The sequence below is a fragment of the Solidesulfovibrio magneticus RS-1 genome (genome assembly GCF_000010665.1).
In the GTDB taxonomy this organism is placed as follows: domain Bacteria; phylum Desulfobacterota; class Desulfovibrionia; order Desulfovibrionales; family Desulfovibrionaceae; genus Solidesulfovibrio; species Solidesulfovibrio magneticus.
Genome location: NC_012796.1, coordinates 4,928,499 through 4,986,169, shown reverse-complemented (window position 1 = coordinate 4,986,169; position 57,671 = coordinate 4,928,499). Strand labels below are relative to the sequence as shown.

At 65.8% G+C, this 57,671-nt stretch carries 45 protein-coding genes (2 of these 45 cut by a window edge); 14 read left to right on the top strand and 31 right to left on the bottom strand.

The genetic code is table 11. The features are described 5' to 3' along the window. From DMR_RS20745 to DMR_RS20735, 3 genes are all read right to left on the bottom strand, one after another. Window positions 1–153 carry the start of a Fic family protein gene (locus DMR_RS20745; RefSeq protein ID WP_015863009.1) on the bottom strand. 1,002 nt of this gene lie to the left of the window's left edge, so 153 of the gene's 1,155 nt are visible here — the first part of the coding sequence; the start codon lies at window positions 151–153; its stop codon lies off the left edge, out of view. Between the two features lie 89 nt (window positions 154–242). After that, window positions 243–1,466 carry an ABC transporter permease gene (locus DMR_RS20740; RefSeq protein WP_015863008.1) on the bottom strand — a complete coding sequence of 408 codons (1,224 nt, stop codon included), beginning with the start codon at window positions 1,464–1,466 and terminating at the stop codon, window positions 243–245. Window positions 1,467–1,475: 9 nt separating this feature from the next. After that, complete coding sequence (locus DMR_RS20735; protein WP_015863007.1) at window positions 1,476–1,862, bottom strand: winged helix-turn-helix domain-containing protein; 387 nt, start codon at window positions 1,860–1,862, stop codon at window positions 1,476–1,478. Between the two features lie 138 nt (window positions 1,863–2,000). Here DMR_RS20735 and DMR_RS20730 point away from each other — a divergent pair, with 138 nt between their 5' ends. The 4 genes from DMR_RS20730 (at window position 2,001) to DMR_RS25655 (ending at window position 5,991) form a co-directional block, all read left to right on the top strand. Continuing rightward, entirely contained in the window at window positions 2,001–3,383 is a 1,383-nt protein-coding gene (locus tag DMR_RS20730; RefSeq protein WP_015863006.1) for an MATE family efflux transporter, read from the top strand. A gap of 2 nt (window positions 3,384–3,385) precedes the next feature. Beyond that, window positions 3,386–4,270 carry a DUF2156 domain-containing protein gene (locus tag DMR_RS20725; RefSeq protein WP_015863005.1) on the top strand — a complete coding sequence of 295 codons (885 nt, stop codon included), beginning with the start codon at window positions 3,386–3,388 and terminating at the stop codon, window positions 4,268–4,270. A gap of 167 nt (window positions 4,271–4,437) precedes the next feature. Continuing rightward, the gene (locus DMR_RS20720) at window positions 4,438–4,824 is read left to right on the top strand and encodes a response regulator (RefSeq protein WP_015863004.1); all 387 of its coding nucleotides are present in this window, start codon (window positions 4,438–4,440) and stop codon (window positions 4,822–4,824) included. Window positions 4,825–5,013: 189 nt separating this feature from the next. Beyond that, the gene (locus DMR_RS25655; protein ID WP_015863003.1) at window positions 5,014–5,991 is read left to right on the top strand and encodes a 4Fe-4S binding protein; all 978 of its coding nucleotides are present in this window, start codon (window positions 5,014–5,016) and stop codon (window positions 5,989–5,991) included. A 126-nt stretch (window positions 5,992–6,117) separates the two neighbouring features. Here DMR_RS25655 and DMR_RS20710 read toward each other — a convergent pair whose 3' ends face one another. Further along, the gene (locus tag DMR_RS20710; RefSeq protein ID WP_015863002.1) at window positions 6,118–7,059 is read right to left on the bottom strand and encodes a sulfite exporter TauE/SafE family protein; all 942 of its coding nucleotides are present in this window, start codon (window positions 7,057–7,059) and stop codon (window positions 6,118–6,120) included. 219 nt (window positions 7,060–7,278) lie between these two features. Between DMR_RS20710 and DMR_RS20705 the strand changes: the two genes are divergently transcribed. Beyond that, entirely contained in the window at window positions 7,279–8,133 is an 855-nt protein-coding gene (locus tag DMR_RS20705) for a uridine kinase (RefSeq protein WP_043601289.1), read from the top strand. A gap of 468 nt (window positions 8,134–8,601) precedes the next feature. On the opposite strand, the gene DMR_RS20700 is transcribed toward DMR_RS20705, so the two are convergent. Further along, window positions 8,602–8,814 (bottom strand): hypothetical protein, encoded by a 213-nt coding sequence (locus DMR_RS20700; protein WP_015863000.1) that lies wholly within the window; start codon window positions 8,812–8,814, stop codon window positions 8,602–8,604. An 85-nt stretch (window positions 8,815–8,899) separates the two neighbouring features. Between DMR_RS20700 and DMR_RS20695 the strand changes: the two genes are divergently transcribed. Further along, entirely contained in the window at window positions 8,900–9,244 is a 345-nt protein-coding gene (locus DMR_RS20695; protein WP_015862999.1) for a helix-turn-helix transcriptional regulator, read from the top strand. Between the two features lie 85 nt (window positions 9,245–9,329). Here the strand turns inward: DMR_RS20695 and DMR_RS20690 are convergent, their stop codons facing one another. From DMR_RS20690 to DMR_RS20675, 4 genes are all read right to left on the bottom strand, one after another. After that, entirely contained in the window at window positions 9,330–10,073 is a 744-nt protein-coding gene (locus tag DMR_RS20690) for a hypothetical protein (RefSeq protein WP_015862998.1), read from the bottom strand. A gap of 117 nt (window positions 10,074–10,190) precedes the next feature. Beyond that, entirely contained in the window at window positions 10,191–10,433 is a 243-nt protein-coding gene (locus DMR_RS20685) for a hypothetical protein (RefSeq protein WP_015862997.1), read from the bottom strand. A 13-nt stretch (window positions 10,434–10,446) separates the two neighbouring features. Further along, a complete protein-coding gene (locus tag DMR_RS20680; RefSeq protein WP_015862996.1) occupies window positions 10,447–11,925 on the bottom strand; it encodes a sigma-54-dependent transcriptional regulator in 1,479 nt (492 codons plus the stop codon). 293 nt (window positions 11,926–12,218) lie between these two features. Then, window positions 12,219–13,064, bottom strand: a complete 846-nt coding sequence (locus DMR_RS20675) for a substrate-binding domain-containing protein (protein ID WP_015862995.1) — start codon at window positions 13,062–13,064, stop codon at window positions 12,219–12,221. Between the two features lie 191 nt (window positions 13,065–13,255). On the opposite strand from DMR_RS20675, the gene DMR_RS20670 reads away from it, so the two are divergent. The 3 genes from DMR_RS20670 (at window position 13,256) to DMR_RS20660 (ending at window position 17,990) form a co-directional block, all read left to right on the top strand. Continuing rightward, a complete protein-coding gene (locus tag DMR_RS20670; protein WP_015862994.1) occupies window positions 13,256–16,855 on the top strand; it encodes a PAS domain S-box protein in 3,600 nt (1,199 codons plus the stop codon). A 72-nt stretch (window positions 16,856–16,927) separates the two neighbouring features. Continuing rightward, window positions 16,928–17,296, top strand: coding sequence for a response regulator (locus DMR_RS20665; RefSeq protein ID WP_015862993.1), 369 nt, complete (start codon window positions 16,928–16,930; stop codon window positions 17,294–17,296). 103 nt (window positions 17,297–17,399) lie between these two features. Then, window positions 17,400–17,990 carry a chemotaxis protein CheC gene (locus DMR_RS20660; RefSeq protein WP_015862992.1) on the top strand — a complete coding sequence of 197 codons (591 nt, stop codon included), beginning with the start codon at window positions 17,400–17,402 and terminating at the stop codon, window positions 17,988–17,990. Between the two features lie 140 nt (window positions 17,991–18,130). On the opposite strand, the gene DMR_RS20655 is transcribed toward DMR_RS20660, so the two are convergent. The 7 genes from DMR_RS20655 to DMR_RS20625 all read right to left on the bottom strand — a co-directional run bounded on the left by DMR_RS20655 (window position 18,131) and on the right by DMR_RS20625 (window position 26,249). Next, on the bottom strand, window positions 18,131–19,120 hold the full coding sequence (locus tag DMR_RS20655) for a hypothetical protein (protein WP_015862991.1): 990 nt from the start codon (window positions 19,118–19,120) through the stop codon (window positions 18,131–18,133). 342 nt (window positions 19,121–19,462) lie between these two features. Beyond that, window positions 19,463–20,098 carry a TetR/AcrR family transcriptional regulator gene (locus tag DMR_RS20650; protein ID WP_043601286.1) on the bottom strand — a complete coding sequence of 212 codons (636 nt, stop codon included), beginning with the start codon at window positions 20,096–20,098 and terminating at the stop codon, window positions 19,463–19,465. 293 nt (window positions 20,099–20,391) lie between these two features. Beyond that, window positions 20,392–21,177 carry an ABC transporter permease gene (locus DMR_RS20645; RefSeq protein WP_015862989.1) on the bottom strand — a complete coding sequence of 262 codons (786 nt, stop codon included), beginning with the start codon at window positions 21,175–21,177 and terminating at the stop codon, window positions 20,392–20,394. After that, window positions 21,174–22,106, bottom strand: coding sequence for an ABC transporter ATP-binding protein (locus tag DMR_RS20640; protein ID WP_015862988.1), 933 nt, complete (start codon window positions 22,104–22,106; stop codon window positions 21,174–21,176). The genes DMR_RS20645 and DMR_RS20640 overlap by 4 nt, the downstream gene beginning before the upstream one ends. Window positions 22,107–22,186: 80 nt before the next feature. Next, entirely contained in the window at window positions 22,187–23,854 is a 1,668-nt protein-coding gene (locus DMR_RS20635) for a sensor domain-containing diguanylate cyclase (protein ID WP_015862987.1), read from the bottom strand. 80 nt (window positions 23,855–23,934) lie between these two features. Beyond that, window positions 23,935–24,624 carry a hypothetical protein gene (locus tag DMR_RS20630; RefSeq protein WP_015862986.1) on the bottom strand — a complete coding sequence of 230 codons (690 nt, stop codon included), beginning with the start codon at window positions 24,622–24,624 and terminating at the stop codon, window positions 23,935–23,937. A 134-nt stretch (window positions 24,625–24,758) separates the two neighbouring features. Beyond that, window positions 24,759–26,249, bottom strand: a complete 1,491-nt coding sequence (locus DMR_RS20625; protein ID WP_015862985.1) for a DEAD/DEAH box helicase — start codon at window positions 26,247–26,249, stop codon at window positions 24,759–24,761. A gap of 321 nt (window positions 26,250–26,570) precedes the next feature. Between DMR_RS20625 and DMR_RS20620 the strand changes: the two genes are divergently transcribed. Further along, a complete protein-coding gene (locus DMR_RS20620) occupies window positions 26,571–27,446 on the top strand; it encodes a DMT family transporter (RefSeq protein ID WP_015862984.1) in 876 nt (291 codons plus the stop codon). A 68-nt stretch (window positions 27,447–27,514) separates the two neighbouring features. On the opposite strand, the gene DMR_RS23990 is transcribed toward DMR_RS20620, so the two are convergent. The 5 genes from DMR_RS23990 to DMR_RS20595 all read right to left on the bottom strand — a co-directional run bounded on the left by DMR_RS23990 (window position 27,515) and on the right by DMR_RS20595 (window position 34,891). Beyond that, complete coding sequence (locus DMR_RS23990; RefSeq protein WP_015862983.1) at window positions 27,515–30,433, bottom strand: pentapeptide repeat-containing protein; 2,919 nt, start codon at window positions 30,431–30,433, stop codon at window positions 27,515–27,517. Between the two features lie 145 nt (window positions 30,434–30,578). Continuing rightward, window positions 30,579–30,878, bottom strand: coding sequence for a HigA family addiction module antitoxin (locus DMR_RS20610; protein ID WP_015862982.1), 300 nt, complete (start codon window positions 30,876–30,878; stop codon window positions 30,579–30,581). Between the two features lie 62 nt (window positions 30,879–30,940). Further along, entirely contained in the window at window positions 30,941–31,219 is a 279-nt protein-coding gene (locus tag DMR_RS20605; RefSeq protein WP_015862981.1) for a type II toxin-antitoxin system RelE/ParE family toxin, read from the bottom strand. A 184-nt stretch (window positions 31,220–31,403) separates the two neighbouring features. Then, window positions 31,404–34,418: a proline dehydrogenase family protein gene (locus tag DMR_RS20600; protein ID WP_052279041.1), complete on the bottom strand. Its 3,015-nt coding sequence runs from the start codon at window positions 34,416–34,418 to the stop codon at window positions 31,404–31,406. Further along, window positions 34,418–34,891, bottom strand: a complete 474-nt coding sequence (locus DMR_RS20595; RefSeq protein WP_006918829.1) for an Lrp/AsnC family transcriptional regulator — start codon at window positions 34,889–34,891, stop codon at window positions 34,418–34,420. The genes DMR_RS20600 and DMR_RS20595 overlap by 1 nt, the downstream gene beginning before the upstream one ends. A 109-nt stretch (window positions 34,892–35,000) precedes the next feature. Here DMR_RS20595 and DMR_RS20590 point away from each other — a divergent pair, with 109 nt between their 5' ends. After that, a complete protein-coding gene (locus DMR_RS20590; RefSeq protein ID WP_015862979.1) occupies window positions 35,001–36,608 on the top strand; it encodes a bifunctional metallophosphatase/5'-nucleotidase in 1,608 nt (535 codons plus the stop codon). A gap of 333 nt (window positions 36,609–36,941) precedes the next feature. On the opposite strand, the gene DMR_RS20585 is transcribed toward DMR_RS20590, so the two are convergent. Continuing rightward, complete coding sequence (locus DMR_RS20585) at window positions 36,942–38,801, bottom strand: lysophospholipid acyltransferase family protein (RefSeq protein WP_015862978.1); 1,860 nt, start codon at window positions 38,799–38,801, stop codon at window positions 36,942–36,944. A gap of 211 nt (window positions 38,802–39,012) precedes the next feature. Between DMR_RS20585 and DMR_RS20580 the strand changes: the two genes are divergently transcribed. From DMR_RS20580 to DMR_RS20570, 3 genes are all read left to right on the top strand, one after another. Next, window positions 39,013–39,618 carry a MerR family transcriptional regulator gene (locus tag DMR_RS20580; protein ID WP_043601282.1) on the top strand — a complete coding sequence of 202 codons (606 nt, stop codon included), beginning with the start codon at window positions 39,013–39,015 and terminating at the stop codon, window positions 39,616–39,618. Between the two features lie 50 nt (window positions 39,619–39,668). Then, window positions 39,669–40,277, top strand: coding sequence for a TetR/AcrR family transcriptional regulator (locus tag DMR_RS20575; protein ID WP_015862976.1), 609 nt, complete (start codon window positions 39,669–39,671; stop codon window positions 40,275–40,277). A gap of 311 nt (window positions 40,278–40,588) precedes the next feature. Further along, on the top strand, window positions 40,589–41,026 hold the full coding sequence (locus tag DMR_RS20570) for a CGGC domain-containing protein (RefSeq protein ID WP_015862975.1): 438 nt from the start codon (window positions 40,589–40,591) through the stop codon (window positions 41,024–41,026). A gap of 385 nt (window positions 41,027–41,411) precedes the next feature. Here the strand turns inward: DMR_RS20570 and DMR_RS20565 are convergent, their stop codons facing one another. The 9 genes from DMR_RS20565 to DMR_RS20525 all read right to left on the bottom strand — a co-directional run. After that, window positions 41,412–42,413, bottom strand: a complete 1,002-nt coding sequence (locus DMR_RS20565) for a DUF6976 family protein (protein ID WP_015862974.1) — start codon at window positions 42,411–42,413, stop codon at window positions 41,412–41,414. A 9-nt stretch (window positions 42,414–42,422) separates the two neighbouring features. Next, window positions 42,423–42,656: a hypothetical protein gene (locus DMR_RS20560; RefSeq protein ID WP_043601279.1), complete on the bottom strand. Its 234-nt coding sequence runs from the start codon at window positions 42,654–42,656 to the stop codon at window positions 42,423–42,425. Window positions 42,657–43,387: 731 nt separating this feature from the next. Next, window positions 43,388–44,461, bottom strand: a complete 1,074-nt coding sequence (aroC, locus tag DMR_RS20555) for a chorismate synthase (RefSeq protein WP_015862973.1) — start codon at window positions 44,459–44,461, stop codon at window positions 43,388–43,390. 148 nt (window positions 44,462–44,609) lie between these two features. Next, a complete protein-coding gene (locus DMR_RS20550) occupies window positions 44,610–45,863 on the bottom strand; it encodes an oligosaccharide flippase family protein (RefSeq protein WP_015862972.1) in 1,254 nt (417 codons plus the stop codon). Then, window positions 45,860–48,826 carry a hypothetical protein gene (locus tag DMR_RS20545; protein WP_015862971.1) on the bottom strand — a complete coding sequence of 989 codons (2,967 nt, stop codon included), beginning with the start codon at window positions 48,824–48,826 and terminating at the stop codon, window positions 45,860–45,862. Before DMR_RS20545 ends, DMR_RS20550 begins: the two co-directional genes overlap by 4 nt. Before the next feature lie 9 nt (window positions 48,827–48,835). Continuing rightward, window positions 48,836–51,349, bottom strand: a complete 2,514-nt coding sequence (locus tag DMR_RS23985; RefSeq protein ID WP_015862970.1) for a DUF2079 domain-containing protein — start codon at window positions 51,347–51,349, stop codon at window positions 48,836–48,838. After that, on the bottom strand, window positions 51,342–54,224 hold the full coding sequence (locus tag DMR_RS20535; RefSeq protein ID WP_043602070.1) for a hypothetical protein: 2,883 nt from the start codon (window positions 54,222–54,224) through the stop codon (window positions 51,342–51,344). The genes DMR_RS23985 and DMR_RS20535 overlap by 8 nt, the downstream gene beginning before the upstream one ends. Before the next feature lie 188 nt (window positions 54,225–54,412). Then, window positions 54,413–55,579, bottom strand: a complete 1,167-nt coding sequence (locus DMR_RS20530) for a glycosyltransferase (RefSeq protein WP_015862968.1) — start codon at window positions 55,577–55,579, stop codon at window positions 54,413–54,415. A gap of 216 nt (window positions 55,580–55,795) precedes the next feature. Beyond that, on the bottom strand, window positions 55,796–57,671 hold the 3' portion of the coding sequence (locus DMR_RS20525; RefSeq protein ID WP_015862967.1) for a methyl-accepting chemotaxis protein. The gene runs 518 nt beyond the window's last position; 1,876 of the gene's 2,394 nt are visible here — the last part of the coding sequence; the start codon falls outside the window, past its right edge — the gene reads right to left on this strand; its stop codon occupies window positions 55,796–55,798.

Here is a 57,671-nt window from a genome sequence, read left to right as displayed (position 1 = left end):
CGGCGGGGTCGGCAATGAGGCGATGATGTCGTAGCAGGCGTGGAAGACCTTGAGTTCGGTAGCGATGTTGTCTTGATCGAAGCGGCGGGAGAAGACGAAATTGCCGGACTTGAACGTCAGGACCTTGTGGATTTCCCGGGCTGTCGTGGGCATGATTTTGTCCAGCTTAAAAGTAATGAAATCGTACTGATAAAATTATTCATGTCCTTTAGTTTGTCCAGGGAATTTGCCCAGAAAAGTCCTTATTCGTCCCGCAGCACCGCCAGCACCTCGACATTGGAGGCCTGCCAGGCCGGATAGGCCCCGGCCAGGATGCCCAGGGCCGCCGAGCCGATGAGCGTGCCGCCAATCAGCGCCGGGTGGTAGACCTGGGGAAATTCGCCCACCCGGTAGACCACGGCCAGCACGCCCAGGGCCACCACCGTCCCGGCCGCACCGCCGGCCGAGGCCATCATGCCGGATTCGATGAGAAACTGGCGCACGATGTCCTTTTTGCGCGCTCCCACCGCCCGCCGGATGCCGATCTCCAGACGCCTGGCCCGCACGAGCAGGATCATGATGGAGAGGATGCCCAGGCCGCCGATGCCAAAGGACAGCGACGAGCTGATAAACCCCAGGGTCTGCACCAGATCCAGCGCCTGTTGCTTGACCTCCATGGTGTCCTTGGCGGTCAGCACCTTGAAATCGTCGGGCTGCCCCTTGTCGGTCTTGATGTCGTGGCGCTTGCGCAGGATGTGGACGGCGGCTTCCCGCGAGGCGTCGAAATCCGCCCCGTCGGCCAGGCGCACGTACACCCCGTGGATGTAGGTCTTGTTCGACATGCGCCGCATGAAGGTGGAAAGCGGCACGAAAATCTGTTCGTCCTGGTTGGCCCCGGACACGTCCGAGCCTTTTTCCTCCATGACGCCGACGACGGTGAGCCTGGCCCGGAAGATGAAGACCGACTGGCCCACTGCCGCCTCGGGCGTGCCGAAAAGCCGCCGGGCAATGGCCGGTCCCAGGGCGCAGACCAGCTCCCGCTCGTCCTCTTCGGCCTGGTCGAAGAAACGCCCGAACTGGGGCGTGGCGCCGCGTATGGACGGATAGGCCGGCCAGGTGGCCACGAGTTGGCACATGACCTTCTTGTCTCCGGCCCGGATGGGCATGGGGAAGCTGAGAAACGGCACGCCGTCCACGGCCGAGGGCAGCCCGCGCAGCAGGGCCACGGCGTCGGGGAGCTTCAGATTGGTGTTGCCGGCGTCGGGGCGGATGTCGCCCCGGCGGAAACGGATGTTGCCGGTCATGGCCATGAGCAGGTTGGGCCCGAGCTTTTCCGTCTCGATGACGGCCTTGCGCTCCATGGCCAGGGTCACGTGCAGCACGCCCGTGAGCGCGAACGCACCGAGAAAGACACCGAGCATGGCCAGCACCGTGCGCATCTTGTGGGTCGCCAGGGACTTCAGCGCGATACGCAGGCTAAAAAGCACCGGCAGGCCTCAGGAAGAAGAGGGGGCTTTGGGGTGTTCTTCGTTGTACGGTTCGGTTGGCCAGGGGAAAAGCTCCTTGGCCCGGGCCACGGCAAAGGCTTCCACATCCTTGTGCCAGACGCGAAAAAGCTGCACCAAGTCATGGCCAAGGGGGGTCAAGCGAAAGCCTTTTTTGGGGCCCGAACGCTCCACCAGCGGTTCGCCGATGACGGTTTCCGTCTGCTTCATGCGGCCCCAGGCGGCGCGGTAGGACATGCCCATGGCCGAGGCCGCCTTGTTGAGCGACCCCAGTTCCTCCACAAGTTCGAGAAGTTGAATCCGGCCCAGTCCGAGCAGCATGCCGTCTCCGGTTTCGAGCCATAAATGCAGCCGCTGCACGGCGTTGATCGTGTGCATCCGCTTTCCTCACGAGTCCGCTCTGGCGTTATGTCAAAGCTGTCTTATCCTTAGCCGGCCGCTGTTGCCAAGGGGGAGTTGACCGCGAAGGCCGGCTCCCGTATCGCCAGACGCCTTAAGCGCGACGGCGGAGGTTGCATGGAGAAAAAAAGCGGACTGCTGGCCGCCGGCGTCGGCTTCGGGACCATCTGGTCCCTGGCCTGGCCGCAGATCCTCATGATGTTTTTGACGTTTTGCATCGGCTTCGTCGATGTCTACGTGGGCGGCCGCATCGACCGCGAAACCCAGGCGGCGGTGGGCGTTTTGGCCCAGGCCATGTTCTTTTTCCAGGTCGTTGCCGCTGCCGTGGCCAACGGGGCCGTGGCCGCCGTCAGCCAGTCCGAGGGCGCGGGGCGTCTGGCCCGGGCCGGGCGCTATGTCTGGCTGTGCCTGCTGGCCGGCGTGGCCGCCTCGGTGGCCGTCATGGCTCTGGGGCTGGTCTTTCGTGACGCCTTTCTCGGCTTGCTCCAGATGCCGGCCCCCATCTGGGACACGGCCCGCTATTTCCTGACCGTCCTGTTGCTGCTGCTGCCCATCCAGTCGTTTTTCATCATCGCCAATGCGCTCTTTCGGGCGCGCCGGCTGGTCATGACGCCGCTTTTCGCCTGGGGGCTGGCCGCCGTGCTCAACACCCTGGGTGATTTCGGCTTTGGCCTGGGGCGCTTTGGCCTGCCGGACTTCGGCTATGCCGGCGTGGCCTGGAGCACGTTTTTTTCGGTCACGGCCGGCATGGCCTTCAACCTGGCCGCGCTCATCCACGTCGGGATGCTGCGGCGCGACCAGTTCCCCCGCTGGCGCTGGGTGCGCTGCGCCAGCCGCTATCTCTTGAAGGTCGCCTGGCCGTCGGGGCTGATGCAGATCGTGTGGCATACCGGCTATCTGCTGCTTTTTTCTGTGGTCGGCTCGCTGCCCACGGGCAGCGTGGCTGCCCTGGCCGGCATGTCAGCCGGCATGCGCCTGGAATCTATCCTGTTTTTGCCGCCCATGGCGTTTAATTTCACGGCCTCCATCCTGGTCGGCAATCTGATCGGGGCCGGCCGGCCCGACGAGGCCCGGCGGGTGGGCTACCGCATCGCCTGGGCGGGCGTGGCCGCCATCAGTCTCATGGGGCTTTGCCTGTGGCCGTTTCTGCCGGCTGCGGCCGCGTTTGTCTCCCCGGACCCCGAGGCGGCGGCTCAGGCGGTTTCCTACCTGCGATACAACGTCGCGGCCATTCCCTTTACCGTGGCCGGTCTTATTCTCATCGGGGCCATGACCGGAGCCGGGGCGACGCTCCTCACCATGTTCGTCACCGGCGGTTCCGTTTGGCTTGTGCGGTTGCCCTTGGCGTTTTTATTGGGGCATAGCCTCCTTGGCCGGGCCGAGGGGGTGTGGATTTCCATGTTTGTGTCCCAGGCCGTGCAGTCGCTGGCCTGCCTGGGGGTGTACCGCTACGCGGATTGGACGCGTTTCGGCATGGGCGGCGGCAAGACGAGGAAGTAACGATGCGAGAAGGTTTTGAGGCTATTTCCCTGGAACGGCGCGACGAATACCTGGAGCGCCTGGCCCGGTGCCCCGAAAAGGTATCGGACTACAGCTTCGGCAACCTCTGGGGCTGGGCCGAGGAGTACGGCCTGTCCTGGCGGTTTGGCGAAAGCCATGTCTGGATTTTGCAAACCAAACCCTACGAAGTCTTTTGGGCGCCGGTGGGACCGTGGACCAACGTCGACTGGAGCGCCTGCCCGTGCCTGGCCCAGGGGCTCGACTTCATCCGGGTGCCCGAAATGTTGTGCGGCATCCTCTCCGACGCCATGCCCGACCGGGTGACGACCCAGGAGGCCCGGGACCACGACGACTACGTCTACAGCGTGCCCGAACTGGTCGAGCTTCGGGGCAACAAGTTCCACAAAAAGAAAAATCTGCTCAGCCAGTTCCAGCGCACCTACGACTACGAATACAAGCCGCTGACCCCGGACTGCGTGGAAGAAACCCTGGAACTCCAGCGACAGTGGTTCGCCTGGCGCGATCCCGAGGATTCCGGGGCGCTTTTGGCCGAAAACCAAGCCATCGTGCGGGTGCTCCAGAGTTGGGACCGTTTCCCCGGCCTCATGGGCGGGGCCATCCGGGTGGACGGCGAGATGATCGCCTACACCGTGGCCGAGGCGCTCACCCAGGAAATGCTGGTGATCCACTTCGAAAAAGGCCGGCCGGGCTTCAAGGGCGTGTATCAGGCCATCAATCAAATGTTCCTGGCCGACGCCGGCGTTCCCTATGCCTTGGTCAACCGCGAGCAGGACTTGGGCGACGAGGGGCTGCGTAAGGCCAAACTCTCCTACAACCCCTGCATGTATCTCAAAAAATGCAAGGTTTCCGTGGCGGCGGCCGGATAAGGCTTATGCGGTCTTCGTCTGGCGCAGACAGGATCGGCCGCGAGCGCCGTCGTGGCAGGAAGGTTTTGTGCCGTTGCAGTGTGGGTTTGGCTTGCCTTTTCGGGCAAAACAACCAACATTGGTCGGTGCTGTTTTGTTGCTGATCCTGTACCGGTTGGGGCGAAAGCATGAATAAGACGCTTCGTATTCTCGTCGTTGACGACTCCAAGGTCATGCGCGGGGTGCTGCGCAAGATGCTCGGTTGTGACGGAACCGAAGTGCTGGAAGCCCACGACGGCAAGCACGCCCTGGAAGTGCTGGCCGTCGAGCCGGTGGACTGCGTCATCTCCGACTGGAACATGCCGCGCATGAAGGGCATCGATCTGTTGCGCCAGGTCCGGCAGGACGCCGCCCTGGCCCACCTGCCCTTTGTCATGGTCACGGCCGAGGCCATGGCCCAGAACGTGGCCGAGGCCGACGCCGCCAGTGTCAGCGCCTACCTCACCAAGCCCTTCACCGCCGAGGACCTCTGGACCACCCTGCGCGGCATCCTGCCGGGGGCCGCGTCGGCTTGACGCTCCACCCGAGCTTGCCCCGGCGCAGGCTCGTGTCGCCCCTGGCGAGAAATCCATGCCGTTTCCTGCCAACAGGTGAAAGCCGGGAGCTCTTCTCAAAAATACCGTCGTATTTTTTGAAAACCCAGGACCGCCCGCCGCCAAACCTTTTCTTTCCTGCCGCACCGTCAGCCAACCAAGGTCTCACCCATGTCGTACCGTATTTCGCCCAAGGCGCTGCTGCGCCTGCCGCAGTGGTTTTTCTTCTTGGCAACGGTCTATATCGGGGTGGAGTTCGCCCGCTTCTGTCTGTCCGTGACCGCCGGCCAGGCCGGCACGGTGGCCCGCCCGGCCGGCGTGGAAGGCTTTTTGCCCATAAGCGCCCTGCTTGGGCTGCGCCGGCTGCTGGCCACCGGCTCTTTTGATCCGGTGCATCCGGCCGGGTTGTGGATTCTTCTGGCCGCCCTGGCCATGGGGCTGGTCTTTCGCAAAGGCTTTTGCGGCCATGTCTGCCCCGTCGGCTTCCTGGCCGCGCGCCTGGGCCGTCTGGGCCAGCGCCTGGGCCTGGCCCGCAGCCTGCCCCCGCGCCTGGACGCCGTCCTGGGCCTGCCCAAATACCTGCTGCTGGCCTTTTTCCTCTTCACCACGTTCTTCGGCATGGACTTGGCCGGCATCGAAGCCTTCCTGCGCTCGCCCTACAACATCACGGCCGATGCCCGGATGCTGCTGTTTTTCGCCCACCCCAGCCTCACCGCCGTCGTGGTCCTGACCGTCCTGGCCCTGCTCGGGCTCGTCTATCGCGGCTCGTTTTGCCGTTGGCTGTGCCCCTATGGCGCGCTGCTCGGGCTGCTCGCCCGTCTTGGCCCCACGACGCTCACTCGCGACGCCGATGGCTGCACCGGCTGCGGCCGCTGCCGCGCCGCCTGTCCGGTGGATCTGCCCATAACGGCCGGTCCGCGCCCCATGACCTGCTCGGGCTGCGGCTCCTGCGTGGTCGCCTGCCCCCGCCGGACCTCAGCCGTACGCTTCGCCTTTGCCGGCATCCCCGCGCCCTGGTGGCTCACCGCCACCGGTTCGGCCGGCGTCTTCGCCCTGGTCTATATCGCGGCCAACGCTCTGGGCCTGTGGCAAAACGCCCTGCCGCTGAACATGCTGGCCCGGCTCTACGCCATGGCCCTGGGCGGCTGACGCTTCAGGCACGCCGTGGGGGCCGTCGCATCCTCAAGGCGGATTTGTTGATTATCCGCCAGCCTCCTGTCGATTCCGCTCGGGCATGGCCTGGAACCCCGGCCGTTAGCCCAGCTGGAATGCCGGTTAGCGCAGAAAGTCGACTGTGTACTTGATGCCCGTGTACAAGAGCACGGCCACGAGGAAGAGCTTGATGTATTTCGAGGGAACGAACTTTTGGCAGCGCGCGCCCAGATACATCCCGCCCATGCCGCCAAGGCCGAAAAGCAAGCCCAGCATCCAGTCCGGGGCAACCGACATGGTCGGATAGAAGGGCGCCAGAACTTGATAGAAGGCTACACCGGCGACGGAGGTGACAAATGTGCCCATAAGGGCCGCTCCGGCTACGGTATAAACGGGCAACTTCCAGAAGGAGATGAAGAAAGGGGCCACGATGGAACCGCCGCCAATGCCGTAAATCCCTCCCACGATGCCTACGATGAAGCAGAGGCTGAAGATGCCGATGGTCGAGACGGTATAAGTTTCTTCGTAAAATGAATAGGATAGGTGCTTTACAGTGAAGGACAGCACGCGGACAGAGGGGGCGGGGCTGTCGGCGTCCTGGCGGCCTTGGCGTCGGGCCATGGCTTGGAACCGCTTTTCGTTGGCCGCCGCCGCATCCTTGTCGGCGCTGGAGAAAAACAGGCTTTTGACCATCCGCGCGCCGATATAGAGCATGACCAAGCCCACAAACAGCTTGAAGTCGCGTGGATCAGGCAACCAGGCCACGCGCACCACCGCGCCGATAAGCACCCCAGGCAGCGTGCCGACGATAACCATCCAGGTCAGCGGCCAAACCATGCGCCCCTCTTTCACATAGCGGTAAACGCCGCTGGGGATGGCCACGATATTGAAAAGTTGGTTGGTGGCGCTAACGGACGGGTGGGCATAGCCCAAAAACGACATTTGAAAGGGCAGCAGGAGAAAGGCCCCGGATACGCCTCCCATGGAGGTGAAAAAGGAGATGGCAAAGGCGACGACGGGAGGAAGCCAGAGCGCGGTCTCGATTCCGGCGGTCGGGAAGTACATGGGAGCCTCCTGGATTTAACTCACACCGGTTTTATAATATACGTGTCAGTGATGTTTGCCAAGCCGGTAGCAAAGTTAAATGCCAAGGCGTCTTCCCCCTCACCGCGCACGGCGGCGGGTGTCACGGTTTGCTCCTGCCACGTTGCCTCTTGCGCGCTATGCTCTCCAAGGATATACCGACAATTATCCTATATTCAAACTAATCGAAGAGAGGGCGCAATGAGCAAACTCATCCGTGAACAGGCCGAAGGCGGCCGCCTGCATATCGACTCGCCGCTCATGGGCGAATCCCTGGTCAGCCGGGCGCTTTTGGCTACCCAGGGCCAGCGCGAAGTCTTCCGTATGCACCCCGACGTCAACGTGCTCAAAATCGGCGGCCAGTCCATCATGGACCGGGGAGCCAAGGCCCTGCTGCCAATCCTCGACGAACTGCTCAAGGCCAAGGAACAGCACAAGATCATCCTCATGACCGGCGGCGGCACCCGGGCGCGCCATATCTACAACATCGGCCTGGAACTCGGCATGCCCACGGGCGTGCTGTCCAAGCTCGGCGACAAGGTGGCCTCCCAGAACGCCGAAATCCTCTCCGTGCTCCTGGCCAAACACGGCGGCGTGCGCATCGGCCACGGCGATCACCTCGAACAGCTCACCATGTTCTGCCAGCTCGGCTACCTGCCCATCACCCCGGGCATCCCGCCCTACGGCTTCTTCGAACACCCGGCCGAAGAGGGCATGATTCCGCCCCACCGCACCGATTCCGGCGCGTTCCTCCTGGCCGAAAATATCGGCGCGAAATCGCTCATTTACCTCAAGGACGAAAAGGGCCTCTACAGCGACGATCCCAAAAAGGCCAAGGACCGCGAAAAACTCGAATTCTACGGCCGCATCTCCGTCAGCGAACTGACCGCGCTCAACCTCGACGACCTCATCGTGGAACGGCCCGTGCTGCGCTTCCTCAAGCACAGCAAGGTCATCAAACAATTCCAGGTCATCGACGCCCTGCGCCATCCCGAGCACATCCTCGCGGCCCTCAACGGCGAACACGTCGGCACTATCGTCTACAAGGACGAGTAGCGTGGGGTGAGTAGGCGAGGCAGAGAAGACGGAGACAAAGACGAAGACGAAGAGCGGGCTCTGCCCGCACCCGCCGGGGGGCTCAGCCCCCCGGACCCCTGACCTGGGCGACGGGCGACGGGCGACGGACGGGCGCAGCGGCGGACGGCGGCAGTCAGGCCTGCGGCGTGGCGCTGCGCGCGAAGATGGGGTCGGGATTTTGGCTGGGAATAACGGCGCGGGAGCGCCGTTATTCCCAGCCAAAATCCCGACCCCACCCGGGCCCTCGGCCCCGAAGACGGGGCCGAAGTGGTGGAGAAAGAGCGACAGGATGGGCTACGACGAGAGTTGTTTCTGGCTCCCATTGGCTTGGGGGGCGTGATGGCGGCGAGGGCTTCCCTCGCCGCCATCACGCCCCCCAAATCAAGGGGGTCCGGGGGGGATTATCCCCCCCGGCCGCCGGAGGCATCTTCCTCTTTTCTTCTCTCTCTACTCTTCCACCTTCTCACCGCCGACGCCGGCGGGGTCGGTGGGCAGGTAGACCACCTGCGCGCCGATTTCCTTGGCGATGGCTTCGAGTTCACGCTTGCGGATATGTTCGGCGAAAAACTTGATGTCGCCTTGGGCGGCGACCACGCGGAAGCGGGGTTTTTTCTCGCCCTTTTCGATCTTGCGGCGTTCGCGGGCAAATATCTTGGCCATGGCGTCCTCCTGGGGGCACGCGCCCTCGGTTGATGTTAAGATTAACCTATGTGCTTGACGTATATATGTCAAGGGGTGTGAAGCCATGTCGGAAAAAGCGGGGCCGGGTAAACAGGACCGCTACATGCAGCCGTCGATCCTGATGGCGTTGCTGGACGGCCGGTCGCACGGCTATGAGCTGTTGCAACAGATTGGCGAGTATGGATTTTTGAAGGGCGACGCGCCGCCGGGGATGATTTACCGGCACTTGCGCCAGATGGAGGACGAGGGGTTGGTGGCGTCCCAGTGGGACGCGTCCGGGTCTGGTCCGGCCAAGCGGGTGTACGCGATCACGGACGAGGGGCGGGAGGTTTTGGACGCCTGGGTGGGCTACATGGAGCGCCACGCCGCCAGCCTGCTGGCTTTCGTGGAGCGCTACAAAAAACGGTAAGGCCTCTTCCCGCCGAGGGGGCCGGGGGCTCAGCCCCCCGGCGGGCGCGGGCAGAGCCCGCTCTGGTCGTGCTGTTTTCCTTCCCTTAAGCCGCCTTGTCCCGGCGTTTGGCCAGGGCGGCGACCCAGCGGCCGTCGCCGTCGGCGCGCACTTGCAGCACGGCCTGGCCGGCCATGAGCGAGGGCCGCAGCCAGCCGCCGGTGGCCACGGTATGGCCGGGCAGCGGCGTGAGGGGGTCGCGGTCCACGCTGGCCACCTGGATGCCGCGCGCCAGCAGGTCGCCCACGGTCACGGTGTTTGGCAGGGAGCGCATGTCGCCCAGTTCGATGAACCGGCCGCACCAGCCGTGGCGAGTGAGGCCGATGGCCGCGGCCGCGCCGATGATGCCGTCATTGGTGCCGCCAAGGCCGGCCAGGAAGACGCCCGAGGCGGCGGCCATGGCCTGGTCCTGGCGCATGACGCCGCCGTTGCAGGCCAGGGCGAAGCCGACCAGGGCGTCGGATACGGCCCGGCGTTCGGCCAGGCACACGCCCGGATCGCTGCCCTCCGGGGCGCATTCGGTCAGATAGGCGGCGGCGCGGTCGAAAAGAATCCGGCCCAGGGACGCATCGTCGGTTTCGATGACGGCGCAGGCCGAGCTGTTGTTGCTGGTGAAGGGGATTTCCGGCCGTTTGGGCAGTTGGTGGCGCAGCACGGCGCGCAGCCGGTAGGTTTCGGGCAGGGTGGCGCAGAAATCGCGGATGGTGCGGCCGGTGCCCTTGGGCGACGTCTTGGTGTCGGTGTCGTCAAAGCCCAGGTAGAAAGTGAACACGTCCTCGCGGGTGGTCATGGCTGCTCCTTGGGGCGAGCCGCCGCGCTCGCCGATTGGAGGGCCTTTTACCATGGGCCGTTGGGTCGGGCAATGCTAACTGCTAAAAATAACTTGTATTATTTTTAGCACAAATGGCTAGCGCCCCTTGGCCCCGCCCGGCGGCAGGGTTTCCTTGCCCGTGACGTGGTTCATGGAAAAGCCGTTTTGGTAGATCACGCCCGTGGCCGTGTCCATGACGTATTCCTGCTCGCCGTTGGCAATGTATTGGTAACGCCCGACGCTGCGGCCTTCGCCGTAAAAGAACAGGAAGCAGGCCAAGGCGGCCAGCACGGCCAGCTTGAAGGCGATGTCGATGAAGTCTTTCAGTCCCTGGGGCATGGCCGGTCTCCGATCAGACGTCTTCCTCGCCCTCGCGGGCCAGGCCGTATTTGCGGATGCGGTAGCCGATCTGGCGCAGGGTGAGCCCCAGCTCCCGGGCGGCCCGCGACTGCACCCAGCCGTGGCGCTCCAGGGCGTTTAAGACCTGCTGGCGCTCCATGTCGCGCAGTTCGGCCGCGTCCTCGGGCAGAACCGGCGGCCGTTCGCCCTCGGCCAGCACCTCGGGGGGGATGTCGGCGATGTCGATGCGCTCTTCCGGGGCGGTCACGGCCAGCCGCGAGGCCATGAGTTCCATCTCGCGGATGTTGCCCGGCCAGTCGTAGGTCTCCAGCGCCCGCAGCGCCTTGGACGTGAGCGTCATGCGCCGGCCGCCGCGCGCGGCTTCCACCGAAAAAAGATGGTCCAGGAGTGCTGGGATGTCCTCGGGGCGCTCCCGCAGGCTCGGCACGCGGATGGCGGTCAGGGTGGCCACGGCGGTCAGTTCCGGGGACAGCGCCTGTTCGCTGGGGGCCTGGAAGGCCAGCCGCGCCGTGCCCCGGCGCTCCCGGCCGCCGCCCAGGCGGGTGTACGTGCCCGTGGCCAGGTAGGCCGCCAGACGCTGGGCCAGCTCTGGATGCAGACGGTGGGCGTCCTCGATGAGCACCATGCCGCCCTCGGCCTCTTCCAGAAGTCCCGGGCCGCTGCCCCCGGCATAGCCCCGCGCCCCGCCGAAAAGCCGGCGGCCGGCTTCGGCCGGGTCGGACTGCTCCCCGGCTGCGAACACCGTAAACGGATGCACCGCCCGGGGCGAAAGCTCATGGATGAGCCGGGCCAGCACCGCCCGGCCCGAGCCGTCCTCGCCGACCAGGGCCAACGGCGCGTCGGACAGGGCCGCCCGGTCGGCCTCGGCCCGCAACTGGCGCATCACCGGGCTTTGGCCGTCCGAAAACACATGGCGGTAGCGCAACGACACCTTGGAGCGCAAAAACGTCAGTTCCCGGGTGAGGGCCGTTCCGCGCGACACGGCCACCCCGGCCATGTCCGCCAGCCGGCCGATAAGCCCGGCAATGAGCACCGCCGCGCGCAGTTCGTCGGCCAGGGACGCCTCACCGCCCAGGAGCGCGTCGGCAAAAAAAACGCCCGCGCAGGCGCCGCCCACCACCACCGGCGCGGCCAGCATGGCCGCCTCGTCGCGGGAAACCACCACCTCGCCGCTGTCGTCGGCCGCAACCGCCGCCGCGCCGCGCCGCAACACCCGCGCCCGGCCCGCGTCCTGGCCGCGCTCCAGCGTCGCCGACAGGATAAGCCCCATGTCCGGCGATCCCAGGCTGGCCCGTATGGCCGGCCGCTCGTCGGCGTCGAGCAGCACCACGGCGGCATGGGTCAAGGCCGGCGTCTCGGCCAAAACAGCCAACAACCCGGCCAGCACGGCATCCAGGCTGCGGCCCGTGTCCTCGGCAAGGGCCAGACAATCCACAGCCCGACGCAGGACGGCGAAACTCACGGCATCCATAAACAATCGATCTCCCTGGCAACGGCATCACGGCGCGGCAAAACGCTCGCGTCCGTGCCCTTGTTCCCGTTTTGCCGCCGGGAAGTCAATGCCGGGTGAGGGGGGCAGGTGGGGAGTGAATGGGGGAGGGGGAGGCCTCCGGCGGCTGGGGGCCTGAGGCCCCCAGGCCCCCCAGAGGGAAGAAAGGGGGTAAGGGGGGCGATATTGGTCGAAAGGGGTTGAGGAAACGGCGTTTGCCGTCTTTAGGGCGTCGGCTGGCCGGGGCTTGCGACCCCGGCCGGCCGGTGCGTCGGTTATTCGTATTTCTTGGCGTAGGCCGCGTCGTTGTAGAGCGCTTCGCCGTGGGCGTCCTTGCCAAAGGCCCGGATGATGTCCTGCCCCTTTGGGGAGGCCACGAAGGCGATGAAGCCGGCGGCCAGCTCCGAGGCCGGCTTGCCGTCGGTCTGGCGGCACAGGGCGTGGTAGGTGTTGACGAGCTTCTTGTCGCCGGAAAACAGGATTTGCAGCTTGGGGGTGTTTTTCTTTTCGGCCACCCAGGTGCTGCTGTCGGTCATGAAGTAGCCGGCCTCGTCATTGGCCCGCTTGAGGGTGGCGGTCATGAAGGCCTTGGTCACGACGTACCAGTCGCCCGAGGGGGTGATGCCGGCATCCTTCCAGGTGTCGGTTTCCTTTTTGTGGGTGCCGGAGTTGTCCCCGCGCGAGAAGAACTTGGCCTGGGCCTGGGCGATTTTGCGGTAGGCGTCGGCGGCCGAGGTCGCCTTGGCGATGCCGGCCGGGTCGGCGGCCGGGCCGACGATGAAGAATTCGTTGGAGCCAATGAGCGTCGAGCAGCCGGCCCAGCCCTCGGCCACGGCTTTTTTCTCGGCCGCCGGAGCGTGGACCATGATCATGTCCACTTCGCCTTTCTGGAGCATGTCCAGGGACTGGCCCGAACCGGCCTTGATCCAGTCCAGCCGGCAGCCGGCCTGGGCGCAGTAGCCCTCGCCAAGCAGTTTTAACAGGCCGAGTTCGCCGGGGCTGCCGGTGGCCAGGGAAAAGGTCTTGGGGCCGGGGCCGTAGCTTTCCTCGACGGTGGGGCCGGCCAGGGCCGAGCCGGCGGCCAGGATCAGGGCCAGGAAAACGGGGATGATGGCGCGCATGGGTCACTCTCCTGTGCTTTTGGGGCATGATGCTATTCCCATATGTCGGCGATGAGTCAAGATCGGCTGTGTTTTTATGAAGATGTGTTATTTGTGACATGCGTTAAAAAGGACCGGTCCCAGGCCTTTACACGTAATGCTGTTACGTGTTTTTATCATTCCAACAGCATTGACGCTTGTTGGGGTCGTTCATGGATCGAACGGACTTTGCACCACTTTTCGGGCGCAGGCTGCGCCATGTCCGGCGGCTGTGCGGCCTTACCCAGGCTCGGCTTGCCGAGCGGTCCGGCGTGTCCCTTGAGCATTGCAACAAGATCGAGCGCGGGGCGGCCGCACCATCCCTGGCTGTCATTCACGCCTTCAGCCGGGCCCTTGGGGTGGAGCCGGCCACCTTGTTCTTGCCTGAACGCGACGCCGCCGACGAAGCCGGCGAGGCCGGCATCGACTGGGCGGCGGTCCATGGCCGCCAAGGGCTTTTTCTCTGGACGCCGGGCACGGGCATGGTGCGGTTGGCCGCGTCCTTGCGCCGGTTGCTGGGCTATGCCGGCAAGGCCCGCAAGGAGGCCTGGGATGTTTTTTTTCAGGCGGTTTTCGGAAGCGCCGACGGCGAGGCCGCCCGGGCTGCCGCAGCCCTGGCCGGCCTCGGCGACCGCCAGGGCCTTGGCGTGCGGTTTTTCCGGCGCGACGGCGAGACGCGGCGCGGCTCCCTTGTGCTGGAGCTGGCGAGCGCCGGCCGCGACAAGCTCTACTGCATCGGCGTGCTCACCGACGTGTCCGAACCAAGCCGCCTGGAGCGGGTGGTGCGGGCCGAGGCGGCGCTCATTGACCGCCGGGTGCGCGAGCGCACGGCCCGGCTGGAGCGGGAAGCCGACCGCCAGCGCCGGGAGATCGCCGATCTGGCCGAACGCGAGGCCCGCTACCGGGGCGTGTTCGAACATGCCCCTCTGGGCGTGGCCCTGACCACGCCGGGCGGCCGCTATATCGAGGCCAACCCGGCCCTGGCCCGGATGTACGGCTACGCCTCGCCCCGGGAACTGGCCCGGGCGGTGCGCGACATCGCCGGCCAGCTCTACGCCGAACCCGGCCGGCGCGAAGCCATGGAGCAGGAACTGGCCGATTCCGGGGCCGTCAGCCGCTTCGAAGCCACGGTGCGTCGCCGCGACGGCAGCCTGCTCGCCACCCGGCGCGACGTGCGGGCCATTCCCGACGCCGAGGGCAACCCCCTTTATTACGAGCATTTCGTTCAGGATAGTTCGGCCATGGACACGGCCGAGCATTCGCTTCGCCGCTATGCCCGCATCATCGCCGCTTCCACGGACATGGTCGCCCTGGTGACGCCCGACGGCCGCTACGTGTTCGTCAACGATGCCTATGTAGCGGCTTTTGGCCACGCCCGCGAAGCCATCGTCGGCCACCATGCCACGGATTTTCTCGATCCCGACTATTTCGACCGGGAGGTGGCCCCGCGCCTGGCCTCCTGCGCCGCCGGCGAAGTCGTGCATTTCGAATATTGGGTGGAACTTCCAGCCCGGGGCCGTCGCTATCTGTCCATCCACTATTCGCCCTGGGTCGAGGAAGGCTCCGACGAACGCTATATCGTGGCCAGCCTGCGCGATATGACCGACGCCCGGTTGGCCGTGGACGAACTGCGCGAGAGCGAAAAAACCACTTCCATTCTCTACCGGGTGTCCAGCGCCGTGGCCTCGGAAGAGCACATGGACAGCCTGTTTCGGGCCGTGCGCAACATCCTGGCCGAAGCCGTGGATGTGGACGAATTTCTCATCGCCCTGGTCGACCGAGAGGCCGACGCCCTGAACCATGCCCTTTGCATCGGCCAGGACGGCCCGCCGCCGCCCATCCATGAGCTTTCCAAACGGCTGACGCCGCTGACTCGCGAAAATTTCAACGATTTTCGGGAAACAAGCGTCCTTGTCGAGGTCATGCGCACGGCCCACCCCCTGCTCGTCACCCGGCGGGGAATGCGCCTGACCGGTCTGACCTGGCCCGGCCGCACCCCGGAGGTCTGGCTTGGGGTGCCCATCCGGGTGCGCCAGGAAGTGCTCGGGGTCATGGCCGTGATGCATTTTGCCGATTCCGGGCGCTACGGCAAGAAAGAAGCCGATCTGCTCCTGTCCGTGGCCGAGCAACTGGCCCTTGGCGTGGAGCGGCGGCGCAACCTCGACGCCCTGCGCGCCGCCAAGGAGGAGGCCGACCGGGCCAATCAGGCCAAAAGCCGATTTCTGGCCAGCATGAGCCACGAAATCCGCACGCCCATGAACGCCATCCTGGGGCTTACCGACGTGACCCTTCGCACCGAGCTGACCCCGGAGCAGCGCGACTATCTGGAAACCGTCCAGGATTCGGCCCGCCATCTGCTCGGCATCTTAAACGACATCCTCGACTTCTCGAAAATCGAGGCCCGGCAGATGGAACTGGAGGTCGTGGACTACGATCTCCACGAGCTGGCCCGGTCGGTGGTCAAGACCCTGGGCGTCTCGGCCCGGACCAAGGGCCTGTGGCTGTCCCTGGACATCACCCCGGGCGTGCCCCGGCATGTGCGGGGCGACCCGGGCAAGGTCCGCCAGATCCTCGTCAACCTCGTCGGCAACGCCGTCAAATTCACGGCCGCTGGCGGCGTGTCCCTGCGCCTGGCCCATGCCGAGGCCCACCCGGATACGCCGCCCCATCTGGAACTGGCCGTGGCCGACACCGGCATCGGCATCGAACCGTCGCTGCTCTCGGCCATTTTCGAGAGCTTCCGCCAGGCCGACAATTCCACGGCCCGGCGCTACGGCGGCACCGGCCTGGGCCTGGCCATCAGCCGGGAGATGGCCCAGCTCATGGGCGGCGACATCACCGTGGAATCCGTGCCCGGCAACGGCAGCCGGTTCGTGCTGTCCATCCCCTTCGAGGCCGGCCGGCCGCCGGCGTCGGCCTTTGGCCAGGTCCCGGCCCTCGGCTCTCCGGGCGGCGGCCTGCGGGTCCTGGTGGCCGAGGACAACCCGGTCAACATCAAGCTCATGACCATCCATCTGCACAAGCTCGGCCATCAGGTCGCCGTGGCCACCTCCGGCGAGGCCGCCCTGGACAAGCTCGCCCACGCCCCCTTCGACCTCGTGCTCATGGACATCGAAATGCCGTCCATGGACGGACTCACCGCCGCCCGGCTCATTCGGGCCGGCGGCCGCCCGGACCTGCCCATCGTCGCCGCCGACGTGCCCATCGTGGCCGTCACCGCCCACGTGTCGCCGGAGGTGCGCGAGGCGTGCGCAGCCGCCGGCATGGACGCCTACATCGGCAAACCCATCAATCTTGAGGAACTGGCCTCGGTGATCCGTTCCCTGGACCGTCGCCAGGACACCCAATACCTCCGGGCGGCAAGCCTCGCGGCGGCTCTGGCCCCGGCTGCGCAAGCGGTTCCCGGACCATCGGTCGCCGCGCCCTTGGCCGACGGCCCCCAGGGCGTGCTGGACACCGGTTGGGCCCTGGCCCGGCTCGGCATCGACCAGCTGCTGTTCGACCCCATTCTGACCATTTCCCTGGACGAACTGCGCCGCCGTCTGGACCTGGCCGAACAGGCCCTGGCCGGCCGGGACCTGGCCGGGCTGGCCTTGCACGCCCACACCATCAAATCCGCCGCCGCCACCATCGGCGCGGCCCGCTGCCAGGAACTGGCCGCCGCCCTGGAGCAGGCCGGCAATGCCCGCGACGAGGCCGAAGCCCGCAAGCTCGCCTTGGGCCTTCGCGACGCCTGCCAGGACGTGTTCGAGGCGGCTTCGTCCCGGCCTTGACGCCACGGCCGGCTTTTGCCAACACAACAGACGCAAGACACTTTAGATCAGCCCGTCGTAGGAAACACCGCCATGCCCATGCTCATCGTCGCCGACGACTCCATGTTTCAGCGTTTTCAGTCTGCCAAGACCGCCAAGGAAGCCGGCTTCGAGGTCATCGAAGCCAAGGACGGGGCCGAGTGCCTGCGACTTTTGCGCGAGCACCACCCCGACGTGCTGCTGCTTGACCTCAACATGCCCGATCCCGGCGGCGTGGCCGTGCTGGAGGCCCTGGCCGCCGAGGCGGCGGACGTTCGCGTCTGCGTGGTCACGGCCGACATCCAGGAAACCACCAAGGCGCGCTGCCTGGAGCTCGGAGCCAGGGCCTTCCTCAACAAACCCGTGGACCACGACGTGTTGCGCCGGATGCTGGCCGACCTGCTCGCGGAGTGCGGCTGCTAGCCCATGTCGGAACGTTTGGCTGTAAAGCGCAATCGCAACCCTGCCGCCGGCCGCCCGCCTCGGGCCTGGCCGCGCGCCGCGAATTCAAGATGGGGGCATCGGCATGTCGCTTAGCTCGCTCCAGCTCGACATCATGCAGGAGCTCATCAACATCGGGGTGGGCCGGGCCGCCGGCATGCTCAACCAGATGGTCAACACCCACATCCAGCTCCAGGTGCCGGTGCTGCGGGTGCTGACGCCGGTCCAACTGGCCGCCCTCTACGCCACACGGCCCAATTCCGTTTTTTCGGCGGTACAACTCAGCTTCACCGGCGAATTTGCCGGCCTTAGCGCACTCATTTTCCCGCCCACCTCGGCCGACAAGCTTGTGTCCGTCATCCTCGGCAACGGCAACATGCCGGCCGACGCCGCAGCCATGCGCACCGGCACCCTGCAAGAGGTCGGCAACATCGTCCTCAATGGCGTCATGGGCTCCATCGCCAACATCCTGCGCGAACCCCTGCGCTATTCCCCGCCCGATTACCTCGAAGCCGACATCGGCTCCATCATCGGCCAAAGCCAGGGCATGGTGCTGGTGGCCAGCACCCAGTTCAGCATGAAGGATCACTTGATCGACGGCGAGGTGCTCATCATCTTCAGCCTGTCCTCCTTCGACTCCCTCCTTGGCGCCATCGACGCCCTGGCGGCGGGGTAGCCCCGCACCCCTTGAAAAGGCGGAAGATGCCTCCGGCGGCTGGGGGCCTGAGGCCCCCAGACCCCCCATATGGGGAAAAGGTTTAAGGGTTTTGGGCATGGCGCGGTTCTCTGACCGGGACGCCCAAGGGGCGGCGTCGGTCAGAACGACCAGCCCAGGCGCAGGGACGCGCCGGGCGCGCCGCCCGTGTCGTAGCGCTTGAGCCGGGAACCGCTCTCCCGGTAAAACGTCATGGTTCCAGGCAGGGCGTAATGCGCGCCAAGGCTGGCCTTCAGGCCGGCCATGGGCGTGAGGTCCACGAAAAGCCCGGCCCGGGGCGCGAAAAACGCCACCGTGCCCTTGGGCGCGGCCAGGTTGTCGTCGGCCAGATGATAGTGGGCGCCGTCGATTTCCCCGGTCAGGCGCAGGGTCCACCAGGAGCCGCCACGCCAGCGCGCCTCGGTGCGCGGCAGGCCCAGGTCCACGACGATGCCGGTGTCGGCCGGGGCTTCGTAGCGCAGGGCAACTATGGGCACGGGCTGGACGTCCACCGGCGTGACCGACGCGCCGCCGCCCAGGGTCAACAGCCAGCTTCGCCCCATGGGCACGACCAGGCCGGCCATGGCTGTGCCGCCAAGCCCCCGGACGTCGGGGGCGTCCTCGTAGCCGAGATCGCCCCGCAGCCCCAGAAATCCCGATACGTCGGACCACAGGCCGCCCTGGACGGCCAGCCCGCCCTCGAAGCGGGAGAGGTTCTCAAACGGGGCGCGTCCGCCAAAAGGCAACCGCCCGGTCCGGGTGAAGTCGTACTGGCCGGTCTCGAAGCCCATATCCAGGGCCAGATGGTCGGTTTCGTAATAGGCTCGCACCTCTTCCCGGGCCATGGCAAACCGCGCCTTGGACACGGTTTGCGGCGCGGTCCAGCCGCCGCGGGCCTCGATGCGAATCGTTCCCTGCCCGTTTTTGGCCGCGTCCAGGTCTTCCAGATCGCGCACCAGCCCCGTGCCGGCCTCGTCGGCGGCCCGGGCCTCGCCCAAAACGGCCAGCAGCAAGGCGGCCAAGAGCAGCCCCAGTCCCAACAACCACGGCCCAAAAACCGGCTCGCGCTGCCCGGTCGGCGTCACGTTTTCCCGCGTCAGTTCGTCCGTCATGGCCCTTCTCCTTGCCGGCCGGACCCGGGGTGGCCGGGTCGGGCGCGGATTTTGTCACCTTGTGGTGACATTAGTTCCCCAAAAAAGGGCGCAGGCTGCGCCCACTGGAGGCTTCGACGGCTTTGGCCGGCTGCGTCGGCCGCATGGCTTCAGGTGGCCTGAACAACCGTCGTTTCCGTCAAGAACAGTGCCGCTTTGTCTTCCCAACAAACCGGCCGAAAGACCAATCTGCGCCGAAATCCCCTTCGCAATTTTCCCAGTTGGGGGGTCTGGGGGCCTCAGGCCCCCAGCGGAGAGGTCCAGGAGAGGCAGCGCCTCTCCTGGCCGCCGGAGGCCTCTTATTTATCCCAGCACGGCGAGCACCATGCGGTCGAGCATGGCTTCGACGCGTTCCCAGGTGGCCGGGTCGTCCAGGGGCAAGCCGGCGAAGACCGGTTCGCGGTCCTGGCGCACGGCCAGGTGGTTGATGGCCGCGCCGAGCAGCACGTGCAGTGCCGGCAGATCAACGTCCGGCCGCTGCACGCCCTCCCCGGCCAGGGCCAGGATGGCCGCGCCGGCTTCGGCCCGGGCCGTGTCCAGGGCGTCGGTGAGGTCGTTTTTCTCCAGAAACCGCCAGGCCAGGATTTCCCGGGTCAGCGGCCGGGAGCGCACGGCCCGCAGGTAGTTGCGCACGGCCAGGGACATCCGCTGGGCAAAGGGCAGGGCCAGGAAAGCCGGGCGGTCGCCGCCGCACAGTTCGTCGAGGTCGGGCCAGAAGCCACCCTCCCGGGCAAAGGCCGCCACCAGCCCGGGCAACCCGTCGAAGTAGCGGTAGATGAGCACCTTATCCACCCCGGCCTCCCGGGCCACGGTGTTGACGCCCACGGCCTGGAAACCCTGCCGGGCCAGCACCCGGCCCACGGCTTCGATGAGCCGGCGCTTGGTGGCTTCCCGGTCCTTGGCCGTGGCGGCGGAGGTTTTGCGGGCTGGAGCGTTCATGGCTGCTTGATAGTCGCCGGCAAGTGACATTGTCAACGGCTTTTTGGCCCACGGGCAAGCCGGGCCAGGGACAACGGCGAATCGTCTGCAGTCGGCGCAGGGGGAAGGGCACTGTTTGCGCGGTTTCCAGGTGGCTGGAGCAACGGTGGTTCCCGGCAGTTACGGTGAACGCTCGCTTGGCGCTCCGGTGGACAGAGCGCCGCTCCCCGCTGAAAACCCTTTTACCCCTTTCTTCCATCTGGGGGGTCTGGGGGCCTCAGGCCCCCAGCCGCCGGAGGCCTCTTTTTCGTGGCCTACTTCACCAGCCGCCGCCGCATGCCGGCCAGGGACAGGGGGATGAAGAGGGCGGCGCAGGCGGCCAGGGCCAGCATGTGCCAGAGGGAAGACGCGTCGAGGAGCCCCAGGCAGGCGGAACGGGTGAGTTCGGCCAGATGGTAGAGCGGCAGGCCCTGGGCCAGGCCCACGGCCCAGGCCGGCAGGCCGGTCAAGGGGAAAAACGTGCCGGAAAACAGGAACATGGGCGTGATAACCAGGAAGATCGGCAGGTTGAACATGTCGATGGACGAGGTGACGCTGGTGGTGGCCATGCCCATGGCGCCGAAGGCCAGGCCGCCAAGGAAGGCGATGGGCAGGATGGCCAGGGCGTGCAGGCTCGGGACGTAGCCGAGCAGGGCGATGACCACGAGCATGAGCACGGCGGCGATGACCGCCCGGGTCGCGCCCCAGACGATCTCGGCAATGATGATTTCTTCGACGGTCAGCGGCGTGGCCAGCAGGGCGTCGTAGGTTTTTTGGTAGAACATGCGCACGAACGAGGCGTAGGAAGTCTCCAGAAAGGCCTGCCACATGACGGTGGCGGCCAGCATGGAGGGGGCGAAGAACTCGGTGTAGGACAGGGTCTGGCCGTTCCAGTGGACCTCCCGCACCAGCCCGGAAAAGCCCAGGCCAAAGGCCAGCAGGTAGAAGACCGGCTCCAGCATGGGCGGCAGGAAGTTGACCGTCCAGATGCGGCGGTAGACCAGCAGGTTGCGCCGCCAGACGGTCCAAAAAAGCCAGGTGAAGCGGGGATCGGTGGTCATTCGCGAAGCTCCCGGCCGGTTGCGCGCAGGAACACGTCTTCCAGGGTGGCCGGCCGCAGAAAGCCCGACTCGGCGCAAAAGCGCTCGCGAAGGGCGAGGAGCGCCGCCTTGTCGTCGCCGTAGACGATGAGCCGGCGGCCCGAGCGGTCGAACCGCGCCCCGGCGGCGGCCAGATGTTCGGCCATGGCCGGTTCCGGGGATTCCACTTCCAGGGCGTGGCGTCCGGCATGGGCGGCCACCAGTCCGGCCGGGTCGCCTTCGGTGACCACCCGGCCGTGGTCGATGATGCACAGCCGGTCGCAAAATCGCTCGGCCTCTTCCATGGCATGGGTGGTGAGGAGAATCGTCATGCCCTGGCGTTTGAGGTCCAGCAGCCGGTCCCACAGGGTGTTGCGCGACTGGGGGTCCAGGCCGGTGGTGGGTTCGTCGAGGATGAGCAGTTCCGGCCGGTTGACGATGGCCCGGGCCAGCATGAGCCGGCGGGCCATGCCGCCGGAGAGTTCCTCGTACTGGAAGCGTTTTTTGCCTTCCAGGGCGAAAAAGGCCAGGAGTTCCTCGGCCCGGGCCTTGGCCTCGGCCCGGGGGATGCCGAAATAGCCGGCAAAGACGAGGAGGTTTTCGAGCACGCTCAGGTCCGGGTCCAGGGTGTTGCCCTGCTGGCAGACGCCCAGGCGGGCCTTGACGCGGCGAAAGGCCGTGGCGATGTCCTGGCCGAACAGGCGGATCTCGCCGGCACAGCGCGGCGAGAAGCCGTAGATCATGCGGATGGTGGTGGTCTTGCCCGCGCCGTTAGGGCCTAAAAGTCCGAAGCATTCGCCCCGGGACACGGCAAAGCTCACTCCGCGCACGGCCTCGAAGTCGCCGTAGGCCTTGCGCACGTCGGTCAGCTCAAGAACCGGCTGCTCCGTAGTGTCGTTTTCGGGTCGCATGCCGCAATCCTATCGCAATCGTCGCCGGCTGTCTTGGCGATTCGCGCCTGCCGCCCGGGGGAGGGGGCTTTCGGGCCGCCTCACGCGCCCTTGGGATTGGGGCAGGCCCCGCCTTCGAGTTCGTCCAGGGTCAGGCGCGTGTCCACGCAGGAGGCCGCCACCACCTGGTCGCGGCCGCATTTCTTGGCCAGATACAGAGCCATGTCGGCCTCGCGTTGCAGTTCCTGGACCGGCTTGCCGCCGGTGTCGGCCGTGACGCCGACGCTGACGGTCTGGGGCACGTCCAGCCCGTCCACGGACAACGGCGTGGCGGCGATTTCCAGGCGGACGGCGTCCATGCGCGAGCGGGCGGCGGCCTCGTCCAGGCCGGGCAGCAGCACGGCGAACTCCTCGCCGCCAAGGCGCGCCAGCAGTTCGCCCGGCCGCAGCCTGCCCCGGATAAGCCCCGAGACATGACGCAACATGCGGTCGCCCACGGGGTGGCCGTGGCGGTCGTTGACCAGCTTGAAATGGTCGAGATCGATCATGGCCAGGGCCAGGGGCGCGCCGCTGCGTCCGGCCTCGGCCGCGGCCATGGCCACGGCTTCGCCGAAACGGCGGCGATTGGCGCAGCCGGTGAGCGCGTCGTGGTGGGCTTGATGGGCAAGCTTGGCGTTTAGGAGCAGCAGATTGCGTCGCAGACAGGCGTCTCGGGCCAGATAGCCGTAGAGCGACAGGCCGGCTCCAAGCAGGCAGAGGGCGGCCAGGGCGTAGAGGCCGAATCGCACGGGATATTGGGCTTCGGCGGCGGCCAGGCCGGTGACCGGCTCGAACAGGTAGACGGCAAGCTTCTCCTTGGCCACGGTCGCCCGGCGCAGCACCGAGGGGATCGGCGCGCCGCCCCCCGACACGTACAGGGTTTCGCCCAGCACCGGGTGGGGCGTTATGGGCAGTACGGCCAGCTCGGCCCGCTGGTAGCGGGCCAGGCGTTCGTTTTCGGGCAGCGACAAGGCCGGCGCGCCGGGCACGGCCATGAGCAGATGGTCCGGATCGGCGGCCAGGACGATGATGCCCTGGTCGTCGGTGACGAATCCCGAGGTGAAGTGCAGGCCCTGGCCCAAGGGGCGCAGATCGGCCTTGGCCATGGCCACGCCGAGGATGCCGTCGCAGCCGAGGATGGGCGTGGCGAAATGGAAGCCCGGCACGGCGGAGACCCGGCCCACCACGAACTGGGTGGTGGGCTGGCCGCGCATGGCTCCGGCGAAGTAGTCGCGGTCGTGAAAACTCCGCCCCACCAGGGTTGCGGCGTTGGCGTAGTCGCTGGAGACGAGACAGCGGCCCGAGGCGTCGAGGATATAGGCCCGGTGCAGGCCGAGGTCGCGGCAATAGGCCACGAGGTAGCGGTTGAGTTCATCGGCCAGGGCGGCGTCGGCCGGGTTTCTCAGGAGCGCGACGAAGCGGACGTCGCTGGCTAGCAGCCGCGAGGTCTTGCGCATCCGGCCAAACTGTTCGCCGATGCGGGCGGCGATGTCGTTTTCTTCCACAGCGGCCAGGGCCGAGGCCTCGGCCATGGCCTGGCGCATGGCCCGGGCCTTCCAGGCCGAGGCCTGGGTCCAGGCGATAAGCAGCGCCAGCGGCAAGAGCACGGCCAGGGCCAGCAACACGGCCCGCACCGGCCGCGTCTCGAACAGGCCATGGATCTGGCGCAGGCGGGCGGCCAGGATCCCGGCCGGGCCGGGACGCGAGGAGCGGCCAGGAAGGTTGGTCATCCAGTCAATCTATCCCCGCGCGGTCCGAAATACAATTGCCATAGCAATAATTGGGAACCTCGGGGACGCCCCGGACGGTCTCAGTCCTTGGCCGTTACGTCCTTGTCCAGGCGCAGGGAGCGGCGGAAGCGCTTGTCCAGGGTTTCCTCGAAGAAGTCCTGGAGCACCCGGCGGTATTTTTTCAGGTAATACTGTCGGTCCAGGAATTTCTGCTTATCGCGCCATTTGATGAGGGTGGAGGGGTTGAAGTAGGCCACGGCGTTTTTGGGCGTGAGCACGAAGGGCGGCAGGCCCTCTTGCACGAGGATGTAGCTGGCCACCAGCGCGCCGGTGCGATGGTTGCCTTCCAGGAACAGCTGGGGCTGGCTGACCGAGAGCACGTAAACCCCGGCCGCCCGGCGCGGGGCGGCCTTATGGCGCTTGGCTTCGTAATAATCGGCGATGGCCCCGATGCCGTCGGCGAAGCGGCGGCGCGTCTCCAACAGATGGGAACCGTATTCCAGCCGCAGGCTGTCGTTAACGCCGCACAGCACGATGTGGTTGAGTTCCAGGATATGGTCGAGGCCCGAGGGCGAGAAGACTTCGATCCCGTCTTCCAGCAGTTGGTCCACGTAGGCGTAGCCTTCGAGCAGGTTGGCGATGATCTGGTCGGTAATTGGCTCGCGGCGCATGAGGAGCTTTTCGCTGATGCGGTCGAAATCGGCCTGCACCTCGCGCAGCGAGGCTTCGATGCGGTCGAGGTCGAGGCGGTATTGCTTGTGGCTGCTCATGGCGGTCCTTGTGGGGCGGGAGGCGCACGCCCGGGGTTTTCGGGTGTGCCGTATGACCGCGTCCTTTGTCTACCACCAACAAAAAAGCCGCCCCGGCGAACCGGAGCGGCTTATAAATGCGAGTTTAAGCGGCCTTAGGCGGCGGAAGCGCCGTCGTTGTAGGCGCGGCGGGGGCGCTGGTTGCCCGAGCGGTTGTCGGCGCCGCCAAGGCCGAAGGTGGAGCGGCGCTCGTCGGACGGCTGGCGCTCGGTGCGCGGCCGGTCGGACCGGGGGCGGTCGGCCGCCGGGCGGTCGCTGCGCGGCCGATCGGAGCGGGGACGGTCGTCACGGGCGCTGTCGGCGCGCGCGCCTTCGGGCCGGGGGCCGCGGGGGCGGTCGCCGTAGGGGCGGTCGCCCTGGCGCTGACGGTCGCCGTAGCCGCCCTGGCGGGGCGCGCCGTAGCCCTGGCGGGGCCGGGCGGCGCTGCGCGGGGCCGGAGCGGAGCGGCGGAATTCGCCGGGCTCGGGCTCGAAGCCTTCGACGTTGCGTCGGGGCAGGGGCTTTTTCATGTGGGACTCGATGGCCCGGACCATGCCCATGTCTTCGCCGGTGACGAAGGTGTGGGCCTGGCCGTCACGTTCGGCCCGGCCGGTGCGGCCGATGCGGTGGGTGTAGGCCTCGGCGGTGTCCGGGATGTCGAAGTTGACCACGTGGGCGACCTGGGAGACGTCGATGCCCCGGGCGGCGATGTCCGTGGCCACCAGAATCTGGAAGGAGCCGCGACGGAAGCCGTCCATGGCGATCTGGCGCTGGCGCTGGGACAGATTGCCCTGCAAGCAGGTGGCCTTGTGGCCGGAGCGGCACAGCTGCTGGGCCAGGTTCTTGGCCCGGTGCTTGGTGCGGGTGAAGACGATCACCGATTCCTTGCCGGCTTCGCCGAGCAGGTGCAGCAGCAGGGGGGCCTTCTGGTTATGGGAGACCGGGTAGATGGCGTGCTCCACGGTGGACAGCGGGGCCAGATGGCCGATGCGCACGGTGACCGGGTCGGTGAGCGTCTCGGCGGCCAGGCCGGAGATGGCCGGAGGCATGGTGGCCGAGAAGAGCAGGGTCTGGCGCTTGGCCGGCAGGGCGGCCAGGATGCGCTTGATGTCGGGCAAAAAGCCCATGTCAAACATGTGGTCGGCTTCGTCGAGGACCAGCGTCTCCAGGCCGTCGAAGCGGACGTTGCCCTGGTTCAAATGATCCAGCAGCCGGCCCGGGCAGGCCACGATGACGTCCACGCCCTGACGCAGGGCGCGCACCTGGGGGAACATGCCCACGCCGCCGTAGATGACCGTGGCGCGCAGGCGGGTGCCGCGCATGAAGTCCAGGGTGGAGCGGAAAATCTGTTCGGCCAGCTCGCGGGTGGGGGCCAGGATGAGCGTACGGGGCGACCGGGTGCGGGCCGGGTTGGTGATGAGGCGATGCAGGATCGGCAACAGGAACGCGGCGGTCTTGCCGGTGCCGGTCTGGGCCAGGCCCATGAGGTCATGGCCTTCCATGACGTGGGGCACGGCCTCGGCCTGGATGGGCGTGGGGGTTTCGTATCCGGCGCGCTTGATGTTGGCGATCAGGGAATCATGCAGGCAAAAAGAGTCGAAGCTCAAAAGGATATCCTTTGGCAGAAGTGAGTCCGCGCAACAAACGGTTTCGCGCGCGGGGGCGATCGGGCGATGCGAGAAACGGAAGCTGCGGGCCGCGTCAGGATCGGAAGATCGGGGCCTTTGGCCATCGGGGGGCGTTAAGCGTTCCGGGTGGGGGCGACGGGTTTGCAGCGAGACCGCGTCGCGGGAACGGAGCCCAGGGGCCGATGTCATGCCAAGACGTCAGAATACGGACTTGCGCGGGATTGTCAACCGGGGGAATCGGAAACCGCCTTGGTTTTTTCGCCGCAAACAGGTAGGCCATCGGAAACCCGGGGGTTTTGGATGCAGGATCAAAAACGGGCCACCCGCTACGGCTTGGCCACCGTGGCCATGTGGTCCACCGTGGCCTCGGCCTTCAAGCTGTCGCTTGCCCATCTCGCGCCGCTGCAGCTGCTTTTCCTGGCCAGCCTGGCCTCGTGCCTGACCCTGGCTGTGGTGCTGGCCGCAACCGGCGGCTTGCGGCGGCTGGCCGCCCTCACCCCGGCCCAGTGGCGGCGCTCGGCCCTGCTCGGCGCGCTCAATCCCTTTTGCTACTACGCAATTTTATTCGCCGCCTACGACCTGCTGCCGGCCCAGGAGGCCCAGCCGCTCAACTACACCTGGGCCGTGACCCTGTCGCTTCTGGCCGTGCCCATGCTCGGCCAGAAGCTGCGCCGCCGCGACCTGTTCGCTATTTTGGTGAGCTATTCCGGCGTGGTGGTCATCTCCACCCACGGCGACATCCTCGGGATGCGTTTCGCCAGTCCCCTGGGCGTGGGGCTGGCCCTGGCCTCGACGATCATCTGGGCGCTGTATTGGATCTGGGGGGCCAAGGACGACCGCGACCCCGTGGCCGGGCTTTTGGCCAATTTCCTGTGCGCCGTGCCGCTTTGCGGACTGGCCATGGTCCTGGGCCCGGGCCTGCCGCCGCCCGACTGGCCAGGCTACGCCGGCGCGGCCTATGTGGGCGTGTTCGAAATGGGGCTGGCCTTCGTGACCTGGCTCACGGCGCTTCGATGCGCCGAAAACGCCGCCAAGGTGGCGAACCTGATTTTTCTGTCGCCGTTTCTGTCGCTGCTCTTGATCCACTTCTTCGTGGGCGAGGCGATCCTGCCGTCCACGGTGGTGGGGCTGGGGCTGATCCTGGCGGGGCTTGGGGTGCAGCGGGGGCGGGGGTGATCTATTTATAATTGCATATTATTTTCTTGGATGTCTTGTTTATATAAATTGGGGGTCGCACCTATTACTCATTGACAGCGCTTTTGGTTTGTTAATAAATCTATATCTACGTCGTCATCGAACTTTGCGTTGTCTAGGTTTGCGCCTAGGAACTTAGAAAAATTAAATTTGCAGTTTAATAAGTTTGCGTTGGCGAGGTTGGCCTTGTTGAAGTTCGCCTTTGAAAGGTCGGATCCTGATAAATTTGCACCAACTAAGTTAGCATCGCAAAGGTTGGCTCTTGTTAAGTTAGCTTCTTTGAGTTTTGAATTGCTTAGGTTCGCCCCTTCAAGTGATGCTTCTGAGAAATTTGTGTTCGTTAGATCGGCTTTCTCGAAATTTGTATTAATTAGCGTAGCTTTGTGCAGATTTGATTTTTCCATGCGAGCTTTTTTGAAGTTGGCATTGTTGCATATAGCGTTTGTAAAATTTGATTCTCTTAGTGATGCTGATTCGAAATTTGTCTTGTTTAGAATAGCATTTGCAAATTCAACATCGTCGAGTTTTGCCCCATTAAAGTTAACTTCTGATAGGTTAGAGAACATAAAGTTAGCATTGAATAGCTGGCAGTTTTTTAGCGAAGATTTTGCTAAATTAGAACTGTATAAGTCGACCATTGGAAGTTGTTGGTTGTTGGCGGATATGTTATTAAGGCATGAGTACCCTAGTGTGCTCTCGGGCGAGTTTCTTTGGGGTTGCAGTCTGGCTAGCCACTCTCCAAAACTTGTCGGTAGCGGCCATGCAATGTTTGATATTGTTGTTGAGTTTTTTGAGCAGGCATTAAGGGAAGCAAGCATAATTTCTTCTGCATTTCTGGCTTGCCTGCATTGTTCTTGGAATGATAACCCGCTAAGTTTTTCCATCGGCATGCCGTGTTGCAAGAAAAATGATATTAAATGGCAGAACATTTTTTGCCATTTTTTCACAGTGGGGACTGGAATTGTGCAAAATTCATCTTCGAGGAATGAGTATAAATATCTGTCCATTTCTTTGTGCCCGTATTGTGAGCACCAGTATTCAAGGGCGATTTTTTCATTCCAAGTGGGACTATAGCCGGATTTGTTTTTTGAGTAATCCTTGTGTATATTTGTTGCTGTTCTTGTGATGTGTCGGGAAACGAGGTATTCTCCAAAACTTTTATGAGTAAATTCGAAAGTTTCTGTTTCTCCTCGGCTAATTGCTTTGCGAAAGTAAAATGCGGTGAGGAGTCGGATCAGTCCCTTTTCTACGCCATCTTGAAATTTATCAAGAACCGTTAGTAGCTTTGAATTGTTGCAATGCGTTTTTATTTCGTCGATACTTGTTTTTCTTCCGTCTCCATGCCAAACTGAAACCGAAATTTCTTCAAGAATTAAGTAAAATTCTTCATGTGTTAGCTCGCCAACCCATGGACGTCTTTCGTCAGCCCACGCTCTTTCGTAGACATCGTTGAGTAGTTTGTTGTATATGGTATTCATGTTTGTCGATGAGAAATGAATATTTCCTTTGTCGTATGTTAATGCGATGAGATAGTTTAATAGTGGTTGAGACGTTATCTCTTCAAGCTTTTCGGTTTTTAGTTCAACAGGGAGTTCTTTGTAGTTTTTGCCTGTCGCATTGCCATAGAGCTCCCACCATGCATTGCGTTGGTCTATTTCAAGAAGTTTCTCAGGGTCGCTGAGTTGTTCGTGAAATTTTATTTGATCAGTTACGATATATGGAAGAATGTGAAGAGTGGCGTCTTTTAATCTGAATTCAGATTCTGTAGCCTGGACAGCAAGATCTCGACCAGTTATTATTAGTTGTAGCCTCAATTTCTCTTGGTTGACAATGGATAAAGTTCGAGTTGCGTGTCCTAGGAAACACCGTGCTGCCTCTATCCCCGTTCTGCCTTGCATGGCAAGTTCGTCGAGACCATCTAGTATGACAATGAAATCATCGTTTTCAGTGTCCACTGGATTGTAAGTTAGCCAACCTCCTCTCTGCATGAAATTGCCTATGGTTTTCGATAAGTCTTCGTTGGCATCAATCATATGTAATGGTATGAATATTGTCTTTCGTTCTGCTTCGGCAAGTTTCGCTGTCAGGATTTTTGCAAAGGATGATTTTCCACATCCTGGGCCGCCACAAATTATCCGAATAGCGTCTTTTTTGTCTCGGTCGTTTAGCCATTTTAATATGGCCGATTCTAAGTCGATAACAATATTGTTTTTGCATGATATTGCATTTGCTACTTCACATTCTGCCCGAGCTTCAGAAAATTCCTTCTTTGTTTCTCTGGCGCTATAGTACGCTCTGAGTGGTATGTATATGCTTGCAATGCCAAACATTTCCTCCATCATCGGTTCGTAGGGCTGTCTTTGGAGCCACGAAAAATATCTTTTCCAGTCTAATTCGTTTCTTAAAGCTTCGTTAAATGGAGAATCTAAGGCATCTAAAATGCACTTGTATTTCTCTTTGTTCTTGTTCCATTCGTCATATAAGGCTTTGGCAAAGTAGCGCGGAAATCTGTTCGAGACAGACTGTGCTTTATGATCTTCAATTCCTATTGTGGTTAGCCACTGGCGGAGATTGCTTGAAATGTCCGGTAGGTTTTGAAAAGTTCTAGGGTTAGAGAAAAAGTTTAAATCGATTATTGGTTCATGTATTTCGATTGAGTGGGTAATAGTTTGGAGCAGTTCGTATAATTCCTGATCTGTTTTATTGCTGTGTGGAATACTCTCTTCGATAAGTTCGTAAATTGCTTTAGTGGTCGATTTGTATATTAAATCCCATGCATGGTCTTCAGCTGTTTTTGATAGACCGAGTGCGTCTATAGTATCTATAAAATTGATATATGCACCCTTCCAGTCTTTCGAGGCAGCTGCAATGATCCCCTTTGATACGGGCTTTAGAAGTTTCGACAAGTCAATTTCAAGACGTCTAAGTGAGAGTTTATGTTTTTTTGCGATGACTGATGGAGTGTTCATTTGCGAACCTCTGGGCTAGAATCAAGGATTCCAGAAAGATATAAAAATTCATAAAACTGTTAAAAACAAATCATATGTCTGGCCAGTTGTCAATAACAATATAATATTTCTTGTGACTAAATCTCGGAAAAAATAGTCTATCCCATCACGCCTGCGTTTGCCCCCTAAACCGGGTGACCTGGATCGAATCCGCCCGGTGGGCGACCTTGGCGAGGTCGTACTGCATTTGCAGCCGCAACCAGGCTTCCGGGCTGCTGCCGAAGGCCTTGGACAAACGAATCGCCATTTCCGACGACACGCCGGAATGGCCATTGAGCAACTCGGACAACGCCTTGCGCGACACGCCAAGCCCCTTGGCCGCTTCCGTCACCGACAGGTTGAGGGGGGCAAGGCATTGTTCCCGTATGATCTCGCCGGGATGCGGCGGGTCGAACATTATGGTCATGGTTTTTCTCCGATTATGGGCGTGACGTCGGCCACGAATCCGAAAGCCGTTTCGCCCTCGAGCTAATGGTAATCCACCAAATCCACATGGGTTGCGTCCTCGCCGGAAAACTCGAAGACGATGCGCCAATTTCCCGAGACGGACACCGCCCATTGACCTTTTCGCGTCCCCTCCAGGGCATGGAGCCGGAAGCCGGGCAAATCCATGTCTTCCGGCTTGGCGCTGACATTGAGCATCGCCAGCATCTGGCTGATCCGGCGGACGTGCTGGGCGTTGACGCCACGATGATCCCCTGTGCGAAAAAGCCGCTCAAGGCCTTTATGCCGGAATCGAAGGATCATGTGTAACGAATAACGTTGCGGGTGACGGCGGTCAAGGGGCTAGCGTCAACCCGATTGCCGCAGGCATGGCGTGAATGCCATGAATCCCTAACCAAAAAGCCGGGAGCGGTCCCCCGCCCCCGGCTTTTTCTCATCGCTTCTCTTGTCTCTTCTCTTGCTTCGCTCTTCCTCAACCCTCTCCAGCCTAATCAACCCACTCGTCGTCCTCGTCGATGGGCGTGAATCCGCGACGGATGGTGTTTTCCGTCACCACGCGGGGATCGACGAACTGGAGCAGGTAGTCCGGGCCGCCGGCCTTGGAGCCTACGCCCGACATCTTGGAGCCGCCAAAGGGCTGGCGCGCCACCATGGCTCCGACGCTGTTGCGGTTGAGATAGAGGTTGCCCACGCGGAATTCCTTGCGCGCCTTTTCCAGATGGCGGGGGCTGCGGCTGTAGACCGCGCCGGTGAGCGCGTAGCGGGTGGACATGGCCCATTCGATGGCCTCGTCGAAGCTTTTCGCCCGCATGACCGACAACACCGGCCCGAAGATCTCTTCCTGGGCCAGACGGTGCTCGGGGCGGATGCCCTCCACCACCACCATGGGCGCGAAGTAGCCCTTGGCGTCCAGGCCGCGCTCGACCAGTATCTTGCCTTCCTGGCGGGCCAAAGCGGCGTATTCGCGCACCTTGGCCTGCTGGGAGGCGTCGACCACCGGTCCCATGGCGTTGGCCGGGTCTTCGGCCGGCCCGATCTTCATACTCTCGCAGGCTTCCTTGAGCCGCGCCGTGAAGCGTTCGTAGATGGAATCGACCACGATGACCCGCGAGCAGGCCGAGCACTTCTGGCCCTGGAACCCGAAGGCCGAGTAGGCCACGCCCAGCACCGCTTCGTCGAGGTCGGCGTCGTCGTCAACGATGATGGCGTTCTTGCCACCCATCTCGGCGATGACCCGCTTGCAGTAGTCCTGGCCGGGATGCACCTTGGCCGCCTTTTCGATGATGCGCAGGCCCACGTCCATGGAGCCGGTAAAGGCGATGGTGGAAATGGCCGGATGCTCGACCAGATAGTCGCCCATGACCGAGCCGCGGCCGGGGCAGAAGTTGAAGACGCCGTCCGGCAGGCCGGCTTCCTTGAAGATGTCGACCAGGCCGTGGCCGATAAGCGAAGCCAGGCTGGAGGGCTTAAAGACCACGGTGTTGCCGGTGACGATGGCGGCCGAGGCCATGCCCAGCGAAATGGCCAAGGGGAAGTTCCAGGGCGCGATAACGGCGGCCACGCCCTTGCCTTCGTAGAAGAGGTGGTTTTTCTCGCCCGGCTCGCGGCCCATGCGGCGCGGCGTGCCGATGCGCACGGCCTCGCGGGCGTAGTATTCCAGGAAGTCGATGGCCTCGCCCACGTCGTTGTAGGCCTGATCCCACTGCTTGCCGACTTCCAGCACCTGCACGGCGGACAGGGCCACGATCTCGCGGCGGGCGATGGCGGCGGCCTTCAGCAGCACCTCGGCCCGTTCGCGCGGGGTCTTGTCGCGCCAGGGACCGAAGGCGGCCTTGGCGGCGGCGATGGCCGCGTCCACTTCACTGATGCCGGCCTGGCAGACATTGGCCAGCACTTCGTCAGGATTGGCCGGGTTGACGGTGGGGATGCGGTCGGCGGTCTCGATGGTCTTGCCGCCGATGGAGAGCGGAATCACCCGGCCGGCCTTGGCGTGGACAGCGGCGATGGCGGCCGGGAAGGCGGCGCGCATGTCGGCGATGGTGAAATCGGCCAGGGGTTCGCCCCGAAACGCGGTCAGTCCGTCGATGACGGCCGGCGTGGCCGGCTCCCGGGCCGGCTTCTGGGCGATCTCGCGCTCCAGGGTCTTTTCGGGATTCTCCAACAGCACGTCCTCGGCCTCGCCGTCGGCGAAGCTCAGGCGCAGGAAGGATTCGTTGGCGGTATTTTCCAGCAGCCGGCGCACCAGATAGGCCATGCCCGGCAGCAGTTCGCCGTAGGGGCAGTAGAGGCGCACCCGGCCTGCTACTTTGAGCAGCCCTTTGCGCACCGGCTCGGCCATGCCGTAAAGGGCCTGGAACTCGTAGCGGTTGTCGGCAACGCCCAGTTCGGACGCCGTCTCCATGACGCAGGCGATGGTGCGGATGTTGTGTGAGGCGCACTGGAAATAGATGAGGTCGCTGTTTTCCAGAATGGTGCGGGAGAGCTTTTCGTAGGCGATGTCCGACTCGGGCTTTTTGGTCCAGACCGGCACCGGCCAGCCCATCTGCTTGGCGACCACGGTTTCGTAGTCCCAGTACGCGCCCTTGACCAGCCGGATGCCAAAGGGCAGGCCCTGGGCCCGGCCCCATTCGATGAGCTGGTTCAGATCGTGCCCGGTGTCGCGCAGATAGGCCTGGAGCACGATGGAGAGGTAGGGGTAGTCCCTAAACTCCGGTTCGCTGCGCAGGCGCTTGAACAGCTCAATGGTGATGTCCTTGTACTTGAGCTGTTCCATGTCGATGCACAGCGCCCCGCCCAGAGCCACGATCTTGCGGTAGATGGGCCGCATCCGGGCCAGGATGCCTTCCACGGAACCTTCGAAGTCCATGGGCTTGGCCTGGGAAAAAAGGGCCGAGGGCTTGATGGAGGCGTTGACGCGCGGCGCGCTGCCCCAATCCAGGCCGTCGCCGGCCCCGCCAAAGGCCTTCCAGGACCCCTGCTCGGCGGCGATGGCGTCCAGGACTTCGAGGTAACCGTCGCGGTAGGCGTCGGATTCTTCCTCGGAGACCGTGGCCTCGCCCAGCAGGTCGACGGTGAAGGCAAAGCCGTCCTTGCGGATCTTGGCGATGTTTTTCACCGCTTCTTTGGTTTTCTCGCCGACGATGAACTGCCGCGCCATGCCTTCGATGTTGGAGCGGATGGCCTTGCCCATGAGCTTGGCCGCCACGCCCCCGAACATGCCCGACTTTTCCGCGCCCCACTTGAGTACCGACGGAATCTCCCCGGCGTCGCCGCCCGAGAAATATTCCTCGATGTGGCGCGACAGGTTGTCGGAGGTGGTGAGGTAGGGCAAAACATCCACGAACCGGAACAGTTGGACCTTGAAGGCCTCGTTCTGCATGGCCCAGTCCATGACCTTGCCGGTCCAGAAGCCCTTGTTGAAAATCGAGGGCGATTCGCCGCGGATGCTGGCGAAGAAGGCTTTGCCGCGCTGGCGGATGGCGTCGTCGAGCGAGTGTTGCATCATTCCTCTCCGGGCTGGGGCAGCGATCCCAGGGGGAGCGCGCCGGTTTCCTTGACGGTTTGCAGCACCACCGTGGTATTGGTGTCGCGCACGGTGGAGAGCCGGCCGATGACCTTGAGCAGGTCGGCCAGCGACCTGGTGTCCGGGGCGCGTACCTTGATGAGGTAGGCGGCCGTGCCGGCCACATAGTGGACTTCCTGGACGCCCGGCACGGCGGCGAGCTGCTGGCCGGTGTCGATGGCCCCCACAGGCTCGTCGGTCTTGACGAAGGTGAAGGCGGTCAGGTCCAAGTCGACCTTGGACGGATCGATGCGGGCCTCGTAGCCGGTGATGACGCCTTTGCGCTCAAGCTTGCGCACGCGCTCCAGGACGGCCGACGGGGCCATGGACACGGCCCGGGCGATGTCGGCGTTGGAGGTGCGGGCGTTGTCCTGAAGGATCATCAGAATCCGGCGGTCGATTTCGTCGATCATTCTTGATTTCTCCTGATGTCGAGTTAAAAATTCGATTTGGCTCTGCTTGTCAAGTGGTTTCTTCGGTTCGGCTCCTACTCGTGCCGAACAACCTTCGGAGGTCCAAAAAATGCCGCGTTTTAAACAGGTTGTCTGTGCCTTTTGGCTGCTGCTCCTGTCCGCCCAGCCGGCCCTGGCCGGGGGCGATTTGCAGCTCACCATCCTCCACACCAACGACATCCACGCCCACCTGGCCGCCTTCGACGACTTCGGCGCGTTTTGCGACCAGGAAAAGGACACGGCCGGCAAATGCCAGGGCGGCGTGGCCCGGCTGGCCACGGCCATCGGCCGGGAGCGGGCCAAGGGCGGCAACCTGCTGCTCCTCGACGCCGGGGACCAGTTCCAGGGGACGCTTTATTTCACCAAATACAAGGGCGAGGCCCTGGCCTTTTTCATGAATCGCCTGGGCTACGACGCCACCACCCTGGGCAATCATGAATTCGACGATGAGCAAGCCACTTTGGCGAATTTTATTCGGGCGCTCAAGTTCCCGATGACAGCCGCGAATTTCGAGGCCGAAGCCTCCTCGGCGCTGCATGGCCTGGTTGTGCCGTACATCGTTCGGGAAATAGGCGGCAGAAAGGTGGGAATCATCGGCGTGGCCCAGGTCAAGACGCCGCAAATGTCCAGCCCCGGCCCGGGCGTCAGCTTTTCCGCGCCCGGGGAGGCCGTCAAAAAAGTCGCGGCTAAGCTGCGCGGCCAGGGCGTGGACATCCTCATTGCGCTCAGCCACGCGGGCTTAAGCGGCGACAAGAAGCTGGCCGAAAAAGTCCCGGACCTCGACGTCATCGTCGGCGGCCACAGCCACGTACTGCTGGCCAACGGCGTTTCCGAAGCTGTCGGCCCCAGCCCGTACGTGGTGGAACACCCCGGCGGCGGCAAAACCCTCATCGTCACCGCCGGCTACTGGGGCCGCTACCTGGGCGATCTGCGCGCCACCTTCGACGCCGCCGGCCACGTCGTGGCTTACGGCGGCAACCCCATTCGCCTCGACGGGGCCGTGCCCGAGGACCCGGCCATCCTGGCCGAGGTCCAACGCTTCGCCAAGCCCCTGGCCGCCTTCCGCGAAACCGTGGTCAGCCATACGGACAAGCCCCTTGGCGCGGCCATGTGCCGCCAGGAGGAATGCGCCGCCGGCGACCTCATGGCCGAAGCCCTCCTGGCCGCCGGCCGCCGCTACAACGCCACCCTGGCCGTCGCCAACGGCGGCGGCATCCGAGCCGGCCTCGCCCCGGGCAACATCACCCTGGGCGACGTGTTGACCGCCTTCCCCTTCCCCAACACCCTCACCGTCGTCACCCTGACCGGAGCCGACATCAAGGCCGCCCTGGAGCACGGCGTAGGCAACGTCGGGCTTACCGACGGCACCGGCCGGTTCCTGCAAGTCGCCGGGCTGCGCTACGCCTACGACCCGGCCAAACCGGCCGGCTCGCGCGTCACCCGCGTCGAAGCCGCCGATGCAACCGGCCGCTTCACGCCGCTTGCGCCCGAAGCCGACTACCGCGTCGCCATGGCCGATTTCCTCTACCGCGGCGGCGACGGCTACGCGCTTTTCGCCAAGGCCGGCCGCGACGTGGAACAAGACGGCACGCCCGTGGCCGACATCCTGGCCGACTGGCTGCGCCGCCATGACCCGGTGAAGCTGGAACTGGACGGACGCATCACGACGACGCCGTAGGGGCGGGGGGTGAAGGGAGGGGAAAGGTAGAGGGGGAGATAGAAGCGAAGAGAAAGACGAATCGGGCGCTGCCCGAACCCGCCGGGGGCCTTAGGCCCCCGGACCCCCGGTCTGGTTTTGGGTCGGGTGGGCGGGGCGGTGGACGGCGTATGGTTTACGGCCCGAGAGAAGACGGGAGCTGGAATTTCCGGGTTGCCGCCCAGGCGGAAGCCGCCCGGACGGCAACCCGGAAATTCCAGCTCCCACCTCGCCAGCGAAAGGGGCGGATTTTGGCGCGATCAAAGCCTCGCGCCAAAATCCGCCCCTTTCGCGTTGTTGGAGAGAGCGTGGGGGTTAGGCGCAGCGCTCCAGCGTGGCCGCTTCAGCCTGGGCGGCCTGTTCGTGGTGGGCCACGAAAGCGGCAAGCCCCTCCTTGCCCATGTAGCGTTCGAGCTGGCGGCGGTCGGCCTGGAGCAGATCCACCACGATAAGGCCGTCGAGGCAATCGCCGAAGGCCTTGTCCACGTTGAAGGCCAACAGCTTGCCGCCGAGTTTGAGGTATTGGCGCAGCAGCACCGGAATGCCCTTGCGGTCGGCCTCGATGTCGTCGATGAGCGTCAGCAGGTCGTCGAGGTCGGCCACCAGGGTCTTGGCCGCCCGGGCCAGCCAGGTCTGGCCGCGCAGGGGCGTCTTGGGCTTGACGTGGCGGGCCAGGACCGGGTGGGAGACGTGGCCTTCCAGATAACCGGCCATGAGCCGGCGCGAGGCGTGCTTGTATTCGCTGGTGATGCTGACCGGGCCGAAAAGGATGCGGTAGCGCGGCTCGCGCACGACCATCTGGGCCAGGCCTTTCCAGAGCAGCAACAGCGGGGCGTAGCTTTTCTGGTATTCCGGCCGCACGAACGACCGGCCCATCTCCAGGGCCGGGTCGATGTTGGCGAAGAACTTGGTTTTGAGCACGAACAGCGTGCTGGTGTACAGGCCGTGTTTGCCCTTGGCCGCCAGCAGCTCGTCGGTGCGGCCGATGCGGTAGGCTCCGGCGATTTCCTTTTTCTCGACGTTCCAGAGAAACAGATGCCGGTAGTGGGGATCGAACTCGTCCAGGTCGCAGGCCTTGCCCGTGCCCTCGCCCACCCGGCGGAAGGTGTATTCCCGCAGCCGCCCGATCTCTCGCAGGGCCAGGGGAATGGCCTCGGCCCTGGCTTCGATGACGGCGAATTCGCCGCTGCGGTGCAGGACGGCGCTCTCGGGCAGCCGGCCGATTTCGTCGGCCAAAAGTTCCGGGTTCACGGCCGGGATAAGGGCGTCCTGGCGGCCGCCGGTCCGGGGCGGAAACAGCGGCGGCAGCAGCCGGGGTTTGTGCGGCCGGTCGCGCAGCAAAGCCACGCGCAGGCGCAGGTGGCGGGTGATGCAGGCGTCGGGGTCGGCGTTGCGGCTGGCCAGACGCTCCAGGCGGTCGGCCGGCACGGGCGAACCGATGCGGGCTTCCACCGTCGCCCCTTGCTTGTTGGCCAGCTCGCGGGGGAGCATGAGCGTGCGAAGCATGGGGTGGACGAGGCCTAAGGTCTGGAACAGGAGGCTGTTTTTGCCGGAGAAGCGGATGGGCACCACCGTGGCCCCGGTCTTGCGCACCAGCCGCGCCACCGAGGGATTCCACTGCGGGTCGGCCACGTCCAGACGGCCGTTTATCAGGCGGGGATGGGCCACGGCCCCGGCCGGGAACATGCCGAGCAGGCCGCCGGCGCGCAGCACCGACAGGCATTCCTTGAGCGGCCGCACGTTGCGGGTGGTGGCGTCGGCCCCGCCGAAGGGATCGACGAACACGAACAGGTCGCGCACCTGGGGCAGCCGCGAGAGCAGGAAGTTGGCCATGATCTTGGCGTCGGGCCGCACGGCCAGGAGCATCTTGGCCAGCACCAGCCCTTCCAGGCAGCCGAAGGGATGGTTGGCGACCACCACCACCGGCCCGGTCTTGGGGATGCGCTCCAGTTCCTCGGGACTGACCCGGATGGAGACGTCGAGGTCGGCCAGCAAGGCGTCAATGTAGCCGGCGGCGTCGGCCTCGGCCGGCAGCCGGCCATGGATGGCTTCGAGCTTGTCCAGGCCAAGGAGCCTAAACAGCGCCGGCCGCAAGAAGTTGGCGGCCCGGCGGGCAAACGCGCCGCTGACATGGGGCGCGAGGTCGAAGATGTCGCGGTGGCTGGTGGTGGTCATGGCGTCACCTCTCCTGTCGGCCGTCTTTCGGCCCACGGTGCATGTTGGGGCATCCTGTCCGGCCGATGTGGCGGCGATGTGGCGTTTCCGGGCGCTTGCTTGACGATTGCGCGGCGCTTTGCGGCGGTTTTCCGACCGGGCGGGAAGCGGCTTGACAGGGCGGGGCGCGGCGGTTCAAGGCTTTTGGACGACGCTTTCCCGGGAGGCCGACGTGGCCGACAACCGCCTGTATTCCATCGCCGCCCTGGCCAAGATTCTGGATGTGCCGGAATCGACCCTGCACTATTGGAAAAACCGTTTCGACGACGTGCTGCCAAGCTTCGGGACCGGGCGCGGCAAGCGCTACCGGGCCGAGGCGGTGGCGATCTTTCGCGACATCGGGGCCATGCTGGCCCAGGGACTTTCGGCCGGCGACGTGCGGAGTGAACTTGCCCGGCGCTATCCGGTCAACGTAGGCAGCGGCGAGGCGAAAGGCCCGGCCGCGCCCCAGACGATGACGGCCGGCGGCGGGACGGGCGGGGGCGTGGACGCCCAGACCATGCTGGCCATGGCCTCGGCCATTGGCGCGGAGATCGCCCGGACCCTGGCCGAACAGCTCGGGCGGGGCCAGTCCGGCGGACCGGCCGCCTTGCCGGAGGCAACCATGACCGCCTTTACGAGCGAGCTGGCGCAGGCCCGGGCTGAAAACGCCGTCCTGGGCGACAAGGTGCGGGTGCTGGAAGCCGAGTTGGTGCGCCTGCGCAAGGACCGCCGCGAGCTGGAAAGCTTCCTGCTGGGCAAGATCAAGGGCCTGGGCGAAGGACGCGACAACGGCTGAGGCCGTTTTTTTGCTTGACCGACTAGACCGACCGGTCTAATCATCGCCTCATGAACGAGACCGCGCGGGAGCGCATCATCCGGGCCGGGGCGGCCATCATGCATGGCCAGGGGTATGCCGCGACGGGCCTCAAGGAGATCCTGGACGCGGCCGGCGCGCCCAAGGGGTCGTTCTACCATTATTTCCCGAGCAAGGAAGCCTTTGCCCTGGCGGTCATCGAACACTACGAGGCCATGGTCCGGGAAATCGGGCGGCCGGCCCTGGAAACCGAGGGTTTGACCTGCCGGGAGCGGCTGGCGCTGTTCGTGGCCCGCTACCGGGAGTCCCAGGCTGAAGGCGGATTTCGGCGCGGCTGCCCCATCGGCAATCTGGTGCTGGAGCTGGCCGGCCAGTCCGAGGTGTTGGGGAAGCGGCTGGCCGTGTCCCTCGCGGGGCTGACGCGGTTTTTTGAGCGCCTAGTCGCGGCCGGCCAGGCGAGCGGGGAGATCGAGGCGAGCCTCGACCCGGCCGAGGCGGCCGGCTTTCTGGCCGGGGCCTGGCAGGGGGCGCTTATGCGCATGAAGGCGGCCCGCGACGACGGCCCCCTGGCGACCTTCGAGAGGTTTGCCGCCCGCCTGCTTTTCGGGGCTTCGTCTGGCGTTGGGCAAACCGCCCCTTAAAGGGGAGAAGTCTGGCGGCGGTGCGTCGCTGGGACAGGGCCGCATGGTAAGGGGCCGCGCGGCGTCCTGCATGCTCAGGCCGCAAGCACCAGCCTTTGTTTCTCGGGGAGGGCATGAGACCCGTCGGCCGGGATGCGTCGACCTTGCCGCCAGTACGCCCCCCTGACCGTCCGCGCCGGGTTGCCGGCCGAAGTTCAGGCGGCCGGCCTGTGGGGAACAACATGGGGTGAAGCGAAAACGCGCGAGCGTTTTTTTTCGAATCCGCAACTAGACGACCGGTCTACTTTGGCCGGCAAACCCGGAGAAAAACCATGACCGACATTGGCATCTTGACCTGTTCCAACACCACCCAGGACGTGGGGTGCAGCGTGTTTGGCTGTTTGCGGGCGGTTAGCGAGGCTCAGGCCCCATTTTCGGCCGTCGAGTACCCGGACGGGGTCCGGGTGGTGGGGGTCATCAGCTGCGCCGGCTGCGCCGGCAAGCGGAGCCATGAAAAGATCCTGCGCCGGGTGGGCGCCTTGGCTGCTTCCGGGGCCAGGGCCATCCACTTCGCCACCTGCATGGTGGACGGCTGTCCGTTTCTGGCGCGCTATGAAAGCGTGATCCGGGAAGCCTATCCCGAGCTGGCGGTGGTGCGGGGCAGCCATGCCCGGCCGCCCGAGGCGTTCTTGGAGCGCTTGGACGCCGCCATGGCCGCGCCGCGCCAAAGCGTCCCGGAGATCGCGGCGGCCCTGCGGGCCGGGGCCTGAACCCGGACGCGTTGAGCCAAGCGGGGAAGGCCGCCTCCGGCCGTCAGACGGGGCTTCGGCCAAGCCTCGCATCCGGCAGGAACGGCGGCCTTACGCTGCGCGGAATGCGTCACACGGCGAGGCGTTGCTGCCAAAGGCCGCAGCGCCTTTTGAGGAAGCGACGCCGGCAAAGACGGGCACGAAGGTTCAGGAGCGCGAGGGGGCAAAAAACGGGGAGGCCGGCCTTCCGGTTGTCCAACCGGGAAACCGACCTCCCCTTCTTCGAGGACTGTCGCTGGGTCCAGGGCGCGGCCCCGGCGTCGCGGTTACGCCGGTCCGCCCTTCCGGCGGGCGGCCGGCCGGCCCTGGTGCAAGAAGCTTGCTGCGTCCCCTGCGCCTTCCCCCCCTAAACGTCCATGATTTCGAGATACACCAGGGTCTGGTTGAGCAGCTGGTAGGCGATTTCGCCAAAGGTGACCGGCCCGACGAAGGGGTCGGTCTTTTTGCCTTCGAGTTCGGAATAGAGGTAGTTGAGGATGCAGTTGCAGGAGAAGGCCACGCGGGAGGAGTCGATGGCCCCTTCCCGGCCCAGGCGGTCGTTGAAGACCTTGACGTAGTCCGCCACCGGCCGGGCGTGCTTGTAGCGGATGCCGGTAAACACCGGGGCGTAGAATTTGACCTGGCCTTCCACTTCGTCGACATCCTGGAAGCTGATGTTGACCATGGCCCCGTAGTAGTCGGCCACCAGCGGCAGCTTGGTGTCCAGCTTGTTCTTCATGATATAGGCGGCGAAATTCCGTTTCTCGCCGTTGACCAGGACGTCCTTGGCCGAAAAGCCGTCGGAGCCGAAGCTCAGGATGTCGCCGTCGCCCTGTTCGAACAGGTTGATGATGCCGATTTCCGCGACCTTGCCCGGGGGCAGCTGGGCCTGGAGCACCAGGGCGGCGTCTTCGAGGACTTCGCCGGTCTGGCCGTTGACCACCTTGGGGGTTTTCTTGCCGAGGTCGCTCAAATGGACGCCGGCCACCCAGCCGATCAGCGGACGGATGCCGAAGTCTTTGTAATTCGGGGCATTGAGCGCAAAAGACAGGTGCGTCTTGCTGGCCGCCGGCAGGATGATGAAGCTGAATCCGTGCTTGGGGCCTTCGGTATAGATGCGGGCCAGGCCGTTGGCGTCATACACGGCGATTTCGATGCCGGCGGTGTAGTCGGTGATGTCCGTGGCGCAGATCATCTCCCGGCTGACCATGCCGCCTTTGTCGGCGGCGATGAAGTAGGGGATGGTGCCGGCGATCCAGTCGCCCTTGGGCAGTTGGCGGAGGGCTTCCTCGTCGCCGGCGAGGAGGAGTTTGCGGCCGGCCTCGATTTTCTGCTTGATATCCGCGACGGTGGAAATGGTCTGTTGCATAACGCCCTCCTAGCCGAAGATGGTTTTCAGGTCGTCCTGAACGCTGGGCATATTCACGTTGTTAGCGAAAATGGCATAGATCTGATCAATGCTGGAGCTGACGTTCTCCGGCGAAGGATCTTCCTTGACGGACCGCGTCAATCGACCAAGCAGGATTTTGGCAGCCAGGAACTTCAGTTGAAAAGTCTTCTTCCCGGTCACAATGTCGACCCACGCTTTGTTGCTCTTGCTGGGTACATCCATATTCGCCTCCTTACGTTGTGCGGCAGCGCGATGTTGCATCTCCGGCGGCAAGCCCGGCTGTCCATGCCGTCTCCGGGTGCGCGTAGGATCGGAGACGGCCCAGGACCGGGCCGTTGGGGCATGGTACGTCCGAAACAGTGAGGCCAGGAAAGCAAGGATCGAACCACGCTGAAAAAATATGCAATGCCGTATGGTTAAAATCATAATACGAGAAAATGGAAGACGGTTCAAGACAAATTCCGCGCAACCGCGACTACTCGCAAGGGTTTGTGACGGGGGAAATGAGATGATTGTCGTTATATTTTGGGTAATTATCGCGAAAAGGTAAAATTGGGGCAAATAAAAGCGCGGTTGAGTCAAAAATAAACAGCGGCCGGTCAGCCGCTGGCGATTGTCGCTTCAGGGCGGCCCGAACCTCACGGGAAGACAACATGTTGCGTAGCCCGTTGGGGCGCTGACCGGCCGGTCGGCGACGGCCAGAAAAGGCGCAGCCGCGCAGCCTGCGTTAGAGACAGGCCGGTATTTGTTCAACAAAAAACACCGTGGGAAAATGGCGTCTGCCTGTTTGCAGCCCAATGTTCCAGCGCGTGACCCGCTTGCCGCGCCCGCAAAACAAATCCTGCCCGTTTCGGCATAAAACCGCCTGGTTCTGTACGCCGCCCCCTCGGCGAGACAAGGTTGCGCAACGACTTGCGGCAAGATGCCGGGCGCGGTTGCGGATGGACGCGGCCCTAGGTCCAGGGCGCGCCCACGGGCCGCACGGCCTGCTGGGCCAGCAGGAAATCGGCCACAACCAGCAGGACCATGGCCCGGATGACCGGGACCACGCGCGGGATGGCGCTGCGGTCGTGGCGGCCGCCCACCACGATCTCGGCCGGATTCCCGGCGATGTCCGTGGTGCGCTGGGGCACGGCGATGGACGGGATGGGCTTGATGGCCGCCCGGACCGTGACGGGCTGGCCGTTGGAGATGCCGCCCAGGATGCCGCCGGCGTTGTTGCTCTCGGGCGGGTTGACGATGGGATCGTTGTTGGTGGAGCCGGTCAGGCGTGCGGCGGCGAAGCCCGCCCCGATCTCCACGCCCTTGACCGCGCCGATGCCCATGAGGGCATACGCCAGCCTGGCGTCGAGCTTGTCGAAGACCGGCTCGCCCAGGCCGGCCGGCACGCCGGTGGCCGTCACCTCGACGATGCCGCCCAGGCTGTCGCCGCTGCCCATGGCCTGCCTGGCCCGGGCTTCCCAGGCCGGGATGACGGCCGGGTCCGGGGCGCAAAAAGGCCGGTCGGCCGCGCCGGCCGCATCGAGGACCGCAGCCGGCAGGCCGCCGAATTCCACGGTGTAGGCGCAAACGTCGATGCCGCGGCCGGCCAAAAGCGAGGCGGCCACAGCCCCGCCGGCCACCCGGGCGGCCGTCTCCCGGGCCGAGGCCCGGCCGCCGCCGCGATAGTCGCGCCGGCCGTATTTGGCGAGGTAGGTCCCGTCGGCGTGCCCCGGGCGCAAGAGGTTCTTGGCCGCTTCGTAATCCCGGGAGCGCTGGTCGGTGTTCTCGATGGCAAAGGCGATGGGCGTGCCCGTGGACTCGCCTTCGAAGACGCCGGAGAGCAGGCGCACGGCGTCGGGCTCCTTGCGGGCCGTGCCGGTCAGTCCCCCCGCGCCCGGGCGGCGGCGGTCCAGGTCACGCTGGATGAGCGCCTCCGTGACCGGCACGCCCGGCGGGCAGCCGTCGATGACGCCGCCCAGGGCCGGCCCGTGGGATTCGCCGAAGGTGGTCAGCCGAAAGATGGTGCCAAAGGTGTTGCCGGCCATGACGCCTCCCTGCTGCTCGTGTGCCGCGTCCACGAAAAGCGTTTGGAGCGTTTCGTTGTCAACGGCTAGAATGCACTGATTTTATTAAAAAACTATCGCATTGATTGATGGACGCGGCCGGGTTGCGCGGTCCTGCCGCAAAAAGCCGTCAGACTCCGGCCGCTTCGGCCCGTCGGGCCCGCACCCGGCCGAGCAGCCAGCAAAGCGAGCCGGCCAGCATGACCGCGATGCCGGCGAACAGCAGCCAGGCCACGGTCATGGGCGTGTCGTGGAAAAAGAGCGTGAGCCCCAGAAAAAGCCCGACCCCGGCGGCCTGGAACCAGACAAAGCCGAATTCCGAGCGGGCCTGGAAATAGACGAACAGGATGTTGGCCACGGCCAGAAGGGCCATGGCCCCGCTGATGACGGCCAGAAGCGGGCCGGCCGCCGCATACTGCGCGCCAAAGAGCAGCTTGACCACAAACGACGAGCCAATGAGGCAGCACAGGGCGAAGCCGCCGCCAAGGGCGGCGGTCAGGCCCATGGAAATCCACAGCGACGACAGGTCGTTGCGCCCGGATTCCTTGGCCGTGGCCGCCTCGGTGAAAAGCACGCTCATGAGCACCGAGGGCAGGTAAAAGGCGATGCGCCCGAGGATGGCCGCCGTGGCGTAAAGCCCGGCCCCTTCAGCGTCGCAGTAGTGGCGCACCAGCACCACGTCGAGGTTGCCCAGCACCATGACGATGATCGACGACAGGAGCATCCCCACCGAATAGGTGCCGACTTCCTTGAAAAGCCCCTCGGGCAGGCGCGAGGGCGTGACGGGGAACACGTCGCGAAGAAACAGGAAATTGACGCACAGCGCCGCGGCGATGCCGGTGAGGCTTGAAATCAGCGCGCCGTTGATGCCGTAGGACAGGCCCCAGACAAAGGCGATGGCTCCCAGGAACCGGAAACAGGCGTTGGAGGCTCCGGCGATGCCGTAGCCGGTGAAGCGCTGGAGTCCCTGGAGCATCCCCCAGGGCACGGGCAGGACGAAGGAGCCGGCCATGACCCCGAGCATGAGCAGGATGGGGGTGGGGGATTCGATGTGCAGGAAAGCCTGCAAGGCCGGCAGGGCCAGGGCGCCCAGGCCGTAGGCCACCACGGCCAGGCCGGCGGCCAGGCCCAGGGCGCGGGTGAGCAGGGCGCGCACCAGCCCCATGTCGGTAAGGACGAACCGGGCCGTGAACCGGGCCATGACCAGGGGCACGATGGCCAGGGGCGCGGAAAAAATCACCATGGTGGAATTGAGCGCGTTGAAGCCGCCGAAATCCGCCGGACTCATGCAGCGCCCGACCACCAATTGAAAGAGGTAGTTGAAGAGGTTGCCGGAGTTGAGCAGGACGAGGATGACGATGTTCTGCTTGAGGAAGCGTTTCACGAAGCGGCGTCCTGGGGCGTGTCAGCCCGGTTGGGAGCTTTGGTGGGCAGCAGCCGGCACAATCCGGCCAGAAAAGCGTAGAGCCCGGCCTGGGCGAAAAATTCCGCCACGGGCGGCAGGCCAAGGCCGCCGAAACAGGCGGCAATGGCCAGGGCCAGGGCGAAGCCGCAAAAATAGGTCCGCCCAGGGCCGGCGGCGATCCAGGCCCCGAGGCCCGGCCAGCGCCGTGACAAGGCGGCCGTGGTTCGGGGCGCGCCCGCCCGCCATACCGGAACCAGGGCCAGCCCGGCAAGGGCCAGGGCCAGCCGGCCGGGCGCGCCGCCCACGGTGAGGGCGACCAGCACCCCGGCCAGGGCCAGCCCGCCGAAGGTCCGCGTATCGCGCCGAACATCGGCCGGGGACGGGGTCGCCCCCAGCCAGGCCAGGGGGCGGTCCGTCAGCCGGGACAACACCGCGCCGGCGCGCTGCCGCCCGACCAGCCGCCAGGCGATAACGCCTCCGCCCACAAGGGCCAGGGCGGCGAGCAGCCGGCTCAGGGTCCCCAGGCCGCCGCCTGCGGCCTCGCGGGGAGGTTTTGCAAAGCGCGACAGATGCAGGGGCGCGTCGGTTTCAAAACACAACGCCGCGACGCCATACCAGGGATGGGCGAAAAACCGGGCCATGGCCGCCTTGGCCGGCAGTGCGGCCGGCCCCAGGGGCAGCCAGTCGTCGGCGCTGCCCAGGCGCGCCGCCGTGGCCTCGGATACCGGCCCCGGCGCGTGATCGGCTCCGCCCAGGGAGACCAGCGGGGCGGCGGCGAACACGTCGCGCCAGGACACGGCAGGGTCGCCGGAAAACACAGGCTTGACCAGTTCAAGCTGGCCGGCGGGCTGGCTGCCAAGGCCGGCCACGGCCAGTTCGACCGGGCCGGAGGTTTCTGGCAGCCGGGCCATGAGGCGTCCCGACCGGGCGTCGGGCACGGCCGGCGCGCCTCCGGCCACGGACACCGCCGCCGCATCGCCCACCAGCTCGAACCCGGCGGCCAGCCAGGCCATGGGGCCAAGGCTGCGGCCCGGGGCGTAACTGACGCGTCCGGCCTCGGCGCGGGTCACGGCCGTGGAGGTGACGGGCCAGGGCAGGGCGGCGTCGTAGAGGCCGGTGGCGGCCGGTCCGGCCGGCGCGGCGACCAGCATGGCCCGGGTCACGGGCAGGGCGAAATCCCGGCCGGTGAAGGTGAAGCGCGCCACCGCCCGGGCCACCCGGGCCGGCAGTCCGGGCAGGGGCGTGGGCTGGCCCGGCAGCAGAGGGTAGGTCCGGGCCGGCTCGGTCTGGCCCGGGGCGTAGACGAGCAGTTCCACGCCGGCAAGGCCCGGATCGCGGCCGATGTCCAGGCGGAAGAAATGGTTCAGGCCGGCGGCCGGGGCAAAGGCGGCCGCCACGGCCATGTCCAGGCGCGCTCCAGTCCCTTCCACCACCAGCCCCGAGGCGGCACGGAAATAGCGGATCTCACCGGTGCCGGTAAAAAGCCCGGGCGCGCCGGCCAGATAGACCGGCTCGTCGGTAAGCCCGCCAAAACCGTCGGCGGCCCGGCGCGGCGTCCGGTCAAAGGGCGGGGCCAGGCTCCACAGCGGGGTCACGGGCACGCCGCCGTCCGGGCGGTCGATGTCCGGGGCCGCGCCCAGGCTGGTGGCCAGCTCGTCGGCGGCGGCCAGGAAGGCCGGGGTTTCGCGCCGGGGCGAGGACAGGGCCAGATAGGCGCGCTCGGCCGCGCCGCCGCCAGGCTGGGAGGCGGTCATGGGGGACAGGCGCAGTTCGGCCCGGGCCGGGCCGCCCTGGCCCACGGCGCTGGCAGCGGCGGTCGTGTTGACGAAAACCCGGCGCGCGCCGGCAAAGGGTTCGCGCACCCGGGTGGGCAGGGGGCCGGGCAGGCCGTCCCGGGCCAGGGCGGCCGGATCGAAGCCCGAGGGGATAAAGGCCAGGCGCTGGGCCAGCCGGTCCCGAGCCACCTCGGGCAGGCCCTGGCGGAAGAACATGAGGCTTATTTCCTTAAGCCGCGCCCACTTGAGTCCGGGATGGCGCTCGCGCAAATAGCGGCCCACGTAGACCCGCAGCACGGTGCGGCCGTCGGGCAGCGCGAAGGTGCGTTTGGCCAGGGCGTACCAGTCCAGAACGGTGCGCGCCTTGGGATCGGCCGGGTCCAGGGCCACAACGAGGTTGACCTGGACCGGGGCCGGCCGGCGCAGGATGACGTCCACGGCCCCGAGGTCCAGGGCGTCGCGGTCGAAGCGGCGCTGGAGAAACGTCGAGGGGCCGTCCTGGGTGGTGCGCCAGAGGTCGTCAAAGGGGAGATCGAGAACGCGCCGGGCCAGATACAGGGCGTTCTTGTCGGCCCAGGTGGCCGTGGCGATCTCGGCCGTGTTGTCCGGGGTCAGGCCGTCGAGATAGGTCTGGCCGAGGTGTTCCACGCATTCCAGGGGATCGCTGCCAAAGGTGCGGCCGTCCGGGGCGCGCAGGGTCAGGGCGGCCAGGGTGGGGTTGGCCGGATCGGCGTCGCGCAGGTCCAGGCCGATTTCGTTGAAGCGGCCCAGGGGAATGTCGTTACCCCCGCCCGGCTCGGCCAGGGCCTGGACCGTGGCCGGACCGTTGGGGCTGGGCGCGGCAAGCGAAAGCGGCGCGGTTTCGACCACGCGGGAGTATTTGACTTTCTTGGGGCCGATTTTGACGAAAAGCCGGCCTTCCACGGCCTGGTCCCGGCCGAAAAGCTCGCCCGGCAGCCGAAGCGGCGCGCCTTCGGGCCTGGGGTCGAGGTCCAGGGCCGTGGCCGGCCCGGGCCAGGCCAGGCCAAGGGCGAGACACAAGGCGGCCAAGGGAAGCAGCCAAGGCCGGGAGAGCGCCCGCGGCAGCGGCGCGGGCCTGGTCGTTGGCCCGGCAACCCGGCCGCGCCGGGCGACCGGGGCTTGGGAGCAGCAAAAACAGCGTGTCATGGCAGGAGCCTAGGGCGTCGTGGCCGGAGCGGCAGGAGCCGGCTGCGGGGCCGGTTGGCCGGCTTCGATGGTTTCGACGTTCTTGGGACGTCGGGGCCGGGGCTTCGGGCGCGGGGCGGCCTCGTCGGCCGGGGCGGCGTCCGGGGCCAGATTTGGCGACTGGCCCAACGTTTGGCCCGACGGGGCGGCGGCCGGCTGGCCCTGCCCGGCCTCGGACGACGGGGCGGCCTCCACGGTTTCGGGCTTGGGGCGGCGCTGGCGTTGGGGGCGTTTGGCCGGGGCTTCGCCTTCGGCGGCGGGGGTGTCGGCCGGGGCCGGAATCACGGCCGAAGATGTGGCCGGCTGGCCCGGGGCGGCCTCGGATGACGGGGCGGCCTCCGGCGCGTCGGGCTTGGGGCGGCGCTGGCGCTGGGGCCGTTTGGTCGGGACGTCGCCCTCGGCGGCGGATGCGTCGGCCGGAGTCGGAACCCCGGACGAGGCCGGCGGCGTGGCCGGGGCCGGCTGACCGCCGCTCGGTCCGGGTTGATCGGCCGGGGCGGCTTCGCCCTCGCGGCCGGCGGGCTTGAGCTTTTTGGCGCGCTGGCTCGGGAACCGGTCCAACACTTCCACTTCAATCTCGGTGCCCAGGTCGCCCTCGGGCGTAGTCTGAGGCGGTCCGGCCGGGGCCAGGGCGGAACCTGGCGCGGCGGGGGCGGCGGTGGCCGGCGTGGCCTGGGCCGGCCCGGTCTTGGGCGTGGCCGATGTCTGGCCGGTCGGCACGGCAGCGCCTGGAGCGGCCGTGGCCGGCGATCCGACGACGGCCGGCGGCTGTCCCGGCGTCGCCGGCTGGGCGGCCGGTTGGACGACCGGCTGGTTCACGCTCGGGCTGGCGGCGACGCCCTCGGCCGGTTGTCCGGCGGCAGCCGCCTCGGCTGGCAAGAGGGCCGGAGCCGGGGGCGGGGTCGCGGGCTTTGGCCGGCGCAGGATGAGGAAACCGCCCTGGTCGTAGAGGGCCTCGAACTCCTGGCGGGCGCGGATGACGAACACGTTGAACTCCCGGGCCACGTCCTCGTCGCGGCAGGCTCCCTGGATGAACTCGCAGCCCCGGTCCAGGACGAACCAGGGCCGGGTGAGGTCGAGCAGCACATACTGGGCCTGCCAGGACCGCACCGGCAAGTTCGGGGTTTGCCGGGTGCGCACGAAGGTCCAGAAATCGGCCCAGGTCGCGCCGGAGAGGTCGCGCACGGGATGGGGTTCGAACACGCCCAGGGGAAAGCTGTTGTAATCCAGCCGCTCGGCCAAGGCTCCCCAGTTCAGGGTATTTTGGGACACCACGGCCACGCGCGGGTCCTGGGGCACGACTTTGAGGATCTCGGCCAGGATGGCGGCGTCGCGGGCGGTGGGTTCGTAGGCGTCGCTGGAAAAGGCAAAGCTGTCGGTGGTCCAGAAAAGGCGCGACACCGGCGAGGGGGCCAGCATGACGTGGGCGATGGCCAGCCAGCCCATGACGGCGAACACCACCCGCCCGGCCCCGGCCCCGGACTGGCGGGCCAGGACGCGCACCGGCCCGAGCACCTGGCAAAAGGCGAAAAAGAGCACCCCGGCCGCGCCGGCGGTGTAGTGGTTGGCCCAGCCGTAATAGCTCGGGTTGGTGGAGAGCAGCGACAGGGCGATGGTCGGCAAGGCCGGCAGCAGGAGCTTGGGCCGCAGCAACGGAAAAAAGATCAGAGAGCCAAAAAGGAAAAAGAGGTACTTCCATTTGCCCGGCACGCCGAACACCACGGCAAGCACCTTGCCAGGCTGGGTGATCAGGGTGACCAGGGCCGCGCCCGGGCTGCCGCCGAGCCAGGAGAAGGCTCCGCTTTGGATGCCAAGGCCGGCGTCGGCGGTGCAAAAGGGCACGATCAAAGACGTCGTCACATAAAAATAGAGCGCCCCGAAAGCGGCCAGGAACAGCCCCGGACTGCGCCGGCCCTCGCACAGCCACAGATAGGCCCCACAACAAATCGTGGTCAGGGCGTAGGGTTCCTTGACCAGGGACGGGGCCAGCCCAAGCACCACGGCCCAGCCGATGCGGCCGGTGGTGGCGGCGGCCAGGAAGCCGTAGAGGATGGGCACGAGCAGATGGTCGAGGTGAAAGTCAAACAGCGCGTTGGTCCAGACCGGGAAAAACAGGGCATAGGCCATGGCGGCCAAAGTGCCATGGCGGCGGCCGGCGAAAAAGGCCGGCAGGGCCAGGACGAAGGCCTGGGACACCAATAGCGCCAGCGGCGCGGCCTGGTCCGGCGCCAGCCGGTAGACCTGGGCGTAGACCGGCAACAACGGCTGGGCATGGCCGAGAAACGCCCGCCACCACTGGCCGGCCACATGGAGTGAGTGGAGGTTGGACAGAAAGACGCCAAGGTCGAAGACCGTGGAATGCAGGGCCAGGTATTTCAGGCACGACATCACGGCCAGGACGCCGAACAGCCCGGCGAAGACCGCGCCGCCGACCTTGCGGGCGGGCGGCTCGGGCAAAAGTGCCGGGGCGTGGTCCTTAAGCATGGTCGTCCTCCCGGCGGCGCGGGGCGAAAAGCCCGGAGGCCATGACGGCCAGGCAGAAGACGTAGGCGGCAGCACTTCCCATAAGCCCGATGAGGTACGAGGTTTGGGGCGCGAAGAAAAGCAGCAGTTCGTAGTCCAGGCCGCCGTCGGCCCGGGCGGCGAAATAGCCGGGCGTATCGGAAGCGGCCTCGGGCAACAGGCGCACGAGACCCGGCGGCAGCCACCAGGCGTTGGCGAAGCCATACGCCTCGACATGCAGGGCCTCGGGCAGGGCGACCGGGCCGCCCGGGGCCGGGGCGCTCCAGCCGGCCGGGTCCTGGGGCCTGGAGACGGCTTGGGGCGTGGCCGGGGCAAAGGCCGACGGGAAAAAGGCTTCGGTTGTGCCCAGCGCCGGCAGGTTGTCGTTCTGGATGGCTCCGGCGGTCAGGGGCGAGACGTAGTCCACGGCGAACCGGGACTCGGTTTCCCCGGTCACCTTGCCCCCCGGGCCGTAGAGAAAGGCCTCGCGTTCCTTGTTCGCGCCGTCGCCCAGGCTGGAGACCAGCCCTTTTTTGACGTAGCCGGCCAGTTCCGCCTGTCCGGCCTGATCCAGTCCCTGGACCGGGAAGGGATGGTAGGCGGCGGTGAGCGCGGCCATGTCCCGGCCCTGGCCGGTCAGTTCGCCCACGGTGCGCGGCACGAGCATCGCCTTCCAGCCGGTGTGGAAGGTCTCCTGGAAGACCAGGGGAAAGCCGGCCTTGGCCCCGTGGACGCGCACCCGCACGGCCGTTGGCCCCAGGCGGCGAAATTCCACCGTGGGCGGGTCCAGGCGGTTTTTGGGCCGCACCACGGCCAGCTTTTTCTCGCCCGCGCGGTCGGCCAACAGCCGGGTGGCGGTGGGGCCGCCGCCCTGCATGGCGGCCACGAATTCCAGAAAGACCGGATCGGAACCGGCCCGCAGATAGACCGTGCCCGGATCGTAGTCCGGCAGCTCGATCTCCTGGGCCAGGGCGGCGGCCACGGCGTTGCCGCGATAACCGCCGCCCACGGCCTCCACGGCGGCCACCCGGTCGCCGGGCCGCACCAGGGGCAGGAAGTCTTCGTTTTTATAGAGCGCCACGTCGCGGAAAAGGGGCATGGCGACAAGGCCCTCCTGGCGGGCCAGGTTGGCGTCGAAAACCGGCTTGTAGTCCTTGTAGCCGTCCACCATGGCCGGGGCCGCGAACGCCGGCTGGAAGTCGTCGTAGGTGTAGGCGTGGTCGTAGCGCGGGTAGACCAGGAACCGACAGGAGCCCAGGCCCAGGAGCCGGCTGATTTTCGTGCTCGGGCGCTCGGCGTAGAAGCCGGAAAAGACCGGCTCGGCCAGGGGATGGGTCTTAAAGGCCATGAAAAAGGGCTTGGGCGAATAGGCCGAGGTCCACTCGAAGGTGTAGTCGGTGTCGCCGGGCCAGGTGATGCCGATGGGCGGCAGGTAGCTCACGCGAAAGGCGTCGCGCCGGTCGCGCAGGAAGCCGTAGACCGAGGCCACTTCGGGGTTGATGGGCGTCTGGTGCAGGGTCAGCGGCTGGGGATCGCGCTCGGGGTCAAAGGGGCGGGTGAGGCCGCCGGCCAAGAAGGGCGAGACAAATAGGCCAACGGCCATGGCGCAAGCCCCGGCGGCGAGCCTGGGGCGCGGCGCGGCGGCGACCAGCTCCGCCCCGGCCCGGGTCAGGAGCAGGGCATAGGGCAGGATCACCAGGGGCAGCCAGCGGGTGGTGTTGGAAAAGGCGGCAAAAAGGATGGGCAGGGTCTTTTTGAGGGCCAGCTGGTAAAAGACCAGCCCCGGCAGGGTGCGCGAGCCGGCCACCAGCAGCACGCCGCACAGGGCGGTGACGAAAAGGCCGGTCAGCTCCGGACTTTTGCGCCGGGAAAAGGGATAGGCGAAGACCCCCAGCGTCAGGGCCAGGGCGGCCAGATTCCAGGGAATCCCCAGACCCCGGGGCACGGGGTAGACGTATTCGGTGTCCATGCCCGGGCGCAGGCGCAGGAAAAACGAGGCGTCGGCCGGCTGGCTGGTGGACTCGTGGTAGGCCTCGCGCCGGGGTAGTTCGGAATCCACGGTCACGTCGCCGTCGGCCGAAACCGACAGGCCCCAGCCGTGGCGGATGGCGCCCTTGCCGAAATAGTCGCCGAAAAACGGAGCCATGAAATGGATGTTCATGGCCACGGCCACCGCGCCCAGGCCGACAAACGCCACGACAAGCGCCTTGCGGCGCTGGCAGGACACGAACCGGCAGGCAAAGGCGATAAAGAGCATGGCCGCCGCGCTCATGCCCACGCCCGGATGCAGCGACGTGAGCCCCAGAACAAAGCCGGTGGCGACCGTGGCCCGAAACACCCCGGGCCGGCCGGCGGCGAGGCGGTCCAGCAGCGACAGGGCGGCCAGTATGACCACCGGCAGCAGGGCGTAGCCCACCAGCATGGGCATGTGGCCGGCCACCACGCGGCTTAGGGCATAGGGCGAGAAGGCGTAGAACACGGCGGCCAGAAAGGCGAAAAAGGGCGGCAGGGCCAGCCGGCGGGCAAGGGGCCACAGGGTCGCGCCCGAGGCAAAGACAAGGCACAGCGGCAGCCACTTGGACACGGCCTCGCCGCCAAGGACCGACGCCGGCCACAGGGCCAGCCAATAGAGCAGCTCCAGCTTGAAATAGTGGTAGCGGCCGGTTTCGAAATAGGCGTCCCAGGTGGAGAAATGATGCCGGGCCATGTCCCGGAACTGCTCGGCGAAATTGGGGATGCCCCAGTCCCAGGTGTGGCCGACGATGCCGGGCCGGGCCAGCACCCCGGCGAAAGCGACGCAGGTCAGCGCGGCCAGGGCGGCCAGGGCGGCCAGCGCGTACACCGTGTTTCGTCGCATGACGTCTTGTTCCTTTGCCTTGGCGATGGATGGGGCGAACAGGCGGCCGTCGTCAGGACGCGCCCGGGGGCGGCGGTCGGCCGGCACGGGTCGCCCCGGCGGCTTGTCGGAGCATGGCGGCATTTTTCAGATGCCTGCCGCGCCATCCGGCCTGGCCCGAAAGAAATTCTTGTCGCGGGCGCGACCCGCTAGCGCACCGGCGGGGCCAGGGCCGCCTCGAAGGAGGCGTCGAAGATGGCCGACCAGCGGTAGCGCTGCATGTAGGCCACGGCCGCCTGGCGCATGGCCCGCCAGCGATCCGGGTCCTCGACCATGGCGGCGATGGCCGTAGCCACCCCGTCCACGGTGTAAGGCGCGACCACGCCGGCCGCGAGCGCGTCCACGTCCTTGGCGATTTCCGGCACGTCGGTGATGACCACCGGCAGGCCGCAGGCCAGATAGTCCTTGACCCGGCTGGGATCGGCCCAGCGCGACAGGTTGTTGTCCGTGGGGCGGTAGAGCGCGAGGCTCAGGTCGAAGGCCGGCAGGGTTTCCAGCACCTTGTCGTGGTTCATGACGCCGTGGAGCACCACGCTCTCCCCAAGGGCGGTCAGGCGCGGCTCGTAAGGCGCGTAGACCACGCCGTCCTCGATGGCGTTGTTGGGCGTCTTGCCGATGACGTGCAGCGTCAGTCCCGGGAAGCGCTGGGTCAGGGCCGGCCAGGCCTCGATGACCAGATCCACGCCCTTGGACGGGCTCAGCGCTCCCAGCAGCACGACGTCGCGCGGGGTTTTGGCCGACTTGTCGGGCAGGTCGATCTTTTCAAGATCCACGCCCACGGGCACCAGCACGTTGCGGTCGTCGGGCAGCCCTTGCTCCCGGCGAATCTCCACGATGCGCGGCGAGATGTTCCAGGCCGCGTCGCAGTTGTCCAGACAAAAGCGGTCCAGGGCGTGGTAGAGCTTATTGAGCATCTTGCTGGCGAAGCGCTCAGGCATCCAGTCTATGGTGTAGTAGACCACCCGCCGGATGAGTCCCAGGCGTTTGAGCACCATGGCCACCACGCCGTTTAAGGGGTCGCAGGCCACGCAGGTCTCGAAGCGCGAAAAAAAGCCGAGGAAGAAAAAGACCGAGAAAAAGGCGTCCTTGAAATAGGTGACCAGCCCCGGCAGCGCCGCGCCGCAACGCTTTTTTTCCGAGACGAGCCGGCCGCCGACGTATTTGCGGGCGATGGAGCGCCGGTCCGAGCAGTAGTGGAAGGGGTGGTAGATGATCCCCAAAACGTCGCTTCGGGCCTTGAGGTAGTTCTCCAGGGCTTCCGAAGGGCCGGCCAGATCGGTGATATGGCTGATGAGCAGGGCTTTGGTGAAGCGCATGGTTCTCCCGCGCGGCAAACGAGTGGATGGGACCGGCCGATGCGTCCGGTCGGGGCTTGAGGTAGCCGCATCCCTCGCGGAAATCAAGCCGGCGTCGGGAAAAGGGCGCGAGAGCCGGCTCGCCGCGCCCGTGAAATACGCTGTGGCGTCGTTTTGCACCAATCGGCGGTGTTGGGATGGGCCCGGCCCCTGGGAGAGGCTTTTACGGACGCGGCCTTAGCCTCGCATCTCCTCGATAAGGCGCATGAGGTCGCCGGCCTGGCCGGCCAGGTCGGAAACGGCCCCGGCGGCCTCGTCCATATCCCGGGCGGTTTCCTCGGCCACCTCGCCGATGGAGTAGACGGCCCGGTTGATCTCGTCGTGGGCCGTGGCCTGGGTCTTGGCCGAGGCGGCGATCTCGCGCACGGCCCGGGCGGCGTCCTCGCAGCTTTCCACAATGGCGGCCAGGGTGCGGCCCGAGCCGGCCACCAACCCGTCGGCCTGGGCCACGGCCGCGGCCGCGCCGGCCGCCTTGGCCGCGCTGTCGTCCACGGCGGCCAGCACGGCATGGACCGAACTTGAGACCTCGCGGGTGGCCAGCATGGTTTTTTCGGCCAGCTTGCGGACTTCGTCGGCCACCACGGCAAACCCGCGCCCGGCGTCGCCGGCCCGGGCCGCCTCGATGGCGGCGTTAAGCGCCAGCAGGTTGGTCTGGTCGGCGATGTCGGAGATGACGGAAATGATGCCGCCGATGGAGGCGGCCCGGTCGCCCAGGGCGTCCATGCTGGCCCGCAGCTCGCCGGACAGCTCGCGCACTTGGCTGATGGCCCGGGCGGTCTGCTCCACGGCCTCGCGGCCGGCCTTGGCCTGGCCCATGGCCGCTTCGGCCCCGCCGGCCGCGCCGTCGGCCCCGGCGGCCACGGCGTCCAGGGCCTGGTTGAGGCCGGCGATGGCCCCGACGGTCTCCTGGAGCTGGGCGGTCTGGGTCATGGCCCCGTCGGACACGGCCACCACCCGGCCGGACAGGGCCTCGGCCCGGGAGGCCACGTGGCGGGCGATGTCCTCGGCCTGGAGGGCGGCCCGGCGCAGGGTCTCGTTACGGCTGACCACGAGCGCCTCGGTGGATTTGACGTCGGTCAGGTCCACCACCAGGGCAAAGGCCCCGATGAGGCCCTCGTCGAGGTCATAGAGCGGCGCGGTGTCCACGCGCACATGGCGCAGATCGTCCGAGCCGTCGGACAACAGGGTTTCGACCCCCAGCCTGCAGGCCCGGTCGGTGAGGCAGCCCGTCAACTGGCTGGTCAGCTCCGGGTTGCGGCCCAGGACCTCGGCCGCCGGTCGGCCGAGAACGGCCTTGTAATCGTCGCCGCGCCCGAGCAGATGGAGCAGGGCCGGGTTGACGAAGGTCACCCGGCCGTCAATGTCGGCGACCAGGCAGGGCAGGGTGATGGCTTTCAAAATGCTTGAGGAAAAGCCGAGCTTGTTCTTGATTTCCGCCACCATGGCGATCAAGCCCTGGCGCAGGCGTTCCATTTCACCGCGAAGGGTCGCCGGTGGCGCGGCCGCGAAGTCGCCGTGGGTGACGGCGGCCAGATAGTCGAGAATACCAGCCAGGGGCTTGAGGATTTCCTTGCGCAAAAACAGCGTCACGGCCAGGAGCACCAACCCGGCCGTCACCCCGGCCACGGCCAGGGAGACATGGCGCAGGCCCCGGGCGGCGGCAAAGGCCTCGTCGGCCGGGGTACGGGCCACCAGGGCAAAGGGCGTTTCGCCAAAGACCACCGGCGCATACGCGGCCAGGGTCTCCTGGCCGCCCTCGTCCGGGCCGGAGGCGTCGCCGGTCTGGCCGGCCAGGGCTTTTTGGGCGGTGTCGGCGGACACGCCGGAAATGGCGGCCAGCCCCTGGGTTGAGGCCACGCGCACGCCGCCGTCGGCCCCCACCAGCACAAACTCCCGGGCCATGCCGGCCGCCTCGCCCTGGCCCATGATGCGGGCCAGCTCGGCGCGCGGCACGCGCAGCACGGCGGCGGCCTCGATCATGGTGCCGACATGGTTTTTGATGGGCGCGGCCACAAACGCGGCCGGCTCGCCGCCCAGGGGCGCATAGGGCGCG

Coding starts and splice junctions, on each gene's coding strand:
- DMR_RS20735 (WP_015863007.1), bottom strand. CDS start 1,862: ATGCACACGATCAACGCCGTGCAGCGGCTGCATTTATGGCTCGAAACC.
- DMR_RS20730 (WP_015863006.1), top strand. CDS start 2,001: ATGGAGAAAAAAAGCGGACTGCTGGCCGCCGGCGTCGGCTTCGGGACC.
- DMR_RS20725 (WP_015863005.1), top strand. CDS start 3,386: ATGCGAGAAGGTTTTGAGGCTATTTCCCTGGAACGGCGCGACGAATAC.
- DMR_RS20720 (WP_015863004.1), top strand. CDS start 4,438: ATGAATAAGACGCTTCGTATTCTCGTCGTTGACGACTCCAAGGTCATG.
- DMR_RS25655 (WP_015863003.1), top strand. CDS start 5,014: ATGTCGTACCGTATTTCGCCCAAGGCGCTGCTGCGCCTGCCGCAGTGG.
- DMR_RS20710 (WP_015863002.1), bottom strand. CDS start 7,059: ATGTACTTCCCGACCGCCGGAATCGAGACCGCGCTCTGGCTTCCTCCC.
- DMR_RS20705 (WP_043601289.1), top strand. CDS start 7,279: ATGAGCAAACTCATCCGTGAACAGGCCGAAGGCGGCCGCCTGCATATC.
- DMR_RS20700 (WP_015863000.1), bottom strand. CDS start 8,814: ATGGCCAAGATATTTGCCCGCGAACGCCGCAAGATCGAAAAGGGCGAG.
- DMR_RS20695 (WP_015862999.1), top strand. CDS start 8,900: ATGTCGGAAAAAGCGGGGCCGGGTAAACAGGACCGCTACATGCAGCCG.
- DMR_RS20690 (WP_015862998.1), bottom strand. CDS start 10,073: ATGACCACCCGCGAGGACGTGTTCACTTTCTACCTGGGCTTTGACGAC.
- DMR_RS20685 (WP_015862997.1), bottom strand. CDS start 10,433: ATGCCCCAGGGACTGAAAGACTTCATCGACATCGCCTTCAAGCTGGCC.
- DMR_RS20680 (WP_015862996.1), bottom strand. CDS start 11,925: ATGGATGCCGTGAGTTTCGCCGTCCTGCGTCGGGCTGTGGATTGTCTG.
- DMR_RS20675 (WP_015862995.1), bottom strand. CDS start 13,064: ATGCGCGCCATCATCCCCGTTTTCCTGGCCCTGATCCTGGCCGCCGGC.
- DMR_RS20670 (WP_015862994.1), top strand. CDS start 13,256: ATGGATCGAACGGACTTTGCACCACTTTTCGGGCGCAGGCTGCGCCAT.
- DMR_RS20665 (WP_015862993.1), top strand. CDS start 16,928: ATGCCCATGCTCATCGTCGCCGACGACTCCATGTTTCAGCGTTTTCAG.
- DMR_RS20660 (WP_015862992.1), top strand. CDS start 17,400: ATGTCGCTTAGCTCGCTCCAGCTCGACATCATGCAGGAGCTCATCAAC.
- DMR_RS20655 (WP_015862991.1), bottom strand. CDS start 19,120: ATGACGGACGAACTGACGCGGGAAAACGTGACGCCGACCGGGCAGCGC.
- DMR_RS20650 (WP_043601286.1), bottom strand. CDS start 20,098: ATGAACGCTCCAGCCCGCAAAACCTCCGCCGCCACGGCCAAGGACCGG.
- DMR_RS20645 (WP_015862989.1), bottom strand. CDS start 21,177: ATGACCACCGATCCCCGCTTCACCTGGCTTTTTTGGACCGTCTGGCGG.
- DMR_RS20640 (WP_015862988.1), bottom strand. CDS start 22,106: ATGCGACCCGAAAACGACACTACGGAGCAGCCGGTTCTTGAGCTGACC.
- DMR_RS20635 (WP_015862987.1), bottom strand. CDS start 23,854: ATGACCAACCTTCCTGGCCGCTCCTCGCGTCCCGGCCCGGCCGGGATC.
- DMR_RS20630 (WP_015862986.1), bottom strand. CDS start 24,624: ATGAGCAGCCACAAGCAATACCGCCTCGACCTCGACCGCATCGAAGCC.
- DMR_RS20620 (WP_015862984.1), top strand. CDS start 26,571: ATGCAGGATCAAAAACGGGCCACCCGCTACGGCTTGGCCACCGTGGCC.
- DMR_RS23990 (WP_015862983.1), bottom strand. CDS start 30,433: ATGAACACTCCATCAGTCATCGCAAAAAAACATAAACTCTCACTTAGA.
- DMR_RS20610 (WP_015862982.1), bottom strand. CDS start 30,878: ATGACCATAATGTTCGACCCGCCGCATCCCGGCGAGATCATACGGGAA.
- DMR_RS20605 (WP_015862981.1), bottom strand. CDS start 31,219: ATGATCCTTCGATTCCGGCATAAAGGCCTTGAGCGGCTTTTTCGCACA.
- DMR_RS20600 (WP_052279041.1), bottom strand. CDS start 34,418: ATGCAACACTCGCTCGACGACGCCATCCGCCAGCGCGGCAAAGCCTTC.
- DMR_RS20595 (WP_006918829.1), bottom strand. CDS start 34,891: ATGATCGACGAAATCGACCGCCGGATTCTGATGATCCTTCAGGACAAC.
- DMR_RS20590 (WP_015862979.1), top strand. CDS start 35,001: ATGCCGCGTTTTAAACAGGTTGTCTGTGCCTTTTGGCTGCTGCTCCTG.
- DMR_RS20585 (WP_015862978.1), bottom strand. CDS start 38,801: ATGACCACCACCAGCCACCGCGACATCTTCGACCTCGCGCCCCATGTC.
- DMR_RS20575 (WP_015862976.1), top strand. CDS start 39,669: ATGAACGAGACCGCGCGGGAGCGCATCATCCGGGCCGGGGCGGCCATC.
- DMR_RS20570 (WP_015862975.1), top strand. CDS start 40,589: ATGACCGACATTGGCATCTTGACCTGTTCCAACACCACCCAGGACGTG.
- DMR_RS20565 (WP_015862974.1), bottom strand. CDS start 42,413: ATGCAACAGACCATTTCCACCGTCGCGGATATCAAGCAGAAAATCGAG.
- DMR_RS20560 (WP_043601279.1), bottom strand. CDS start 42,656: ATGGATGTACCCAGCAAGAGCAACAAAGCGTGGGTCGACATTGTGACC.
- aroC (WP_015862973.1), bottom strand. CDS start 44,461: ATGGCCGGCAACACCTTTGGCACCATCTTTCGGCTGACCACCTTCGGC.
- DMR_RS20545 (WP_015862971.1), bottom strand. CDS start 48,826: ATGACACGCTGTTTTTGCTGCTCCCAAGCCCCGGTCGCCCGGCGCGGC.
- DMR_RS23985 (WP_015862970.1), bottom strand. CDS start 51,349: ATGCTTAAGGACCACGCCCCGGCACTTTTGCCCGAGCCGCCCGCCCGC.
- DMR_RS20535 (WP_043602070.1), bottom strand. CDS start 54,224: ATGCGACGAAACACGGTGTACGCGCTGGCCGCCCTGGCCGCCCTGGCC.
- DMR_RS20530 (WP_015862968.1), bottom strand. CDS start 55,579: ATGCGCTTCACCAAAGCCCTGCTCATCAGCCATATCACCGATCTGGCC.